The sequence below is a fragment of the Paraburkholderia phenoliruptrix genome (assembly GCF_047325075.1).
In the GTDB taxonomy this organism is placed as follows: Bacteria; Pseudomonadota; Gammaproteobacteria; order Burkholderiales; family Burkholderiaceae; genus Paraburkholderia; species Paraburkholderia phenoliruptrix.
This window is the reverse complement of the sequence record NZ_CP168531.1, coordinates 2,628,002-2,684,193: the sequence shown is the minus strand read 5'-3', so window position 1 is coordinate 2,684,193 and position 56,192 is coordinate 2,628,002. Positions and strand designations below refer to the sequence as shown.

The following is a 56,192-nucleotide window of genomic DNA, read 5'->3' as shown; positions in this document are numbered from 1 at the left end:
CTGTCGCGCGACACGCCGACAATCTCCGCGCCGGCTTTCCTGAACTTCGGATACAGATCGCGGAACTGCAGGCCTTCGGTCGTGCAGCCCGGCGTGTTGTCCTTCGGATAAAAATACAGCACCACCTTCTTACCCCGCAGGTTGGACAGCGTGATCTCGCCTCCGGTAGCGGGAGCGGTGAAGTCGGGGATGGGTTGGTCGACTGCGATGGGCACGAGGTTCTCCGGTTGTTATGGTCGGCGCCGCCGTCTGAATCCGTCGCGGCGGCGCGGGCCTGGCATCGAGACTTTTTGGGGAGGGGCTGCCGGTGCGCGCACGGGCTCGCGTGGCGGCTGGGTCGTCAGGGCGGCTTGCCGGACAGCAAGCCAATGGCCGGCGTCGACCCGGCATGCCGGCCGGCGCGTCAGGGTTGGACGATCAGCTCGCCGGAGCGCCCTGGAATTTCGCCCCACGTAACAGGGTACGATGGCAGCGCGCTGCGGTCCAGCGCCGCGTAATAGTCGCCCATGGTCGCGAACGTGTGGCCCTGCGCGCGCCAGCCTTGCAGCAACTGTTCGAAGATGGGCGCGAGCTTCTGCCCCTCGAGTTCCGCGTGCAGCGTGAACACCTGATCGTGCGGATTGTTCGCCGTGTGCCTGAGCATGAACGCCGCCACGTTGTGTTCGTCCACACCGTTCACGCCGAGCACTTCGTCGAGCGTGGGGAGCGTCGTCGGCATCTGCACGTGCGCAAGCGTCCTGCCCTCGACGACCGGCCGATACGGCGAATGACCGCGGCCGTCGGACGCGTAGTGCATGCCCCAGGCGTCGATCTGCTCGAACGCGTGGCCGTTCATCTGCCAGCCCGCCGCACCGTGCGTGACGGGCGGCGCGCCGAAAATCTCGACGAAACGGGCATAGCTTTTCTGCATTTGCGCGGCGGTCCACGCGCGGTCTTTCGAGCGCACGTTGTCCTGCCAGTACACATGGTCCCACGTATGGATGCCGCACTCGAAACCGGCCTCGTGGATCGCGCGCATTTCCGCGGACGCCTTCGCGCCGATGTCGGGCCCCGGCAGCAGCACGCCGTACATCAGTTGCCTGATCCCGTAGTGTTCGACCACCGAGGTGCGCGACACCTTCTTGAGGAAGCCCGGCCGCAGCACGCGGCGCATGGCCCAGCCGGTGTGGTCGGGCCCGAGGCTGAAGAGGAAGGTGGCGCGCGCCTTGAAGCGGTCGAAGATGCGCGCGAGATTCGGCACGCCTTCGCGGGTGCCGCGCAGCGTGTCGACGTCGATCTTCAGGACGATACGGGCCAAGGATCAGCCCTTATTGCTGTTCGACGAGCGCGCGCGCTTCCGCGACGTGGCCGCGATACGCTTCGAAGATCTTGCGCAGCGCTTCGTCGAAGGTCGACTTCGGCGCCCAGCCGAGTTCCTGCATGGTGTTGTCGATCTTCGGCACGCGGTTTTGCACGTCCTGATAGCCCGTGCCGTAGTACGCGCCGGAGGACGTCTCGACGAGCTGCACCTTCTTCGCGCTGTCTGCGTATTCGGGGAATTCCGCGGCGAGCGCGAGCATCTTGTGCGCCAGTTCGCGCACCGAGAAGTTGTTCGTCGGATTGCCGATGTTGTAAATCTTGCCCGTTGCGACGCCGTTCTTGTTCTCGATGATCTTCATCAGCGCGCCGATGCCGTCGTCGATGTCCGTGAACGCGCGCTTTTGCGCGCCGCCGTCGACGAGGCTGATGTTCTCGCCGCGCACGATATGGCCGAGGAATTGCGTGACCACGCGCGAGCTGCCTTCCTTCGGCGTGTAGATGGAGTCGAGGCCCGGGCCGATCCAGTTGAACGGACGGAACAGCGTGAAGTTCAGGCCTTCCATGCCGTAGCCCCAGATCACGCGGTCCATCAGCTGCTTCGAGCACGCGTAGATCCAGCGCGGCTTGTTGATCGGGCCGTACGACAGCTGCGATTCTTCCGGATCGAACTGCTCGTCCGTGCACATGCCGTAGACCTCGGAAGTCGACGGAAACACGAGGTGCTTGCCGTACTTCACGGCCGAACGCACGATCGGCAGGTTCGCCTCGAAGTCGAGCTCGAACACGCGCAGCGGCTGCTTGACGTAGGTGGCCGGCGTGGCGATCGCGACCAGCGGCAGGATCACATCGCACTTCCTGATGTGATATTCGACCCACTCCTTGTTGATCGTGATGTCGCCTTCGAAGAAGTGCATCCGCTCGTGGTTGACGAGATCGCCCAGACGTTCCGTCTGCATGTCCATCCCGAAGACTTCCCAGTCGGTCGTTTCGAGAATGCGTTTGGACAGGTGATGGCCGATGAAGCCGTTCACACCCAGGATCAGGACTTTCTTCATAAATGTCGGGGAGTTTGGAGGAACTGGGCGAATTCGGCCGGCGTGACGACGGTTTCGCTGCCGTCGTGCTGATGCCGCAATTCGTGGATCGCGATTGCGCGGCCGTCGCCGCATATCGCAAAAACGGCATTATCGCTTACGTGCAGGCCCGGCGGCAAATCCGAGCGAAGCGCACCCGGTGTCGCGAGGCGCGCGCGCGCCACCACGAAACGCCGCCCGCCGATGTCGGTAAACGCGCCGGGGTACGGCGGCGCGACTGCGCGAATGAGGTTATAGACCTGTTGCGCCGGCTGCGTCCAGTCGATGCGGCCGTCTTCGGGCTTGCGCCCGCCGTAATAGCTGCCGTGCGACAGATCGTTCGGCAGATGCGGCGCCTCGCCGGCCAGCAGCGCGGGCAGCACGCGCCAGAGCGTCTGCTCGGCGGCCACCGTGACCTTGTCGAACACTTGCGCGGCGGTGTCGTCGGGCAGGATCGGCACCGGCGTTTGCGCGATGATCGCGCCCGCGTCGGGCTTCGCGGCCATTTCATGCAAGGTGGCGCCGGTTTCGGTTTCGCCGTGCAGCACCGCCCAGTTGGTCGGCACGCGGCCGCGGTACTTCGGCAGCAGCGAGCCGTGCATGTTGTAGGCGCCGCGCGCGGCGAGCGCGAGCAGGTCGACCGGCAACATGTGGCGGTAGTAGAACGAAAAGATGAAGTCCGGGCGCGCCGCGCTGACGGCCGCGCGCAATTCCGGGCTTGCCGGGTTGGCGGGCGTCACGACGGGAATGCCGTGCTCGGCCGCGACGCTCGCGACGCTCCCGAACCAGATATTCTCGGTCGGACTGTCTTCGTGCGTGACGACGAGCGCCACGTCCATGCCGCGCGCGAGCAGCACCTGCAGGCAGCGCACGCCGACATTGTGATAGGCGAATACGACGGCACGCGGTTTCATCGGCTGGGTCCTTCGTCGCGCTGATCGGCAACCGGCGCGGGCTGCACCGGCTGCACGACGCTCTGGCGCGGCACGTCCGCCACGGCGGTGCCGTTGCGCTCTTCCAGGATGGTCTGCACCAGATAGCGCGGACGCGCGCGCACCTGCTGATAGATCCGGCCGATATATTCCCCGAGCAGCCCGAGCGCGAAAATGATCACGCCGAGCAGGAAGAACGTAATGGCGAAGAGGGTGAACACACCCTGAACTTCCGCCCCGATGATGAAGCGCCGAATCAGCAGCAGCACGAAGAGCGCCGCCGAACCGAGCGACAGGATCACGCCGATGAACGACAGCCACTGCAGCGGCACGACCGAAAAGCCCGTCACGAGGTCGAAATTCAGGCGGATCAGCGAATAGAGCGAGTACTTCGATTCGCCGGCAAAACGCTCTTCGTGAGCGACCTCGATCTCGACCGGATTCTGCGCGAACGTGTAGGCGAGCGCTGGAATGAAAGTGTTGATTTCGCCGCAGCGGTTGATCGTGTCGATGATGTGCCGGCTGTACGCGCGCAGCATGCAGCCCTGGTCGGTCATCTTGATGCGGGTGATGCGCTCGCGCAGCCGGTTCATCGCGCGCGACGCCTTGCGGCGCCACAGACTGTCCTGGCGTTGCAGGCGGATGGTGCCGACGTAGTCGAAGCCTTCGCGCATCTTGTTGACCAGCTTGCCGATCTCTTCGGGCGGATTCTGCAGGTCGGCGTCGAGCGTAATGACGATTTCGCCGCGCGACTGCTCGAAGCCCGCGAGAATCGCCATGTGCTGCCCATAGTTGCCGTTCAGCAGAATCACGCGCGTCGTGTCGGGGCGCGCGCGGAACTGCTCGGCGAGCAGCGCGGCGGACTTGTCGCGGCTGCCGTCGTTGATGAAGATCACTTCATAAGACGTGCCGAGCGCGTCGAGCGCCGGGTAAAGACGCGCGAAAAGCGCTGCCAGTCCGGCTTCCTCGTTGTACACCGGAATGATGATCGACACTTCCGGCGTGACGGCGCGTTGTTCCGTATAAATCATTTCCGGTTATTTTCCGTATTGTTCGCAAATTTCATTGACCGCACGGCATACGCGCGCAACGTCGCCTTCGTTCATCAGCGTGAAGAGCGGCAGCGTGACGTTGGTGGCGCCGAAACGCTCCGCATGCGGGAACATGCCTTCCGTAAAGCCGCGCGCGCGATACAGCGAGAACAGATGGATGGCCGGGTAGTGCACGCCGGAGCCGATGCCGCGTTCCTTCAGTTGCCCCATGAAACCCGCGCGGTCGATGGAAAGCTTCTCGAGCGGCAACGTGATCTGGAACATGTGCCAGTTGCTGTTTTCGAAGTCGGCGAACGGCAGGCCGACGCCCAGTTTCACCGCCGCGCCGCCCTCGAGGCCCGCGAAGTACGCGCGCGCGAGCTTGCGGCGTTGCGCGAGAAAGCGTTCCAGATGCGGCAGCTGGCCAAGGCCGACGCGCGCGGCGACGTCCGTCAGGTTGTACTTGCCGCCGAGCACGTCGCAGTCCATGCCGTCGAAACCCGTGCGCGTGATGCCTTGCAGCCGGTATTTCTGCGCGAGCACGGCCTCGTCCTCGTTGTTGAGCACGAGTGCGCCGCCTTCGATCGACGTGAGGTTCTTGTTCGCGTGGAAGCTGAACGACACCATGTCGCCGATCGCGCCGATGCGCTTGCCGTTCCACGTCGAGCCGAAAGCCTGGGCGGCGTCTTCCACCACGCGCAGCTTGTGCGCGCGGGCGATCGCGTAGAGGCGGTCCATGTCCACCGGCAGGCCGGACAGATAAACCGGGATCAGCGCCTTGGTGCGCGGCGTGATCGCCTGCTCGAGCTTGTCGAGGTCGATGTTGCGCGTGACGGGGTCGATGTCCGCGAACACCGGCGTCGCGCCCACTTCGTAGATCACGTTGCTCGTCGCGACCCATGAGGCGGGTGTGGTAATGACCTCGTCGCCTGGACCGACGCCCGCAATGCGCAGACCGATTTCGAGCGTCGCCGTGCCGGAATTGAACGTGCGCACCGGACGGCCGCCGCAGAATTCGGAGAGCGCCGCCTCGAACTTCTGGTTTTGCGGGCCGGTGGTGATCCAGCCGGAGCGCAGCACGTCGGCTACGCCCTGAATCGTTTCTTCATCGATTTCCGGTTTCACGAACGGCAGGAACGGCAGAGGCGGAACGGTTGACTGGGTCATGAATGCTTCGCTCGATCGAAAGAGCCGGGTTCGGAGGCACAGTCGGCACAGCTTGCGCGCCATTCCGCACCACGGCTAAAAAAGGGTGCAACCGCGGAGCATACCGCGATCAACCTTACGTTTTGCTTAGCCGGCGGTTCGCGCCGGCTTACGTTGTCTTGCGTTGTCTTGTGTTGTCTTGCCGCGGCGCAGCGGCCGCGAAATGCCTAGCTGCGCGCGAGTATCACCACGCCCACCAGAATCACGCCGATGCCGACGAGCTTGTGCAGCGACAGCACTTCGCCGAACAGATACCACGCGGCGAACGCGTTGACGATATAGCCGAGCGACAGCATCGGATACGCAATCGACACGTCCACGCGCGACAGCCCGACGATCCACACCGCGACGCTGATCACATAACAGGTCAACCCGCCGATGATCGGCGGTTGCGTCGCAAGACGAAAGGCGATCGGCAGGATGTTCGCACGGGTGAATTCGAAGTGTCCAACGGCATTCGTTCCGGCTTTGAGCAACAGCTGCGCGCCGGCGTTCAACGAGACGCCGGCGAGAATGCAAAAAAGGGAAATCGGGTTCATCGGGTGTTCAGATCCTGATATGGGGTCACGATTGCGGTTTTTCCACCGGCGCGGCCGACGTCGCCATTTGCGGCTGTTGCGCCGCTGCGGTCGGGGCGCCGGGTCCGGACGGCGCGGGCGTTTGTCCCGCCGCGAGCGGCTTCATCACGACAACGCGGCGCGAGTCGCGGGCGACCACCTGCATCGGCAGACCTTCTTTCAGGAGCCGCTCGTAAGTGGGCGGCGGCAGCAGCGCCAGCGCATAGCGGTCGGCCTTCCAGCGCTCGACCCATGCCTGAACCGAAGGCAGCCATTTCTGGGGTTCCACGGACACGCCGAACGCCAGTTCGTCGGGATGCTCGACCATCGTCATGGTGTGACCGATGTAGAACGGCAGCGTGTGATCGAGCACGCCGACCGAGTAGAACGGCGTGTCGGCCGGCAATTTCGCCATCTGCGCCTTGATGGCGGGCGCGAGCGGCGCGCCGGAGCTGAGGCGGCCGAACACGTCGTGGCCGGTGCCCGCGATGGTGCCGAGCAGCAGCCACGCGGCGCCGAAGCTGGCGACGGCCCCGAGACTGCCGGCGCGGCTGCGTCGATTGATCCACAGCGCGGCGAGCGTCAGCACGAAGGCGACGGCCAACGCCGCGAGCACCCACACGCGGTATTCGACATAGAGCTCAGTCGGATTGCGGGCGGTGCCGAAACGCGGCAGGAACAGCGCGGCAAACGCGGCGACGACGAGAAACAGTGCATAGCCGGTCAGATGGCGGCGCAGCTGCTCGCGCGTGAGGAGCGGCAGATAGCGGCCGATCAGGAGCGCGATGGCCGGCGCGATCGGCAGCGTGTACGACAGCAGCTTCGAGTGCGACGCGCTGAAGAAGAGGAAGATGAAGCCGATCCAGACGAGCATCAGCGTGACGGGCGCAAAGCCGTTCGGCTGGCGCGGCAGGCGCCATGCGTGACGCACGCTTTGCACGGTCACCGAAAGCCACGGCAGGAAGCCGACGATCAGCACCGGCACGAAGTAATAGAACGGCCCTGGGCGGTTCTGCTCGGGCGTCAGGTAGCGCTTGAACTGCTGGACGATGAAGAAGAAATTGAGGAATTCCGGGTTGCGCTGCTGCACCAGCACGAACCACGGCGTGACGATCGCGAAAAACAGAATCAGCCCGCCGATCAGGTGCAGGCGCTTCCACACGGCCCAGTCGCGCGCGATCAGCGTGTAGAGCACCAGCACGGCACCCGGCAGGATGACGCCGACAAGGCCCTTGGACAGGACCGCGAGCGCCATCGACGCCCAGCACAGCCACATCCAGCCGCGCACGCACGAGGTTTTCAGATTGGGGCGCTGCGCCAGCAGCAGCGCGCACAGCGTGAGCTCCATCCAGAACGACAGGCCCATGTCGAGCGTGTTGAAGTGGCCCATCAGGTTCCAGTAGGGCGAGGTGGCCAGCACGAGCGCCGCGAATACGCCGGTCGCCGCGTTGAAGACGCGCGCGCCGGTGTAGCCGATCAGCAGCACGCCGGCAAAGCCGGTCAGCGCGGTGTAGAGCCGCGCCTGCCATTCGCCGATGCCGAACCACGCGAACGTGAGCGCGTTCGCCCAGGTTTGCAGCGGGGGCTTCTCGAAGTACTTGTAGCCGTTGTAGCGCGGCGTGATCCAGTCGCCGGTGACGAACATTTCGCGGGCCATTTCGGCATAGCGGCCTTCGTCGCTCGGCAGCAGATGGCGCCAGCCGAGCGGCACGAACCAGATGACGGCAAGGGCCAGCACCAGCAGCAGAATCGCGGTGCGGTTGAGCGGTAGCCTCGAAGGCGTATCGTTCATGGATGTAAACCTTTCTGGCGACGCCGCTTGCGCGGCGCTGCATTGTTATTCGAGATGGCGGGAGGCGACCGGCCTCGCGCGGATGGCGCGCAGTGTACGTGATCGTGCGTGACGCGGCGAGCGCGCCGGTGGCCGCCGCGCCCGCGAACCCGCGAACCCGCGGCAGGCGCGGCAGGCGCGGCAGGCGCGGCTCGCGCGCCAAGCCGCCGCGCTACGCTTCGATCAGCAGGGCGGCCGCGACCTTGCGGCCCTCGGCCATCAGAATGTTGTAGGTGCGGCAGGCGGCCTTGAAGTCCATGGTTTCGACGCCGATGCGCTTCGCCGTCAGCGCGGCGGTGAGGCGCGGGTGCGGAAAACGCAGCCGCTCGCCGCTGCCGAACACCACCACCTCGGGCGCGGGACCGACCAGCATCGAAAAAAGCTCAGGGGTCAATTGCTCGAAAGACGTGACGGGCCAGGAGATGACAGGCGCGTCCGGCAGCACGAGAAGGCTGCCCGCGTGGCGCACCAGATTGATTTCGACATAGCCGGCGCCGTAACCGGTGACGGTATTCAGGGCGCCGCTGGAATCCTGATGTAATTTCAAATTCGTTTTCCGAAGTCGTCGCGAGACATCATAGGTGTTGAAGGCCTGACGCGGCAGGCGCGAGCAGGGCGGTTCTACACGATTGGGACAGGGAAGGGCCCAAAAGGCTCCCGTTGCGCCTGGTGCATTGCGGAAGTCGGCCAAAATCCGCTAAATTATAACTTTTTAGCCGCCCGGCGGCGTCCCCGCTCATGCGCCGCCACAAGCGGCACCGAGGCGGCACCGAGGCGGCACCGAGGCCGCGCCGAGGGTCAGGGGTGCGGTCAGTCGGCTACCTACCTGGTTCTACCCGCCCGGTTCGCCCGCCGGTTCGCCCGCCCGGTTCACCGTTTAGTCCGCCGTGGCGCCCATATTGGGCGGTCAATACTGGGCAATCCATATAGGGCTGCCCCCTGAGGGCGGCCCTGCGGCCTCGCCGCACCACGAATGTCGCAATCGGCGAGCCTGCCCGGCGCGTCCGACTGTTCAAAGCCCTCAATGCCCATTAACCAGGATGAAGTGCCCGCCGTGAAACCGATTCTCAAGTCCAACAAGTTATTGAATGTCTGCTACGACATTCGCGGGCCCGTCCTCGAACATGCGAAACGGCTCGAAGAAGAAGGCCACCGCATCATCAAGCTGAATATCGGCAACCTGGCCCCGTTCGGTTTTGAAGCGCCGGACGAAATCATCCAGGACATGATCCTGAACCTGCCGGGTTCGTCGGGCTACTCGGACTCGAAGGGCGTGTTCGCCGCGCGCAAGGCGATCATGCACTACACGCAGCAAAAGGGCGTACATGGCGTCGAGCTGGACGACATCTACATCGGCAACGGCGCGTCGGAGCTGATCGTCATGGCGCTCCAGGGGCTCCTGAACGACGGCGACGAAGTGCTGCTGCCCGCGCCGGACTATCCGCTGTGGACGGCGGGCGTGAGCCTCGCGGGCGGCACGCCTGTGCATTACATCTGCGACGAGTCCAACCGCTGGATGCCCGACCTCGACGACATCCGCGCCAAAATCACGCCGAATACGCGCGCGCTCGTGGTCATCAATCCGAACAATCCGACGGGCGCGCTGTATTCCGACGAACTGCTGCTCGGCCTCATCGAAATCGCGCGCCAGCACGGCCTCGTGATTTTCGCCGACGAGGTGTACGACAAGATCGTCTACGACGGCAAGAAGCACACGTCGATGGCCGCGCTGTCCGAAGACGTGCTGACCGTCACGTTCAACAGCCTGTCGAAGAGCTACCGCTCGTGCGGCTACCGCGCCGGCTGGATGTTCATCTCGGGCCTGACGGGCGAAAACCGCCGCAGCGCGAAAGATTATTTCGAAGGCCTCGGCATTCTCGCCTCCATGCGCCTGTGTCCGAACGTGCCCGGCCAGTACGCGATCCAGACCGCGCTCGGCGGCTATCAGAGCATCAACGACCTGATCGTGCCGAGCGGGCGCCTCTACAAGCAGCGCGAGCTCGCGTACGACATGCTGACCGCCATCCCCGGCGTGAGCTGCGTGAAGCCGGAGGCGGCGCTCTACATGTTCCCGCGCCTCGACCCGAAGATTTATCCCATCGACAACGATCAGCAGTTCATTCTCGACCTGCTCCTCGAAGAGCGTGTGCTGCTCGTGCAGGGCACCGGCTTCAACTGGAAGACGCCGGATCACTTCCGCGTCGTGTTCCTGCCGAACGTGGACGATCTGGCCGATTCGATCAACCGGATCGCGCGCTTCCTCGACGGTTATCGCAAACGTCACACGGCGTAGCGCACAATACGGGGCGCGAGGCGTGAATTGTCCGCCGCGCGCACCCGGCCACCGGCACCCCGAATTCCTTTAATCACTACTCGACACCACGCTGCATGGAACCGATCAAAGTTGGACTGCTGGGCTTCGGCACGGTAGGCAGCGGCACCTTCACGGTACTGCGCCGCAATCAGGAAGAAATCAAACGTCGCGCGGGCCGCGGCATCGAGATTGCGCGCATTGCCGTGCGCAACCCGGCCAAGGCGACGGCGGCGCTCGGCGCGCAAGCCGCGAGCGTGGCGCTCACCGACGACTTCAACGCGGTGGTGGATGATCCGTCTATCGACATCGTCGCCGAAATGATCGGCGGCACCGGCGTCGCGCGCGACCTGGTGCTGCGCGCCATCCGCAACGGCAAGCACGTGGTCACAGCCAACAAGGCGCTGCTTGCCGTGCACGGCACGGAAATCTTCGAGGCGGCGCGCGCACGAGGCGTGATGGTCGCGTTCGAGGCCGCGGTAGCGGGCGGCATTCCGATCATCAAGGCGCTGCGCGAAGGCTTGACGGCCAACCAGATCCAGTACATCGCGGGCATCATCAACGGCACGACGAACTACATTCTTTCCGAAATGCGCGACCGCGGGCTCGACTTCGCGACCGCGCTGAAAGCCGCACAGGAACTGGGCTACGCCGAAGCGGATCCGACTTTCGACATCGAAGGGGTGGACGCGGCGCACAAGGCGACGATCATGAGCGCGATCGCGTTCGGCGTGCCGGTGCAGTTCGACCGCGCGTATGTGGAAGGCATCAGCAAGCTCGCCGCGATCGACATCCGATACGCGGAGGAACTCGGCTATCGCATCAAGCTGCTCGGCATTGCGCGTCGCACTGAGAAAGGCATCGAGTTGCGCGTGCATCCCACGCTGATTCCGGCCAAGCGCCTGCTCGCGAATGTGGAAGGCGCGATGAACGCGGTCGTCGTGCACGGCGACGCCGTCGGCACCACCTTGTATTACGGCAAGGGCGCGGGTGCGGAGCCCACGGCGTCGGCGGTAGTGGCCGATCTCGTCGACGTGACGCGCCTGCATACGGCCGACCCCGAGCATCGCGTGCCGCATCTGGCGTTCCAGCCGGACCGTCTGTCGAACACGCCGATCCTGCCTATCGAGGAAGTGACGAGCGGCTACTACCTGCGTCTGCGCGTCGCGGACGTCACGGGCGTGCTGGCCGACATCACGCGTATTCTCGCCGACACCGGCATCTCGATCGACGCGCTCCTGCAGAAGGAGTCGGAACAGGTCGACGCCAACGGCAAGGGCGAGACCGACATCATCCTGATCACGCACGAAACGGTCGAAAAGAACGTCAATGCCGCGATCAAGTCGATCGAGGCGTTGCAGACCGTCGTCTCGCAAGTCACGAAGCTGCGCATGGAAGCGCTGAACTAGGCCGAACTATGAACTATCTCTCCACGCGCGGCGCCGGAGCCGGCGAGCGCCACACCTTCTCGGACATTCTGCTCGGCGGTCTCGCGAAAGACGGCGGCCTGTATCTGCCGGCCGACTACCCGCGTGTCAGCGCCGACGAACTCGCGCGCTGGCGCACGCTGCCGTACGCCGACCTCGCCTTCGAGATCCTGTCGAAATTCAGCGACGACATTCCGGCTGAAGATTTGCGCGCCCTCACGCGCAAGACCTACACGGCAGCCACGTACTGCAACGTGCGCGACGACGAAAGCGCCGCGCAGATCACGCCGCTCAAGACGCTCGGCGTGGAGAACGGCGCGCCGCTGTCGCTGCTCGAACTGTCGAACGGTCCGACGCTCGCCTTCAAGGACATGGCGATGCAGCTGATCGGCAACCTGTTCGAGTACGCGCTCGCCAAACACGGCGAAACGCTGAACATTCTCGGCGCGACCTCCGGCGACACCGGCAGCGCCGCCGAATACGCGATGCGCGGCAAGCAGGGCATTCGCGTGTTCATGCTGTCGCCGCACAAGAAAATGAGCGCGTTCCAGACCGCGCAGATGTACAGCCTGCAGGACCCGAACATTTTCAACCTCGCGGTCGAAGGCGTGTTCGACGACTGCCAGGACATCGTCAAAGCCGTCTCGAACGATCACGCGTTCAAGGCGAAGTACAAGATCGGCACGGTCAATTCGATCAACTGGGCGCGTGTGGTCGCGCAGGTCGTCTATTACTTCAAGGGCTACTTCGCTGCCACGAAGAGCAACGACGAGCGCGTGTCGTTCACTGTGCCGTCGGGCAATTTCGGCAATGTGTGCGCGGGTCACATCGCGCGCATGATGGGACTGCCGATCGAAAGGCTCGTGGTCGCCACCAACGAAAACGACGTGCTCGACGAGTTCTTCCGCACCGGCATCTACCGCGTACGCAAGGCGGCCGAGACGTATCACACCAGCAGCCCGAGCATGGATATTTCGAAGGCGTCGAACTTCGAGCGCTTCGTGTTCGATCTGCTCGGCCGCGACCCGGCGCGCGTGCTGCAACTGTTCCGCGATGTCGAGGAAAAAGGCGGATTCGACCTCGCGGCGAGCGGCGACTTTGCTCGCGTGAAGGAATTCGGCTTCGTGTCGGGCCGCAGCAGCCACGACGATCGCGTCGAAGCGATCCGCGACGTGTTCCAGCGCTACGACACCATGATCGACACGCATACCGCCGACGGCCTGAAGGTCGCGCGCGAACATCTGCAGCCGGGCATTCCGATGATCGTGCTGGAAACGGCGCAGCCCATCAAGTTCGGCGAGACGATTCGGGAGGCGCTGCTGCGCGAACCGGAGCGCCCGGCGGCGTTCGCCGGACTGGAGTCGCTGCCGCAGCGCTTCGAAGTCGTGCCCGCGGACGCTCAGCGCGTGAAAGACTTCATCGCGGCCAACACGGGCGTCTGATCGAGGTCAAGCGCGGGCCGGCGGCCCGCGCACAGGCCGAGCGGTCATCGCGCGATGCAGGGTGGGCGCGATGACTGCCCTGCGAGCCGGGGGAGCGGCCGTCGTCCTGCCCGTTGCTGGGCGAAACCGGCGGGTTCAACAAAACCGCGGCAAAACCCCGGCAAAACCCGAAAGCCTGAAAAAGCAGAAAACCCCTCCAGCAGAAAACCCCTCCATAAACGCGGCCCCGACAAGGCGCGGCCTTCGACCGCTACAATGTTCTTTTCGATCAGCGGCTCCGAACCCGAGATGTCCACACCCACGCCCCGCGCTCCGATGCTCGCCACGGCCGACGCATTGGCGACTCTGCTTGACGCCGCGCGCCCCGTGACCGGCAGCGAATCCGTGCCGACGCTGGAAGCAGCCGGTCGCGTGTTGTCGGCCGACGTCGTGTCGCCGCTCGACGTCCCGCCGATGAATACCAGTGCCATGGACGGCTACGCGATCCGCGCCGCCGACATCACGACTCACGGCAAGCGCCGCCTGCCGGTGTCGCAGCGCATTCCCGCGGGTCACGCGCCCGAGCCGCTCATGTCCGGTACGGCGGCGCGCATCTTCACCGGCGCCACGGTGCCGCCCGGCGCGGACGCCATCGTCATGCAGGAGCAGACGGAAGCTGCCGGCGACGAAGTCACCATCCTGCACAGCCCGCGGGCCGGCGAGTGGATTACTGCACAAGGCGCGGACATCCGCGGCGGTTCGGTCATTCTGCCGGCCGGCACGCGGCTGACGCCGCAGGCGCTGGGTCTCGCCGCATCTGTGGGTTGCGCGGAACTGCAAGTGCGTCGACGCGTCAAGGTCGCCGTGTTCTTCACCGGCGACGAGCTGACCATGCCCGGCGAGCCGCTCAGGCCCGGCGCGATCTACAACTCCAATCGCTTCACGCTGCGCGGTTTGCTGGAGAACCTCGGCTGCGAGGTGAACGATTTCGGTATCGTGGCCGACAATCTGGATGCAACGCGCACCACGCTGCGCGAGGCGGCGCAGGCCCACGATCTCATCCTGACCTGCGGCGGCGTGTCGGTCGGCGAGGAAGATCATGTGAAACCCGCCGTCGAGGCGGAAGGCCGCCTCGCCATGTGGCAGATCGCGATGAAGCCGGGCAAGCCGCTCGCATTCGGTGCCGTGCGGCGGGGGGCGGACCGCCATCCGGCAGCAGAACCGTCCGCGCCGTCCGCCGAGGCGTTCTTTATCGGCTTGCCGGGCAATCCCGTGTCGAGCTTCGTCACCTTTCTGCTGTTCGTGCGACCGTTCGTGCTGCGACTGGCCGGCGTGCAGGCGGTCGCGCCGCGCGCGCTGTCGCTGCGCGCGGACTTCACGCAGGGCAAGGCGGATCGCCGCAACGAGTTCCTGCGGGCCCGCGTCAATGCGGCAGGCGGTCTCGATCTGTTCCCGAACCAGAGTTCGGCCGTGCTGACGTCCACGGTGTGGGGCGACGGTTTGATCGACAATCCACCCAATCATGCGATCAGTGCCGGCGAAACCGTGCGCTTCATTCCCTTTTCCGAGTTGCTGAATTGAGGCCGGCTGCGCCGGCGGCATCCATGAAGATTCAATTGCGATATTTCGCGAGCGTGCGTGAAGCGCTCGATCGAGCAGACGAAACCGTCGAGTTGCCCGAGGGCGTTGCCACCGTCGGCGACGTGCGCGCGTGGCTGCGCGTGCGTGGCGGCATCTGGGCGGACACGCTCGCCGAAGGCCGGGCGCTGCGCATGGCCTGCAATCACGTGATGACCGACGCCGGCACGCGTGTCACCGAAGGCTGCGAGGTGGCCTTCTTCCCGCCCGTCACGGGCGGCTGAACCGCTCGAACCGGTTCAACCGGTTGAACCATCAGGAGCCGGCCATGCCCGTTCGTGTCCAGACCGAAGATTTCGACCTCACCGCGGAGGTTGCCGCGCTGCGCGCCCGCAATCCGAAGGTCGGCGCGGTGGCGTGCTTTGTCGGCACCGTGCGCGACCTGAACGACGGCAGTCAGGTGGAGGCCATGGAGCTCGAGCACTATCCGGGCATGACGGAGAAGTCGCTGGAGGCAATTGTCGTAAGTGCGCGCGAGCGCTGGCCGGGCATCGAGGTGCTGATCGTGCACCGCGTCGGCAAGCTGTATCCGCTCGATCAGATCGTGCTGGTCGCGACGACGGCCGCCCATCGCGGCGAGGCCTTCGCGTCGTGCGAATTCGTGATGGATTATCTGAAGACCCAGGCGCCGTTCTGGAAGAAGGAAAAAACCGGGGCGGGCGAGCGCTGGGTCGACGCCCGCGTGACCGACGACGCGGCGCTCGCGCGCTGGGGCGTCGAGTCGGGCAACGGCGCGCGGGAATGAGCACGAGGCGCTGCCGCCCGCGGCGCGCTGCTCTGGCCGCTCAAGCTGCTTAGCCCACTCAACCCACTCAGCCCACGCCTTCCCTCACTCGTCGCGCGATTTGCCGATGATGCGCGCGGGAAACGGCTCCCCCGCGGGCCGCTCCGGAAGATGCGGCTCGTCGTCCGGGCGAGGCCGCCTGGGCGCCACGCGTTCGAGCAAAGCCTGCTGTTCCGGCGGGATCCTGTAGTCCCAGCCGAAGCGGCTTAACTGCAAGCTCTGCGCGATACGCAGCGCCGGTTCCATGAAGCGCACGGCGGCGGCCGGCTCGTAGCGGGATTCCACCGTGTCCAGAAAGAGGTACAGCCAGCGGCTGAAATGCTGCGGCTCGACGCCCTCGAGCGGCTGATGCGCGTGCTGCACATTGCCGCGGTACTGCTTCGCGCCCAGCACGAGGCTCGCCCAGAACGTGCACATCTTCGGCAGATGGTCGTCCCACCGGCCGGCAAGCGTCGCCTCGAACACCGGGCCGAGCAGCGGGTCGGCGCGCACGCGGTCGTAAAACGCGTAGACCAGCTCGCGGATGTTCGCCTCGGTCGGGTCGGCGGCGCGCTCGACGACCGGCGCGGCGGGGAAAGAGGGTTTCATGCGGATTCCAGAAGTATGCGACGATGCGTCTGCGGCGCGCCACACTTCGCCACAAATATGCCGGGACTGCCACAAAAAGGGCCAGCTCGGCGGAAGTGAGCTCAAAATAGCGCACTTTCAGGTGAATAGGCGCGGCGCGAAACGTTACCATTAGCGTCGAAGGTCCGGCTTCACCGATGCGGCATAAATAAATATGTGCTAACTCTGCATCTTATGGCGAAGCCGCGACCCCCGGCAACCCTTGCATCGACGCGGTTATCCCACGGATCGCGGCTTGCGCTCATCGTGATACGGGAACCCATGAGACTAACCGACTACACCGACTATTCGCTGCGCGTCCTTCTGTACCTTGCTGTGCGCGGCGAGGGCTTGTCGACCATTCAGGACATTTCCGAGGCCTACGGCATTTCTAAGAATCATCTGATGAAGGTGGTGCAGCGGCTGAGCGAGCTCGGCTGGGTGGAGACCGTGCGCGGCCGCAACGGCGGCCTGCGGCTTGCCGAGCGTACCCGCACGCTGACGGTCGGCGAGATCGTGCGCGCAACGGAAAACGACTTCGCGCTGGTGGCCTGTCTGCCGGATCAGGACGGCCAACGCCGCCCCTGCGTCATTACGCCCCAGTGCCGGCTGCGCAACGTGCTCGAGGCGGCGCGCCACGCGTTTCTCGCGGAGCTCGACCGCCACACCATCGAGGAAGTCTCCGGGCCACAAGGGCCGCTCGCCGCGTTGCTGGGCATACGGCCGGTGATTCCGCTCGTGCCGGTCGAGCCGCCGGGCGACAGCCCCGTGCCGATCGCCTGAGCGCGGCTCGCGTAAGGCGCCGCGCATTTTGTTCGCATCAGATCTTCAAAAACTCCCCGTGGACAGCAAAAAAGCGCTTGAATCCTGAATAAATCGCCTCATTTTGGTGGTAATCGAAATTGGAGGTCTCGAATGAGAATCGACAAACTCACCACTAAATTCCAGGAAGCGCTGGCGGACGCGCAGAGTCTCGCCGTCGGCCATGACAATCAATATATCGAGCCGGTTCACGTCCTCGCGGCGCTCGTTGCGCAGCAGGACGGTTCGGCGCGTTCGCTGCTTTCGCGCGCCGGCGTGCACGTGCAGGCGCTGCAAACCGCGCTCGACGACGCCATCACGCGTTTGCCGCAAGTTCAGGGCACCGACGGCAATGTGCAGATCGGCCGCGAGCTGACCGGTCTTCTGAACCAGGCCGACAAGGAAGCACAAAAGCTCAACGACACGTTCATCGCGAGCGAAATGTTTCTGCTCGCCATTGCGGACGACAAAGGCGAGGCCGGCCGTCTCGCGCGTCAGCACGGCTTGTCGCGCAAGTCGCTCGAAAGCGCGATTGCCGCCGTGCGCGGCGGCTCGCAGGTGCACAGCCAGGACGCCGAAAGCCAGCGCGAGGCGCTCAAGAAATACACCATCGACCTGACCGAGCGCGCGCGGGCCGGCAAGCTCGACCCGGTGATCGGCCGCGACGACGAGATCCGTCGTTCCATTCAGATTCTTCAGCGTCGCACGAAGAACAATCCGGTGCTGATCGGCGAACCGGGCGTCGGGAAAACGGCGATTGTCGAAGGTCTCGCGCAGCGCATCGTGAACGGCGAGGTGCCGGAGACGCTCAAGGGCAAGCGCGTGTTGTCGCTCGACATGGCCGCGCTGCTCGCGGGCGCGAAATACCGCGGCGAGTTCGAAGAGCGTCTGAAGGCCGTCCTGAACGACATCGCGAAGGACGAAGGGCAGACCATCGTCTTTATCGACGAAATTCATACGATGGTCGGCGCCGGCAAGGCCGAGGGCGCAATGGACGCGGGCAACATGCTGAAGCCGGCGCTTTCGCGCGGCGAGCTGCATTGCGTCGGCGCGACCACGCTCGACGAATATCGCAAGTACATCGAGAAGGACGCCGCGCTCGAGCGCCGCTTCCAGAAGGTGCTCGTCGACGAACCGACGGTCGAGGCCACCATCGCGATCCTGCGCGGCTTGCAAGAGAAGTACGAGCTGCACCATGGGGTGGACATCACCGACCCGGCCATCGTCGCGGCGGCGGAGCTGTCGCATCGCTACATCACGGACCGCTTCCTGCCGGACAAGGCGATCGATCTGATCGACGAAGCCGCCTCCAAGATCAAGATGGAAATCGATTCGAAGCCCGAGGAGATGGACCGGCTCGACCGTCGCCTGATCCAGCTGAAGATCGAACGCGAGGCGGTCAAGAAGGAGAAGGACGAAGCGTCGCAAAAGCGTCTGCAACTGATCGAAGAGGAAATCGAGCGTCTGGATCGCGAATATTCGGACCTCGAGGAAATTTGGACCGCGGAAAAAGCGGCGGTGCAGGGCAGCGCGCAACTGAAGGAAGAGATCGACCGGACGCGCGCGGAAATCACCCGCTTGCAGCGCGAAGGCAAGCTCGAAAAGGTCGCGGAGCTGCAATACGGCAAGCTGCCGGGGCTCGAGGCGCAACTGAAGGAAGTCACGCAGGCCGAGGCGAAAGAGCAGAACAATCCGACGCGTCCGCGCCTCTTGCGCACGCAGGTCGGTGCGGAGGAAATCGCCGAAGTGGTGTCGCGCGCGACCGGCATTCCGGTCTCGCGCATGATGCAGGGCGAGCGCGAGAAGCTGTTGCAGATCGAAGAAAAACTGCATGAGCGCGTGATCGGCCAGGACGAGGCGATCAACGCGGTGGCCGACGCGATCCGCCGCTCGCGCGCGGGTTTGTCCGATCCGAACCGTCCGTACGGTTCGTTCCTGTTCCTCGGGCCGACCGGCGTGGGCAAGACGGAGCTGTGCAAGGCGCTGGCTGCGTTCCTGTTCGATTCGGAAGATCATCTGATCCGCATCGACATGAGCGAATTCATGGAGAAGCACAGCGTCGCGCGTCTGATCGGCGCGCCGCCGGGATATGTCGGCTACGAAGAGGGCGGTTATCTGACGGAAGCCGTGCGTCGCAAGCCGTATAGCGTGATTCTGCTCGACGAAATCGAGAAGGCGCATCCGGACGTGTTCAACGTGCTGCTGCAAGTGCTCGACGACGGCCGCATGACCGATGGCCAGGGGCGCACCGTGGACTTCAAGAACACGGTAATCGTGATGACGTCGAACCTCGGTTCGCAGGTCATCCAGGCGATGGTCGAGGAGCCGCAGGAAGCGGTGAAGGACGCGGTGTGGGCCGAGGTGAAGCTGCACTTCCGCCCGGAGTTCCTGAACCGGATCGACGACGTCGTCGTGTTCCATGCGCTCGACCGCTCGAACGTGCAGTCCATCGCGCGGATCCAGTTGCAGCGTCTGCACGAACGGCTCGCGAAGCTCGACATGCAGCTGGTGGTGTCGGACGAGGCGCTCGAGCATGTCGGCAAGGTCGGCTACGATCCGCTCTTCGGCGCCCGGCCGTTGAAGCGCGCGATCCAGCAGGAGATCGAGAACCCGGTCGCCAAGCTGATTCTGGCGGGCAAGTTCGGACCGAAGGATGTGATTCCGGTCGAACTGGAAGACGGCAACCTCGTCTTCGAGCGTGTGGTGCATTAAGCGCCTCTACCGGCTGACGCGTCAGGTGCGAGCCGACGCATAGATGGCAAAGCGGCAACGAAGTTTTCTTCGTTGCCGCTTTTTTTGTCTGCCCGGTTGCTGCTTCATCCGGGCGGGGATGGCCTCAAGCCGTGCCCTTGCCGAACAATGCCGACAAACCGCCGAGCGCGCCGAGCACGGTCGTCGCGTTCAGCTTGCCTTCTGCCGGGACTTCGCCTTCCGGCGTTGCTGCGTTAACCACGTGCGGCAGGATCTGCGAAAGGAGGCCCGTGACCTGGTCCGGTTGCACGCCGGCTTTCGCGGCGAGGCTGGTGACGGCTTCCGAGCCGAGTACGCTATGCAGCGCGTCCGGCGCAATCGGTTGATTCTCGCCGTTGCTGACCCATGACGATACGACGTCGCCGAGCCCCTTTTCCTGGAAGCGTTGGATCAGGCCGTTCAGGCCGCCTGGCTGGTTGTTGACGAATTCGAGTGCGGCTGCGATCAGCGCTTGCTGGCCGCCGCCTTCGGGCGACTTGCCGACCAGGGATCCGAGGGTATCGAGTAGGCTCATGATGGGTCTCTCTTGAATGCCGGCGCGTGGACGACGGCCGGCGGGTGAGGCGCCGCGCGGCTGCGCGGCGTCGAGGGAAGGAAGGGCGCTGCGAGGCGCTGCCGCCGTGCACGACGCGCGTGATGCGTGCGATGGCGGCTCGGTGGCAGGCAGTCTCGCGGCGTACGCTGCCTTGGTTGTTGAATCGGTCTCTGACGCGCGAGGCGCCCGACTAGTTTTGCTAGGCGCCGCCGGAAGCCGCCGCGGTGGACGCCGCCTTGCTCTTCTTCGCCTTTTTCTTCGATGCCTTGGCGCCGGAAGCGTCGGTGGGGGCGCTCGCGGCAGCGGATGTGGCCGCGGTGGCGGCTGGCGCGGCCTCCTTGGCTTTTTTTGACGACTTCGAGGACTTCGACGCCTTCGCGCCCGAAGCGTCCGCCGGCGCAGCCGGGGCCGCCGTGGCGGCAGTCGTGGCCGGCGTGGTTTCGGCGGCCGGCGCGGCCTTCGTCGTCGTCGACTTCGCGGGCGCGGACGTCGTCGCCGATTTCGCTCCTGTGGGCGGCGCCGATGAGCCGTTGATCGTCAAGCCCGACGCTTCCAGATTCACAACCGATTTATTGCCGATGCCCTTGACGCGCGCGGCGAGATCGTCGGCGTTTTTGAACGGGCCGTTCTTCGTACGCTCTTCGATGATCGCCTTCGCATGCGCGGGGCCAATGCCCTTGACGGATTCAAGCGCTGCCTGATCGGCGGAATTCACTTCGACCGCCGCCGCCAATCCGGCCGACAGCGACAACGCGAGGGCAACGCAAAGCATCACGAGCTTTTTCAGCATGGCAGGCACTCCATCGAGAGCAAAAGTTAGCCGGGAACGGGCGACGCATTCTGTCAGCGGGCGCTGCGCTTAAGCATAGGACAAATGCGCGCCCTTATTTGCGAACGCCGACGATTTATACCGGCCGATTGATGGCAAGTAAATCGCAATGAACAATCTTTAACCCTTTTGCCTTGTGTTTAGGCGGTTGTGCGCCGATTGCTCGCATAGCCTGCACGCGCGAGGCCGTGCTCACGATGACAGCGCGGCGCACTTGACTTAGAGTGCACTCGAAGTCCTAACCTGAGTCCTGTCATGTCGAAAACGTCGAACGCACTCACCATCGGGCAGGTCGCCGAACTCATCGGCGTGTCCACGCACACGCTGCGCTATTACGAGCAGGCCGGCCTGATGCGCGAGGTCGGCCGCACGCAGGCGGGGCATCGCCTGTATTCGCCCGCCGACCTCGACTGGCTGCGGTTCGTGATGCGCCTGAAGGCGACCGGCATGCCGATCGCCGGCATGCAGGCTTTCGCGGCGCTGCGGGCCGAAGGTCCGCAGACGATGGGCGCGCGCCGCGACCTGCTCGCTGCGCATCGCGACGCGGTTCTTGCGCGGATCGCCGAATTGCAGACGAACCTCGGCGCGATCATCGACAAGATCGCGTATTACGAAGGCGAGGCGCGCGAAAGCAAAGCGCACGAAGCCAAAGCGGCCGGCACGGCGCCCGCGGCGGGAAGCCGGACCCGACGGATCGACAAGACGACCTCGTTCTCACACCCGGAAAAGGACTCACCATGGACCACGCACAAACCGACCGCTACACGCAAGGCTGGAACAAACTGAGGGAAATCGACGGCCAGGCCGGCGAGCAGGTCATCGCCGCACTCGCGCCGATTGCGCCGGACTTCGGACGTCTTCTGATCGAATTCGGTTTCGGCGATATTTACAGCCGGCCGCAGCTCGATTTGCGCTCGCGTGAAATCGCCACGATCGCGTCGCTCGCCACGCTCGGTTGCGCGACGCCGCAGTTGAAGGTGCATATCGAAGCCGCGCTGAACGTCGGCTGCACGCGCGAGGAAATCGTCGAGGTGTTCATGCAGATGGCGCTCTACGCGGGCTTTCCGGCGGCACTGAACGCACTCTTTGCCGCGCGCGACATTTTTGAGCGACATGACCGGGTGTCGGCGGAAGGCGGATTGCCGGCGGCATTGGAGGCGGAGCAGGAGGCTTGAAGGCGGCTCGGCCGTTCCGATTGATGCGAGCCGCCCGCGCTGCCGGACGGCGGCGCGGCGGTGGCATTTCGGCGCGGCTGTCGCTATCGAGCCGGAGATCGACGGCGTCGAACTTCGGCGCTGCTCCGCCGAGTTAGACGCCCGCGTCGGTGCGCAGCGCGACGGCCGCGCGCACATGCCGCCTGCTCACCACGCGCCAGTGGAGCAGCAAGCCGGCCCCGGCAATCGCGAGGCTCGCCGTATTGGCCACCCAGAAGCCGCGCGCGCCGGTCAACCATGGCGGAATCGTGCCGCTCACATTGAAGCCGAGCAGATAACCGCCGCCGAGTCCCACGCCCCACAGCGCGAGCGCATAGATCACGGTCGGCACGACGGCGACCTTGTAGGCGCGCAGCACGAACGCGGTGGTGATCTGCAAGGCGTCGAAGAGGTGATAGCAGACGACGATCAGCACGAGCGGCATCGCCGCCGCCACGACTTGCGGATTCGGCGTATAGCCCTGGATCACGTAGGGACGCAGCGCCAGCACGATGACGCCGTAACAGCACGCGATCGCGACGGCCATCATGATGCCGTGACGCGACAGCGTGCGCGCCGCTTCCGGGCGATGGGCGCCGAGCGCCTGGGCGACGAGCGTCGACGAAGCGATGCCGATGGCAAGCGGCGTCATGTACAGCACCGCGCCGATATTGCCCGCGATCTGGTGGCCGGCGAGCGTCGTGGTCCCGAAGCGCGCGATGAAGAGCGCCATGAAGGTGTACGACGTGACTTCAATCAGATAGGAGAGCCCCATCGGAATGCCGAGCCGCAGTTGCGCCGCCTGGCGCCGCCAGACCGGCCAGCAGAAGCGCCTGAAGATCCCAAACGGCGTGAACACGTCGACGCGCGTGAGCAGCACCATGCCGACGAGTGCAAGCGCCCAGTTGATCAGGCTGCTGGCGAGCGCGCAGCCGGGCCCCCCAAGCGCGGGCACGCCGAGTCCGCCGAAAATGAACCAGGTATTGAGCGGCACCTTCAGCAACAATCCGCCAATCTGCAGAATCATGACGAGCCGCGGCTTGCCGACCGCATTGCTGATCGAACCATAGACACGAAACGCGAGCCCGGCAGGCAGGCCGAACGCAAGTATCCGCAGATACGAAACCGTGCGCTCGTGCAGCGCGTCGGGCACACGCGCGAGCTGCAGCAGATGACCGGGGAAGAACAGGATCAGGAAGCCGATCACCGTCAGCGCGAGCGCGAGCCACAGCGCCTGCCGGACTTCCTCGCCGATCTCGTCGTAGCGCCGCGCGCCGTACAGTTGCGCGGTGATCGGTTGCAGCGCCGTGAGAATGCCCGTCAAGCCGATGTAGACGGATATGTAGATGGACGAACCGAGGCCGAGCGCCGCGAGATCGACCGCCGAGTAGCGGCCGACCATGGCCGTGTCGATGACGCCGAACGCGATGATCGCCAGTTGGCCGATCAGTACCGGCCACGCGAGTCCCGCGATTTTCCGTACGTCGGCGAGCATCTTGGGTCAGTCAGTCTTTTTATGCCAGCTGCGCCGTTTGACGACGGGCGGCTTCGGCCGGTCGATCCGCACATACAGCCGGAAGCGTTCGTCGCGGTCGGCCACGCGGCGGCCTTCCCACACGAGCTTCCACACGAAGTCCGACATGGCGCTCGGCTCGCCGTACTCCTGCGTGTCCTGACGCAGGATGACGTCGCAATCCTGATTGAACGCGAAATGCATGTCGCCGAAATAGGCAAACGTCGCGATCTGCGCATTGCCGAGACGCACGGGGGCGATGCACGTGTAGTCCTCGGGCAGATGGCTCGCGATCTGTTCGGCGACGTCCTTGTAGGTCCGGCTATAGTTGACGACCGGCAGCCACAAGGTCATGAGCAGCACCCACATCAGCGTGGTGCCGGCGCTCGAGAGCACCACGCTGCGCCACAGCACCTTCGGATGGCGGGCGAGGCGCCATTGCACCAGCACGAACCAGCAGAGCGTCACCGCGACCGCGCAGACAAACGACAGAATCTTGAATTGCGGCGCGAAGCCGGGCGCGAGACGCGCGAGGTTGCGGGCGAGCGGATGCGGAAAGCCGGTCAAACCCGCGACGTACACGAGCCAGACGAAGCTGCCGAGTATCGTGAAGCTGAGCAACGCAAACCAGTCGATCGCGTTAATGGCGCCGCGCTTGAGCGTGGGCAGCGCAAAGGTGGCCAGCACGGCGAGCGGCGGCAGCAGCAGCATATACAGCCGGTTTGACTGATGGCTTTGCAGCACGACCAGCACGAGGAGCGGCCCGATCACCGAAAGCGGAATCGCCACGTGCGGCGCGCGGCGCAGCCCCGCCCAGCTGAACCACGCCCACAGCGCGAGTGGCCATGCGGGCCACGTGAAGAGCGGCAGATTCTTGAGCGCGTAAGCCGCGACCGAGCCGGGCGGGCCGGCGAACGAGCTCAGACTCACGTGCACCCATTGGTTCAGGTACCAGACGGCGTCGACAGGAAAGGCGGCCAACGCGGCAATTGGCCATGCGACCGACAGCGCGAGCGCGATAGGCAGGCCGGCCAGCAGGAGCCAGCGCGAACGCGTTTCGCGCACGACCACGGTCATCGCGAGCGTGCCGAAGAGCAGCGCGCCGACCAGCACCGGACTGCTCGCCAGCGTGACGAGGCCGATGGCGGCGCCCCAGATCGATGCGCCCTGAATCGGCTTGTCGATCATTCGCACGAGCCCATATACGAGCATTGCGATGCCGACGAATTGCGCCAGCTGCGGCGTCGTCTCGTGACCGCGCTCGGCGAGGCCGAAGCAGGCGAGCAGAATCAGCAGCGCGCCGTCGGCGAGCGTGCGGCCGTAGTCGCGCGGCTCCGGCTCGCCGCCGAACGCGTACTTGAACGGCTGCACCTCGGCGCGCCGGCCGAGCAGGTAGGCCGCGTACCAGACGAAGGCACAGCCCGCGCAGAAGAGCAGGCCCGTGAAGACGCGCGAGGCGTTGCTGGCGTCGACCCACGGCGCGAGCGCGCGGATGGCGGTTGCGCCGAGCCAGTAGCCGAGCGGACCGTCTTCAGTGAGATATTTGCCGACGAGATTGGGCAGGAGCCAGTCGTGCGCCGTGCCGTTCGCCATGGTCCACATCACGCCGAAGCCGGCTGCGTCTTCGTTCTTCCACGGATCGCGGCCGAACAGGCCGAACGACGCGTACACGATGCAGATGGTCAGCAGCAGCCAGCGTGGCAGCGCACTGGTCGCGGAGGCAGTGAGGCGAACGACAGGTCTCATGCGGTTTGGGATAGTGGATAAGCGATAGCCGCTAGCAAAGGGCGGGTCCGGCTGGATCGGCCTGATTGGAGCATCCGGCATTGTAGTCGGGCGGGACTGCGCGCGTCACGGCCGGTAATGGCGGGCAACGGGCGCCGCGCGCAGGCGAGGGCAGCGCGGCAGCCGTAGCGACCCGCGCGCGCCCGGCGGCGGGCGACAAAAAAGGGCAGCTCGCGCTGCCCTTCCTGTTTGCTGCATCGCTGCCAGCCTGAGCTGGTGCAGCGGTGATGAAGCGTATTACTTCGCTGCTGCCTTGCCGGTAGCGCGTGCGCCGAACTTGTTGCGGAATTTCTCGACGCGGCCTGCCGTGTCCATGATCTTTTGCTGGCCGGTGTAGAACGGATGCGATTCCGACGACACTTCGATCTTGGCGAGCGGGTACGTCTTGCCGTTGAATTCAGCGGTTTCACGCGTCTGGATCGTGGAGCGCGTCACAAACTTGAAGTCGTTCGACACGTCGACGAACAGGACTTCGCGGTAATCCGGGTGAATGCCTTCTTTCATGGTCTTTCCTTTAATCTGGCGGTAGCCAACCCGCGTGCAGCCGCTGTTTGCGCGGACCGCATCTAGGCGCGAGCCACTTGCCTATGGTCGAAAAACGGCGATTATGCCAGAAAATCAGTCGCTTGACGAATTCTTCGCGAACACAAGGCCGACGCGCGCCGGGTCCTGACGGTAATAGCGCGCGAGGAGCCGGTAGAGCTCCGGATATTCCGCCTCGAACGCATGCGGCTTGACGAACAGCGCCTCGCTGCACACCGCAAAGAATTCGGACGGATGGTCGGCCGCGTACGGATCGATCAGCGATTCGCGCTCGAAGCGCGTCCAGCGGCGCGCCGGCACCGCGTCGACGCGGGCGCAGAACTGGTCGTAGGCGGAATCGAACACGTCCGCCCAGGCGTCGGAGTCGAGCGGCGCATGCCAGCGGCGCACGAGCGGCGGATGGCCGTCCGCCTCGCCGTTCAGCATGTCGATCTTGTGCGCGAATTCGTGGATCACCACGTTGTACGCGTCGACGCCGTCCGTCATCTGGGCGTCTTCCCACGAAAGGATCACCGGTCCGCCTTCCCAGGCTTCGCCGCTGGCGTCCTGCTCGACTTCGTGGACGACGCCGTCTTCGTCCTCGACCGTCTTGCGAATCACGAATTCGCCCGGGTAGACGATCACGCCGACCCATCCGCGATACAGGTCGAGGCTCAGATTCAGCACCGGCAGGCACGCCTGGGCCGCAATCGCGACGGTCATCGCGTCGCTCAGCTCGAGCTCGTGCGCGGTCGAGAATTCCTTTTGCGCGATGAACAGGCTGCTCATTTCGCGCAGGCGCGCGAGGTCCGGCGCATCCAGGTACGCGAGGAAAGGCAGGCCGTCGAGCGTGGCTTGCCACAGCGCGTCGTCGATCGCGTAGTCGCGCAGCGCGCGCTCGCGCCGGCGGGCGCCGAGCCATTGAGTGAGTTTCGAAAGCATGGTCGATGAAACCGTTAGTCGATCTGTCTTTGCCAGGCGGCAAATATCCCGCCGCATACCGCGATGCCGATCAGGAAATAGAAGCCGTCGAGCGAACTGAGAAAGCTGGCCTGCCGCGCCACTGCCCGGCTGATTTCGACGACGGCCAGCGCATGCGCGTCCGCGACCGGCTGCCCGGCGGCGGAAAGCGCCTGCGTCAGCGCGGCAAGCGAGTTCTGGAACACCGGATTGTACGGATTGGCGAACTCCGCGAGGCGCGCCTGATGCAATGCCTGCCGATGCTGCTCGACGATGATGACCGAGGCCGTCGCGAACGAGATCGTCAGCTGCCGCACGATGTTCTTCAGCCGGTAGCCGTGCGCGAATTCCTCTATCGCGAATATTCTGAAGGTGAGATTGGCGACTGGCAGGACGACGAAGAGCACTAGCAGGCCGCGCAGCAGCAGCGGTCCGACGAGGGCGGCCTCGCCCGCGCCCGGCGACATGCGCGTCATCCACGCGGCCGAGAGCGCCGCGATCGCGAAGCCGGGCACGATGATCGCCTTCTTGCGCGTCAAAAGTTTGGCATACCGAAGGTAGATAAAGAGCGCGCTCGCCGAAATGAGCGAGGTGGTGCCGACGAGTTGGCCCGTGTTCTCGACCGGATAGCCGAGACCGCCTTCGAGGAAACGCGAAATCAGATAGCTGAACGCCGTCGACAGATAGTAATAGAACATATAGAGCACGAGCCCCGCCTGGAACACTGTCTCGCGCAACGCATGGAGACGCATGAGCGGGGCGGGGTGATGCCACTGGTGATACGCGAACCAGCCGAGCGCGGCGATGCCTGCGGCCGTCAGCAGAATGAGGCCGGGCGACGCGCCGAACACCTGAAAGCGCACTTGCTGCATGACGATTTGCAGCGAGCCCTGCGCAAAGGCAAACACGAGATAGGGCCAGACATGCGCGGAACCGCGCTCCTCGGGAAGACGGTTGCCGACGTCGGGCAGCGCGAGCCGTGCGAGCACGGCGAAAAGCAGGCCTATTGGCGCGGTGCACGCGAACAGCGCGCGCCAGCCGAACCACGCGATCAACTGAGCGCCGACGAGCGATGCAAGCGCGCTGCCCAGCACGATCAGTATGAGAAACGCGCGCGTTGCCGCGGGGCGCTCCCTGGGCGTGAAGCTCATCTGGATGAGAATGCGGCAGGTGCCCATCATCGGGCCGATGAAATAGCCCTGAAAGCCCCGCGCGAACGCGAGTTCCACCGACGATTCGCTGAGCGCCGCAGCCGCCGCGCCCGCCGCATACAGCAGCATGCAACCGGCCACATAGCGCCGGTAGCCGAGGCGCTCGACCCACCATTCCTGCTGCAGGATGCCGAGCACCGCGGCCACCGCGTACGCGCTCGACGCCCACACGAGTTCATCCGGCGAAGCGTTGACGCCGCCGGCGATATAGCTCGCAAAAAAGGAGAAAACGGAATTGTCGAAGTAGTCGAGGCCGGTGACGACCGCCAGCACCCACGGGAAAAAATCCCCGCGCAGTGCGTCCGCGCTGAACCAGCCGGCGCGATTGCGCGCGGTGCTCATGACCGCTCGCGCGCCTTGCCGCCTTTCGCCCGTGCACCGCGACGCTGCTCGAGCAGGGTGTCAGCGTTCTCACCCGCCAGACGGCGCTTCAGATAGTCGAGATCCGGGCTGAGTTCGTCGCGCAGCGTTTGCGCTTCCTTCAGCTCGCGGCGCATCGCTTGTATGCGCGCGTCTAGCGCGTCGACCTGCGCGGCGATAGCGTCATGAATCTGCCGCAGCGATTCGGTTGAAAAACGCTGTTTGCCCTCGACCGGCTCGAGCGGACGCTTCAGCATTTCGGTGATGCCTTGCAGAGAAAAGCCGAGCGAACGCAAACGCAGGATGCGCCCGAAACGCTGCAGATCCTGCTCGTCGTAGAGCCGGTAGCGGCCTTCGCTGCGCGTGGGCGAGACAAGTCCGCGCTCCTCGTAGTATTTCAACGTGCGCGGCGTAACACCGAGGCGCCCGGCGGCGTCGCGTACGGTCAGAAGGGCAGGCGAGTCGGTCGACATGGGCGGTGGCATCCACAGTGAGTTGCGGTTCGTATTGTACTGCAACGTGTACGTTCACGTATAGGTTGGCCGCTGCCGCAGCCATGCTGCGAGATCTGCGCCGATGGAAAACCGCGGGACGAAAAAAAAACCGCTCGTCGGCGACGAGCGGTTTTCGGATGAAGCGTAAATTGACGCGCAGCTTAACTGCCCCCGCCGCGACGCATCATGTCGAAGAACTCGGAGTTGCTCTTGGTCTGGCGGATCTTGTCGAGCAGGAATTCCATCGACTCGACTTCGTCCATGTCGTGAATGAACTTGCGCAGCACCCAGATTTTTTGCAGCACTTCGGGCTTGATGAGCAGTTCTTCGCGGCGGGTGCCCGACTTGTTCAGATTGATGGACGGATACACGCGCTTCTCGGCGAGACGACGCTCGAGGTGCACTTCCATGTTGCCGGTGCCCTTGAACTCTTCGTAGATCACGTCGTCCATGCGGCTGCCGGTTTCGATCAGCGCGGTGCCGATGATGGTGAGCGAGCCGCCTTCCTCGATATTGCGCGCGGCACCGAAGAAGCGCTTCGGACGTTGCAGCGCGTTCGCGTCCACACCGCCTGTCAGCACCTTGCCCGAAGCCGGCACGACCGTGTTGTACGCGCGCGCGAGACGCGTGATCGAGTCGAGCAGAATGACTACGTCGTTCTTCATTTCGACAAGGCGCTTGGCTTTTTCGATCACCATTTCGGCGACCTGCACGTGACGCGCGGCGGGTTCGTCGAACGTGGAGGCGATCACTTCGCCCGCAACCGAGCGCTGCATTTCCGTCACTTCTTCCGGGCGCTCGTCGATCAGCAGAACGAACAGCACGACGTCGGGATGATTCTGCTTGATGGCATGCGCGATGTGCTGAAGCATCACCGTCTTGCCCGACTTCGGCGAGGCGACGAGCAGGCCGCGTTGACCCTTGCCGATCGGCGCGATCATGTCGATGATGCGGCCCGTCACATTCTCTTCGCCACGCATTTCACGTTCGAGCAGCAGCACCTTGTTCGGGTGCAGCGGCGTGAGGTTTTCGAACATGATCTTGTGCTTCGAGGCCTCCGGCGGCTGGCCGTTGACCTTGTCCACCTTCACCAGCGCAAAATAGCGCTCGCCGTCTTTCGGCGTGCGCACTTCGCCTTCGATCGTGTCACCCGTATGCAGGTTGAAGCGGCGGATTTGCGACGGGCTGATGTAGATGTCATCCGTGCTGGCGAGGTAGGAGGTTTCCGGCGAACGCAGGAAGCCGAAGCCGTCCGGCAGCACTTCAAGCGTGCCGTCGCCGAAGATCGTGTCGCCCGTTTTGGCTCGTTTTTTTAGAATGGCGAACATCAATTCCTGCTTGCGCAGGCGGTTCGCACTTTCGATCTCGAGGCCATTGGCCATCTCGATCAATTCGGAGACGTGCAGAGTCTTAAGCTCGGATAAATGCATACGGAGAACCCGCAGGAGAAGGTGCGACGAAATGAAGTCTGGGAGGAGAAGTGAGCGGAACCGCTCAAGGACCTACACGTCTTTTCGACGTTTTGCGGATTCTAGCATAGCACACGCCAGTTTCCGCCAGTGGGCCGGCACGGCATCTTTCTGGAGAGAAACGTTGCCGGCTGACAACAAAAGCCAATGCAGGACAGCAATTAAGACAGCAATGCGCTGCGGGCGCGAGGCAGGTCCGGGTGGACCGCGCGGCGCGCCCGCGCGAGCGCTTTACAGGTTGCCGTCGAGGAATGCGGTGAGTTGCGACTTCGACAATGCGCCGACCTTTTGCGCGGCGACGGCGCCGTTCTTGAACAGGATCAGCGTGGGGATGCCGCGCACGCCGAACTTGACCGGCGTCGATTGATGTTCGTCGACGTTGATCTTGGCGATTTGCAGGCGATCGGCGTAATCCTTGGCGACTTCGTCGAGGATCGGCGCGATCATCTTGCACGGACCGCACCACTCGGCCCAGAAGTCGAGCAGCACGGGTTTATCGGATTTCACGACGTCCTGTTCGAACGATGCGTCGCTGATATGCTTGATTTGTTCGCTCATTGTATGAATACCTCTATCGGTTCGAGGCCCGCCTGAATTGCTCGCCACGATACGTCAAAACCTAGGGAAACTTCCGTTCGCTTAGCCGCACTCGCCAATCCCCGCCGCCTACGCGCGAAAGGTCCGAGACCGTTCGGCAGGGGTGGAAGGCTCGCGCTTGCGGGTCATCCGTACGGCAGTTTAGCTTAATTCGCTATGCGTTGCCGGGGGCGATAGTAGTCATCAGGGGCAGCGGGGCCGACGGCTGCCGATGAAGTGCCACCGTGTTTCATCAACTGCGACGTAGCCTATGTGGAGGCTCGGCGCACAAACTCAAGTGAGCGGCGCGCGCGAGCGGGACAGGCCTCAAGACAGGCGATCCAGCGCATGTTGTGCGCCTTGCTCGCCGCTTTGCGCCTGCTGACACTCGCGCAAAGCGCGCGGCAATGGTAGAATGTTTCGTGACGGGCCTCCTCGCATGGAGGGATGGTCAACCTGGTCAGGTCGGGAACGAAGCAGCCACAGCCGTTTTCCACCAGTGCCGAGGGTCGGGCTCGTCACCTTCCTCTTTCTGTTCTTCCTGTCGCGCTTCCTGCTTTTTCTACAGCTTTCTTTTCTCCAGCTTCCCCCGCTTTTTCCTGCTTCTTCCGTCGTCTTTTTCTTGAGTTTCGTCAGATAGCGTCGGCTTCGGATGCGGGTTTCGCTGCGCCTGTCAGCTGACGGGCCGGGTTCTCCGTGTTTCCGCGCTGCGGGCGTACAGGCGCTGTCGGACAACGGCGCAGAACGCCTAACGCCTGACGCGACTTTTTTTTTCTATCGATCCATTAGCCCGCCTCAATTGGCGCCGGCCGCACGTTCGCGCGGGCGCCCGAATCGGTTTTGCGCGCCATTGTTACTGATACAATTTCCGGATGACCTATCAAGTTCTCGCACGCAAATGGCGGCCGAAGGATTTCGCGTCGCTCGTCGGACAGGAGCACGTGGTGCGCGCGCTCACGCACGCGCTCGATGGCGGCCGTCTGCACCACGCCTATCTGTTTACCGGCACGCGGGGCGTCGGCAAGACGACGCTGTCGCGCATCTTCTCGAAGGCGCTGAATTGCGAAACCGGCGTGAGCTCCACGCCGTGCGGCGTGTGTCGCGCGTGCCGGGAGATCGACGAGGGGCGCTTTGTCGACTATGTCGAGATGGACGCGGCGAGCAACCGCGGCGTCGACGAAATGGCGGCACTGCTTGAACGGGCGGTCTATGCGCCGGTCGACGCGCGCTTCAAGGTCTACATGATCGACGAAGTGCACATGCTCACGAATCACGCCTTCAACGCCATGCTGAAGACGCTGGAAGAGCCGCCGCCGCACGTCAAATTCATTCTCGCCACCACCGACCCGCAGAAAATTCCGGTCACGGTGCTGTCGCGCTGTCTGCAATTCAATCTGAAGCAGATGCCGGCGGGGCATATCGTCTCGCACCTCGAACACATTCTCGGCGAGGAGAAAGTGCCGTACGAGGCGCAAGCATTGCGCCTCCTCGCGCGCGCCGCCGACGGCTCGATGCGCGATGCGCTTTCGCTGACCGACCAGGCCATCGCCTATTCAGCCAATCAGGTCAATGAAGAGGCGGTGCGCGGCATGCTCGGCGCGCTCGATCAGAGCTACCTGATTCGCCTGCTCGACGCGCTCGCGCAAGGCGACGGCGCCGCGGTGTTGTCGGTCGCCGACGAAATGGCGCTGCGCAGCCTGTCGTTCTCCACCGCGCTGCAGGATCTCGCGAGCCTGCTGCACCGCATTGCGTGGGCGCAGTTTGCGCCGTCGTCGGTGCTCGACGAGTGGCCGGAGGCCGGCGACCTGCGGCGCTTTGCCGACATGCTCAGCGCCGAACAGGTGCAGTTGTTCTATCAGATCGCGACGATCGGGCGCAGCGAACTCGGCCTTGCGCCGGACGAATACGCCGGCTTTACGATGACGCTCTTGCGCATGCTGGCTTTCGAGCCGGCGCCCGCTGGCGGCGCGTCGGGTCCGGGCAGGGCGTCCGGTCAGGCCGGCGCGGGTGGAGCGCGGCAGACGGGCGCGCCCGCGGTGGCCGCGCAGCCACGGGCGTCGGCTTCGTCTGTGGCTTTGTCCTCTGGTTCGTCTGCTGCGTCGTCTGCTGTCGCTTCTATCGCGGCGCCGGGCCGGGCGGGCTCGACCCACCCGGCGCCAGTTGCCCCGTCGATGCGAGATTTGCAAAAGACGGGCTCCGCCGTGGCATCCGAGAAGGCGACCACTGCTGCTGAGCCGACTCGCGATGGTGCCCCCCCTGCAGCCGTCGAGCGCGACGGGGACCGGGCTGCGGCGCCAGCGGCTGAAAGTGGCACCGGGAAACCGGCGGCTCCTGAAGCGGGCCGAGGGATCGAGGCTGAGCCGGTCTCTGCTGCGCCCGAGCATGCCCCGTCTGTACCGTCGCCGTCGCATGGCGGCGAGTCTGCGGCGCAGGGTGAGGGTTTCGCCGTTTCGGAGGCCGCCTCGGCGCAGGCGCTCGCGCCTTGGGACGACGCGCCGCTCGAGCCCGCAACCACTCGAGCTCCGGCCGGTGCGCCGGGCGCCGCAGCGCCACGACATCCAGCGGCCAGCAACGCGTCTTCGGAAACAGCGCCTCTTGTTGCAGCCGAAAAATCGGCTGGCGCTGCGTCCGACGCGTCCGACGCTGCGTCCGGCGGAACGGCAACCGCGCCGGACGCCACACCCGCGGCACCGCTGGCATCGATCGCACCGCCCGCCGAACTGAACGCACCGGCGGCCGCCGCGTTTATGCGCGCGGAGGACGCCGCCGGCTCGGCGGCGCATGAAAACGTCGCGGCATCCGACGCGCCACCGCCGCGTCGTGCGAGCGGTGCCAGCGCCGCGCTCGACGTGCTGCGCAGCGCCGGCCTGAAAGTGTCGTCCGACCGCGGTCGTGCGAGCGCCGCGGCCACGGCGAAGCTAGGGGCGGCTGCCCCGGCGGCGAGGCCGGCCGCGCCGCGCGTCGTCGTTCCTGTGCCCACGCCCGGCGCGCCGCGCGGGGCCGCTCCGCAGCCCGCGGCGGCTGGCCGCGCGGCGGGGCAAGCCGGGCAATCGGCCCAGCCGGCCCAATCGACGCAGCCAGCCCCTGCGGCGGCGCGCAACGACGCCCGGCAAACCGGCTCGCCGGTGCCGCCGTGGGACGACATCCCGCCCGACGACTACATGCCGCTTTCCACATCGGACGACGGTTACTACGGTCCCCCCGACGACAACTTCATGCCGGTGTTCGACAGCGGTCCGGACGATGTCCGCGTCAACGCGCCGGCGGCTGCGCCCGCCGTCGATCAGCGCCCGCTGCCGCCCGCCGTGCCGCTCGATCCGCTCGGCTTCACGGGCGACTGGCCGGCGCTCGCCGTCGACCTGCCGCTCAAGGGCATCTCCTATCAGCTCGCGTTCAACAGCGAACTGATGGCGCTCGAAGGCACCACGCTCAAGCTGAACGTGCCCGTGCCGCAGTACGCGGAAACCTCGCAGGTCGCGAAGCTCAAGGCGGCGCTCGCCGAGAAGCTCGGTCAGAATGTCGACGTGGTGGTGGAAGTCGGCCCGGCGCGCCGCACCGCGGCGGCTCACGACGCGGCGATGCGCGCCCAACGCCAGCAGGAAGCGGAGCGCGAGATCAGCGCCGATCCGTTCGTGCAGTCGCTGATCCGCGAATTCGGCGCGAGCATCGTGCCGGGCTCCATTCGCCCGATTACGCCAGACGCCGGTCCGAACGGCGCATCCCAGGTTCACTGATTCGCCGCGCGCGATTCCCGAATTTCACGCTATCAAGAAGGAGCATTTCCATGATGAAAGGTCAACTCGCCGGGCTGATGAAGCAAGCCCAGCAGATGCAGGAAAACATGAAGAAGATGCAGGAGCAGCTCGCTCAGATCGAAGTCGAGGGGCAGTCGGGCGCGGGTCTCGTCAAAATCACGATGACCTGCAAGAACGACGTGCGCCGCGTATCGATCGACCCGAGCCTGCTCGCCGACGACAAGGACATGCTGGAAGACCTCGTCGCCGCTGCCTTCAATGACGCCGTGCGCAAGGCCGAGGCCACCGCTCAGGAAAAGATGGGCGGCATGACCTCGGGCCTGCCGCTGCCGCCGGGTTTCAAGCTGCCGTTCTGAGCGACGCTTCAGGCGAGACTCGGCCAAGCGGCGAGGCGGCGGCGCGGCAAAGCTGCGAACGGCGTGTGTGCAGTGCAGGCGCCACGACGCGCAGTCCCGGCTCCCGTTCAGGCCGATGCACCCGCGCCTCGCAGCGCCGGTCCCGCGACATGCACGCCGCTGTTCGCCTCGCGCTTTGCCGCGGTGAAGCGCGCCTCGCTGCTCGCGCGGTTGCCGGGCATCGGCTGCAAACGGGCCGTCCTGCGCAATCCGTGCGCAGACCGCCGACGCGGCAGAATCCGCTCGAGCCAGTTGGCAGCGTGCCGGCGGCGAGCGAGCAGGAAGTAGCAACAAGCAGTAGCAACAAGCCGGCAGCCAGCGCGCAAACAGCAGCCAAACGCTAGCAAGAAGCCATCCCTTCGACCCATGCCCGGGCATCATCCAACTCGACGCCGATCCGCATGAAACAACCTTCCGCCTTGTCGGCGCTCGTCGAAGCGCTGCGCGCGCTGCCCGGAGTCGGGCCGAAGTCCGCGCAACGCATGGCGTACCACCTGATGCAGCACGACCGCGAGGGCGCCGACAAGCTCGGCCGCGCGCTGCTGTTCGCAACTGAGCATCTGCGGCACTGCGAGAAGTGCAATACCTTTACCGAGGCGCAGATCTGCGAAGTGTGCCTCGACCCTGAGCGCGATCCGAGCTTGCTGTGCGTCGTCGAAACGCCCGCCGACCAGATCATGCTCGAGCAGACCATGACCTACCGCGGGCTCTATTTCGTGCTGATGGGCCGGCTGAGTCCGCTCGACGGCATCGGCCCCAAGGAGATACATTTTGACCGGCTGGTGAAGCGCGCGTCCGACGGTGTCGTGAAGGAAGTCGTGCTCGCCACCAATTTCACCAACGAAGGCGAAGCCACCGCGCATTACCTCGGGCAGACGCTCAAGGCGCGCGGGCTTGCCGTCACGCGTCTCGCCCGCGGCGTGCCGGTGGGCGGTGAACTGGAATACGTCGACGCGGGCACGATCGCCCGTGCCATGCTCGACCGCCGCTCGATGTAGCCGCGGCGACGCGCGAGCGATTCACAGCGGCGCGCGAGCACGGTGTGCGCAGAGCACGAGCAGAGCACGGGCAGAACGCCCGGCCAGAACGCGAGCAGAAGACGAGCTGAGCACGAACAGAACGCCCGCCTTGCCGCGTTCACGAACAGAACAAAGGAGACTATGAGCGCAACGCCCCAATCCACCGCCCACGAGGCGCCGCCATCCGCACCGGGCCCGCTCGCGGGCGTGAAGGTGCTCGAACTCGGCACGCTGATCGCGGGGCCGTTTGCCGCGCGTTTTCTCGGCGAGTTCGGCGCCGACGTCATCAAGATCGAAGATCCGAAGGGCGGCGACCCGCTGCGCAAGTGGCGCAAGCTTTATCCTGAAGTGGGCGGTACGTCGCTCTGGTGGGCCGTGCAGGCGCGCAACAAGAAGTCCGTCACGATCAATCTGAAGGCCGAGGAGGGCAAGGAGATCGTGCGCCGCCTCGCGCGTGAAGCGGACGTCGTCGTCGAGAATTTCCGGCCTGGGCTGCTGGAAAAACTCGGGCTCGGCTACGACGTGCTGTCGGCGGAGAATCCGGGCCTCGTTATGGTGCGTCTTTCCGGCTACGGCCAGACCGGACCGTATCGCGACCGCCCCGGCTTCGGCGCGATCGCCGAGTCGATGGGCGGTCTGCGTCATATCACCGGTTACCCGGACCTGCCGCCGCCGCGCATCGGCATTTCGATCGGCGATTCGATTGCGGCCTTGCACGGCGTGATCGGCGCGCTGATGGCGCTGCATCACAAGCAGGTGAACGGCGGCAAGGGGCAGGTGGTCGACGTCGCGCTGTACGAAGCGGTCTTCAACATGATGGAAAGCGTGGTGCCCGAGTACGGCGTCTACGGCATGGTGCGCGAGCGCACCGGCGCGTCGCTGCCGGGCATCGTGCCGTCCAACACCTATCCATGCCGCGACGGCAGCATCGTGATCGGCGGCAATAGCGATCCGATTTTCAGGCGCCTGATGTTCGCCATCGAGCGCGAAGATCTCGCGAACGATCCCGCGCTCGCGCACAACGACGGCCGCGTGCCGCGCACCCAGGAGATCGACGCGGCGATTGCCGCCTGGCTCGCCACGCGCACCATCGACGAAGCGCTCGCGGTGCTCAATGCCGCCGACGTGCCGGTGGGCCGCATCTATAGCGTCGCCGATATGTTCACCGATCCGCAATACATGGCGCGTCAGATGATCCAGCGCTTCAGGTGGCAGGACGGCCGCGAGATCACGCTGCCGGCGGTCACGCCGAAACTCTCGGAGACGCCCGGCGAGACGCGCTGGCTCGGCCCCGAGCTGGGTGAACATACGGATGAAGTCCTGCAATCGCTAGGTTATGATGCAGACCACATCGCAAGGTTGCATGCGCAACAAGTTGTGTGAGCAACGACCGTCGCAACCCGATAAATAAAATCGCAACACCAGAGTTCGCACGAGCCTCGGAGACAACAAACATGCATCGCAGAAGCTTCCTCGCCGGTACCGCCGCGCTCGCGGGCGCCACGCTCGCGGCCACGCCGCTCGCTTTCGCGCAGGGCAAACTGGAAACCACGAAGGTCGCCATTGCTGTCGGCGGCAAGAACCTCTTCTACTATCTGCCGCTCACGATTGCCGAGCGACGCAATTTCTTCAAGGACGAAGGTCTCGACGTCGAGATCTCCGACTTCGCCGGCGGCTCGCAAGCCTTGAAGGCGGCGGTGGGCGGCAGCGCGGACGTGGTGTCCGGCGCATTCGAACACACGCTGCTTTTGCAGGCGCAAAAGCAGTCGTTCCGTGAATTTGTCCTGCAGGGACGCGCGCCGCAGATCGTGCTCGCGGTGTCGAAGAAAAGCATGCCGAACTACAAGTCGATCGCCGACCTGCGCGGCAAGAAAATCGGCGTGACCGCGCCGGGTTCGTCGACGTCGATCATGGCGAGCTTCGTGCTGGCCAAGGGCGGCCTCACCGCGAAAGACGTCGCCTTCATCGGCGTCGGCGCGGGCGCCGGCGCGATTGCCGCGTTGCAATCCGGGCAGATCGACGCGCTCGCGAACCTCGATCCGGTGATCACGAAGCTCGAACGCAGCGGCGAGATTCGCGTCGTCTCCGACACGCGCACGCTCGCGGATACGCGCAGCGTGTTCGGCGGCGACATGCCGGCCGGGTGCCTGTACGCATCGCAAAGCTTCATCACGAAGAATCCGAACACCACGCAGGCGCTCACCAATGCGATGGTGCGCGCGCTCCGATGGCTGCAAACGGCCACCGGCACCGAGCTCATCAACACGGTGCCGGAAAGCTATCTGCTCGGCGATCGCGCGGTGTATCTCGACGCTTGGCAGCACGTCAAGGAAGCCATGTCGCCCGACGGCCTGATGCCGGCCGACGGTCCCGCCACGTCGCTCAAGACCCTGCAGGCGTTCGACGCGACGGTGCAGGGCAAGCCGATCGACGTGTCGAAGACATGGACCAACGACTTCGTCAAGAAGGCGCTCGCCACCGTCAAGTCGTGAAGCCGCGCCGCGACCCACACCGAAACCGATCCACCAAGCGAGTCGAACGATGACCGTTGCAGCTCTGGCGCTCGAAAACATCACTTGCACTTTCGCCGCGCGCGACAACCGCTCGCAGCGCTACACGGCCGTCAAGGACACGACGTTGCGGATCGCGCCGGGCGAGTTCGTCTCCGTGGTCGGGCCGACGGGCTGCGGCAAGTCCACCTTGCTGAACGTCGGCGCGGGTTTGCTCGCGCCGTCGGCGGGCACGGTCAGCGTGTTCGGCGAACCGCTCGCGGGCATCAACCGGCGCGCAGGCTACATGTTCCAGGCCGACGCATTGATGCCCTGGCGCTCCGCTATCGACAATGTGATGGCCGGCCTCGCGTTCCGCGGCGTGCCGCAGCAGGAAGCGCGCGCGAAGGCGGAAGAGTGGCTCAAGCGCGTGGGCCTCGGCGGTTTCGGCGACCGCTATCCGCATCAGTTGTCGGGCGGCATGCGCAAGCGCGTCGCGATGGCCCAGACGCTGATTCTCGATCCGGACATCATCCTGATGGACGAACCGTTTTCCGCGCTCGACATCCAGACGCGCCAGCTGATGGAAAACGAACTGCTCGATCTGTGGGCTGCGAAACGCAAGGCCGTGCTCTTCATCACGCACGATCTCGACGAGGCGATCGCCATGTCCGACCGCGTGGTGGTGCTGTCGGCGGGGCCGGGCACGCATCCTATCGGCGAATTCGCGATCGACTTGCCGCGTCCGCGCGACGTCGCCGAAATCCGCTCGCATCCGCGCTTTGTGGAGTTGCATGCGCAGATCTGGAGCGTGCTGCGCGACGAGGTGCTGAAGGGCTATCAGCAACAGCTCACTGCTGTCTGAGCGCTCGCTGAATGCAGTGCGTTTCGCGTCTATCAACCGTCTAAGGCAACCGAGGCAAACCGAGTCATGTGGAAGACGTTGCGCCCCAACCGGGCGAATCTGGTGATCTGGCAATGGCTGTTGCTCGTGCTGTGCTTCGTGCTCTGGTATGTGCTGACGAGCCCGACGCTGCTGCCGGCGTTCTATTTCGACGACCCGAACAAGGCCGCTTTCTTCTTCGGCGAACCGCAGAAAGTGCTGCAGCGGATCTGGGAGTGGTTCACGAGCGGCGAGATCTATCTGCACCTATGGATCACGCTGCTTGAAACCGTACTCGCGTTCGCGCTCGGCACCGGCATAGGTTTGGGCGTCGGTTTGTGGCTCGCGCTGTCGCCGCTGGCGAGCGCGCTGTTCGACCCGTACATCAAGGCCGCCAACTCGATGCCGCGCGTGATTCTCGCGCCGATCTTCGGCGTGTGGTTCGGTCTCGGCATCTGGTCGAAGGTCGCGCTCGGCGTGACGCTGGTGTTTTTCATCGTGTTCTTCAACGTCTATCAGGGCGTGAAGGAAGTGAGCCCGGTCGTGCTGGCGAACGCGCGCATGCTCGGCGCGAACGGCAAGCAACTGCTGCGCTATGTCTATTTGCCGAGCGCGATGAGCTGGGTGTTCTCGAGCCTGCACACATCGGTGGGCCTCGCGTTCGTGGGCTCGGTGGTCGGCGAGTACCTCGGCTCCGCGCGCGGCGTCGGCTATCTGATTCTGCAGGCGGAAGGCACCTTCGATATCAATACCGTGTTCGCCGGCATCCTCGTATTGACGGCATTCGCGCTGATTCTGGATGCAATCGTCGGCATGGGCGAACGGCATCTGATGAAGTGGCAGCCGAAGACCGGCGACACCGAAAAACTGTAGGCGTCGCAAGCGGCGCGAAACCGCCTCGAAACACAGCGTGTGGCCCAAAAAGCCGCACGCTGTTTTGTTTTGGCCGGACGCTCAGCGAACCCGTGCTCAGGCCAGCCGGGGCCGCGCTGCGCTTACGGCGTAATCACCACCTTGCCGATCACGCGCCGTTCGGCCATATCGCGCAGCGCGCGCGCCGTTTCGTCGAGCGAATAGCGCGCGGACACGTACGGCTTGAGCTTGCCTTCGCCGATCCAGCCGACCATCTCGCGGAAAGCGGCGTGATTGCGCTGCGGCTCGCGCTTCGCAAAGTCGCCCCAGAAGACGCCGACCACACTCGCGCCTTTCAGCAGCGTCAGATTCAGCGGCAGCTTCGGAATCTCGCCGTTCGCAAAGCCGACCACCAGATACCGTCCGCGCCAGCGGATGCTGCGAAAGGCCGGCTCCGTGTAGGCGCCACCGACGGGATCGTAGATCACGTCCGGGCCCAGGCCCACGGTCAGCGCCTTGATGCGCTCGCGCAGGTCTTCGGTGCTGTAGTTGATCGTGGCGTCGGCGCCGTGCTCGACGCACACCGCGAGCTTTTCGTCGCTCGATGCCGCCGCGATCACGCGCGCACCGAGCGCCTTGCCGATTTCCACCGCCGCAAGTCCGACACCGCCCGCCGCACCGAGCACGAGCATCGTCTCGCCGGCCTGCAGCGCGCCGCGATCCACAACCGCATGATGCGACGTGCCGTATGCGAGCGTGAAGGCCGCCGCCAGTTCGAAGTCGATGCCGTCCGCGAGCGGCACGCAGGCCGACTCGCTCGCGAGCGCCTGCTGCGCAAAGCCGCCCGCGCCCGTGAACGCGACCACGCGCGAGCCGGGCCTGAACCGTGTGACGCCGGCGCCCGCCGCGCGCACGATACCCGCCACTTCCGAGCCGGGCGTGAAGGGCAGCGGCGGTTTGAACTGATACTTGTTCTCGATGATGAGCACGTCGGGGAAATTGACGGAGGCGGCCTTCACGTCGATCACGACGTGTCCCGGCGGCGGCTCCAGATCCGGCAGATCCTCGACGGTCAGGCTCTCGGGCGGCCCGTACTGGTTGCAGCGAATCGCGCGCATCGTGTCTCCATTCGATCAGGGTTCGCAACGGCTCCGAGTGTAAAGCATCTGCACGATCGTGCGATTCGCGGTTTCGCCGTGCGCGGGGCCTCGGATTCTTCGCCTCGATGCCCGTTCGAGCGCGTTTGCGGCGGCGCATCGACGAGGCGAGGCGTTGTCGTCCGCGCATCGGCGCCCGCGTTTTGCACGGCCCGCGCGACGCGCTTGCCGTGTCGTTCGCGCGCCTTCTTTCCTCGGTTACAATCGCCGCATGCGAATCCTAATCAGCAACGACGACGGCTATCTGGCGCCCGGCCTTGGCGCGCTTTACGAAGCGCTCAAGCCGCTCGCCGACGTGACCGTGATGGCGCCCGAACAGAATTGCAGCGGCGCGTCGAACTCTCTGACCTTGTCGCGGCCGCTTTCGGTTCTCCGCTCGGCAAATGGTTTCTATTACGTGAACGGCACGCCCACCGACTCCGTGCACATCGCGCTAACCGGCATGCTGGACCACACGCCCGACCTCGTCGTATCCGGTATCAACAACGGTCAGAACATGGGCGAGGACACGCTCTATTCCGGCACCGTCGCGGCGGCGACCGAGGGCATCATGTTCGGCGTGCCGGCCATCGCGTTCTCGCTCGTCGACAAAGACTGGGTGCATCTGGAAGCCGCGGTTCGCGTCGCGACGGAAATCGTCGCGCATTACCTCGCACATCCGCTGCCGGGGCATCCGCTTCTGAACGTCAACATCCCGAACCTGCCGTACGAGCAACTGGGCAGCTGGCGCGTCACCCGGCTCGGCAAGCGGCATCCGTCGCAGCCGGTCATCCGCCAGACCAATCCGCGTGGCGAGCCGATCTACTGGATCGGCCCGTCGGGCAGCGCGCGCGATGCGAGCGAAGGGACGGATTTCCACGCGGTGGCCAACGGCCATGTGTCGATCACGCCGCTGCAACTCGACCTGACACACACGCAAATGCTGCCGGCGGCGCACGACTGGGCGCGCGCGGGCAGCGGCGCTTCATGACGAACGAGCGCGCGAAGCGCTTCCCGCTCGGCCTCGAGGATCTGGTGCGCGAGCCGCGCCGGCCCGAAGGCCGCCCGGGGGAGGTGCGCGCTGGGGCACTTGCCGCAAGTGCCGCGCTCAATGCGCGGCAGCAGCCGGCGAAAAATCCGCAGGCAGGTGCGGCGAGCCCGGCCTCGTCAGGCTCAGCAGGCAAATTGCAGCCGAAGCAGGGCAGAGCGCCCACGCCGCTTGCCGCCAAACCGTCCGTCGTGACTCCGCCGAAGCCGCTTGCCGCGCCCGCGGCAAAAACATCGGCGCGGCCGGTCGCGCAGAGCACGAACGCGCGCCCGTCGGTCGGGGGCAGGACGGCAGCGGCAGGACCGTCGCCCGCGCGAACCGCAGGCAAGAACGCCGCGCCTTCCGCGCCGCCCGCGAAGCCCGCGGCCACGCGGGCGAATGAACGCAGCACCGGGCCCAACGTCGCGTTGAACGGCGCCACGGCGTTGACGTCGGAACGGGTTCGCGAACGTATGGTCGAACGCCTGCGTGCGAACGGCGTCACCGATCAGCGCGTGCTGAGCGCGATGTCGGTCGTGCCGCGTCATATGTTCGTCGACCCCGGGCTCGCGGTCCAGGCGTACGAAGACGCCGCGCTGCCCATCGGGCATCACCAGACTATCTCGAAGCCGTCGGTGGTCGCGCGCATGATCGAGCTCGCGGCGGCGGGCCGCGCCTTGAACAACGTGCTCGAAATCGGCACCGGTTGCGGTTATCAGGCGGCGGTGCTGAGCCAGGTCGCGCGCGAGGTGTATTCGATCGAGCGCATCAAGCCGCTGTCGGAACGCGCGAAGACAAACTTGCGTCCGCTGCGCATTCCGAACATCCGGCTGCACTATGGCGACGGGCGTTTGGGCTTGCCGTCGGCGGCGCCTTTCGACGCGATCCTGATCGCCGCGGCGGGCCTCGACGTGCCGCAGGCATTACTTGAACAACTTGCGATCGGCGGCCGTCTGATTGCGCCCGTCGGCTCGCAGGAAGGGCACAGCCAGGTGCTGACGCTCGTCGAGCGTGTCGGACCGGCGCAGTGGCGGGAGTCGCAGCTTGATCGCGTTTTCTTTGTACCCTTAAAATCCGGAGTGATTTGACACCGATGAGTATGTTGCGCGCGATGCAAAGAACCAGCCTGAATGTCCCCATGTCCGTAACCCAGCGTAGCGTGTGCGTGCTCGCCTTGTCCCTGTTGATGACCGCCTGTGCATCCCGGCTCGACCAGGCGCCGGTCGTCGACCGCTCCGGCGGCACTGTGCTCGGCACGCAGGCCGGCCAGACGGCGCAGCAACCCGCGGCGCCGCTCGGGCCGCCGCCGCCCGGCTACTACCGCGTGAAGCCGGGCGACACGCTCTACCGGATTGCGCTCGAGAACGGCCAGAACTACCGCGACATTTCGGCGTGGAACAATCTCACTAACCCGAACCAGATCGAGGTGGATCAACTGCTGCGCGTGGTGCCGCCAGGCGCGAACACCGCGGCGTTGACGCCGGGTGTCGCGACCGCGCCGATCGGCAGCAATGGCACGTTGCAAACGGCGCCGCTCAATGGCTCGTCGACCACGGGCGCGGCGGCCGGCGTGGCCGCGCCGCCCCTCTACGGTTCGAGCGCGAACAACGCTGCTGCGACGGCGCCGTCGAGCGCGGCTGCAGCAAGCGACTCGAGTGCGGGTGCGTCCGGCAATGTGAGCTTCGTGTGGCCGGTGCGCGGGCCGCTCCTCGGCACGTTTAACGATTCGACAAACAAAGGTGTCAACATCGGCGGCTCGGCAGGCGAAGCAGTCAAGGCCTCCGCGGACGGCCGCGTGGTTTATGCCGGAAATGGGCTGCGTGGTTACGGCAATCTCATTATCATCAAGCATGACGCAACTTATCTCACCGCGTATGCACACAACCGCGCTTTGATGGTAAAAGAGGGGGACGCGGTCACGAAAGGGCAGAAAATCGCCGAGATGGGCAACAGCGATTCAGACCGCGTCATGTTGCATTTCGAAGTTCGCCGGCAGGGTAAACCTGTCGACCCACTGAAGTATTTGCCGCCGCAATAAGCGATACGACCATGCCGAAACCGAAGCGCCGCCTGCCGCAAGCCGAATCTGAAACGATCAGCGATGCCACGTCCGCTTCGGTGGACGACAGCGGCGCGTCGGAAGCGGAAGAGGAACTCGTCGAGGAGCGCGAACTCGACGACCGTCAGGGCGCCGAAGAGGGCGAGGCGCGCGAGGGCGCGGCCGAGTCCGTGCCCGACGCGGACGACTTCCGCGCGCTGCTGCAAGCCGAGCTGACGGCCGACACCATTCAGCACTATCTGAACCGCATCAGCGTGAAGCCGCTCCTCACCGTCGAGGAAGAGCAGAAGTACTCGCGTCTCGCGAAGGCGGGCGAGTTCGAAGCGCGGCAGGTCATGATCGAGCGCAATCTGCGGCTTGTCGTCAGCATCGCTAAGGGTTATCTGAACCGGGGCGTGCCGCTGCTCGACCTGATCGAGGAAGGCAATCTCGGCCTCATGCACGCCATCGAGAAATTCGATCCCACGCGCGGCTTCCGGTTTTCTACCTACGCAACCTGGTGGATCCGACAGAGTATCGAGCGCGCGATCATGAACCAGGCGCGCACCGTGCGCCTGCCGGTGCATGTGATTCGCGAGCTCAATCAGGTGCTGCGCGCCAAGCGCCATCTGGAAAAAAATTCGATGAATTCGGGCGAAGCCGCCGAGCGCCGCGACGCCAGTATCGACGACATCGCTTATCTGACCGGCAAGACCACCGACGAAGTCACCGACATTCTTGCGTTGAACGAGCATACGGCCTCGCTCGACGCGCCGCTCGACCTCGACCCGGCAAGCAGTCTGCTCGATCTGTTGTCCGACGACCAGAGCCAGTCGCCGGATGCGGAAGTGCAGCATCGCGAGCTCGAAACGCTCACGCGCGCGTGGCTCGCACGTCTGTCGGACAAGCATCGCCATGTGATCGAACGCCGCTTCGGTCTGAATCACATCGAACCCGCCACGCTCGAAGAGCTGGCCGATGAAATGGGCCTCACGCGCGAGCGGGTGCGCCAGATCCAACAGGAAGCGCTCGTGCGGTTAAAGCGCTTCTTCGCCTCCAACGGCGTTCGGAAAGACGCCGTTCTCTGACTTGATGACACCGATTCTTGTTTTCGACATCGAGACGATTCCCGATGTCGCCGGCATCCGCCGTCTCGACGATTTGCCCGCCACCCTGAGCGACGCCGAAGTCGCCGAGCACGCGTTCGCCGCCCGCCGCGAAAAGACCGGCAGCGATTTTCTGCCGCATCACCTGCAGCGGATCGCCGCGATTTCCTGCGTGTTCCGCGACAACAACGGCTTTCGCGTGCGTTCGCTCGGCACGCCTGAGGACGGCGAAGCGGCGCTCGTGCAGTCGTTCTATCGCGTGATCGAGAAGTACACGCCGCAGCTTGTCTCGTGGAACGGCGGCGGCTTCGACCTGCCGGTGCTGAACTACCGCGCGCTCGTCAACGGCATTCCCGCCTACCGGTTCTGGGATCTGGGCGAGGACGACCGCGAGTTCAAGTGGAACAATTACATCAGCCGCTACCATGCGCGGCACACCGATCTGATGGACGTCCTCGCAATGTACCAGGCGCGCGCCAACGCGCCGCTCGACGCGCTCGCGAAAATGTGTGGTTTCCCGGGCAAAATGGGCATGGACGGCAGCCAGGTGTGGCATGCGTATCAGGAAGGCCGCATCGAGGAAATCCGTAATTACTGTGAGACGGACGTCGTCAATACGTATCTGCTCTATTGCCGCTTCCAGTTGATTCGCGGCGGGTTCTCCGCCGCCGAATATGCCGACGAGATCAATCTGGTCAAAAACGCGTTGGCGCTCGAAACCGCGCCGCAATGGGCGGAGTATCTGGCGGCCTTCGAGCAGTAGCCGCGCGGCCGTGCGCACGGGGCGGCGCGTCGCGGGCGCCGGCTTCGTCTACAATCTCGCCTTTCTCCCAAGTTTGTCAGGAAGTAGCAGGTGTCCCGAACTGCCCCCCACCGTCGCTCGCCGAAGCGGACCGCCAGGCACCACAAGCCCGCGCCCGCGCTCGTCGTCACCGGCAATGAACCGGTTGTCGAAATCGTTTCGCTCGACATGGAAGCGCGCGGCGTCGGCCGCGTCGAGACCGAAGACGGCACGCCCGGCAAGGTGATCTTCGTCGAAGGCGCGCTGCCCGGCGAGCGCGTCAGTTACTCCACGCATCGCAGCAAGCCGAAATTCGAGCAGGCCGAAGTCGTGCAGGTGTTCCGCGAAAGCGTGATCCGCACCACGCCGAAATGCGCGCACTTCGATATTTGCGGCGGCTGTTCGATGCAGCACCTCGACATTCGCGCCCAGGTCGCGGTGAAGCAGCGCGTGCTCGAAGACAACCTTCAGCACCTCGCGAAGCTGCGCCCGGAAACCGTGTTCCGGCCGATCCACGGACCGGCCTGGGGCTACCGCTATCGTGCGCGTCTTGCCGTGCGTTTTCTGCCGGAAAAGGGCGGCATGCGCATCGGCTTTCATGAGAAGAAGAGCAGCTATATTGCAGACATGAAAACCTGCGAAGTGCTGCCGCCGCATGTGTCGGCCATGCTGATGCCACTGCGCTTCATGGTGAGGAAGCTCTCCATTTACGACCGCATGCCGCAGCTCGAGCTGGCGGTCGGTTCGTCGGTCACGGCGCTCGTGGTGCGCAACCTGGAACCTTTGACCGAGGCCGACGAACAGGTGCTGCGCGAGTTCGCCGACGAGCACAAGGTGCAGTTCTGGATCCAGCCGGGCGGCCCGGACACGGTCACGCCGCTGTACCCGCTTGACGTGCAGCTCGACTACACACTGCCCGAGTACGGCATTCGCATGCCGTTCAAGCCGACGGACTTCACGCAGGTCAATCACGCGATCAACCGGGTGCTGGTGAGCCGCGCGCTGCGCCTGCTCGCGCCCGCGCGCACGGACCGCGTGCTCGACCTCTTCTGCGGGATCGGGAATTTCACGCTGCCGCTCGCGCGTATCGCGAGGGAGGTGGTGGGCATCGAAGGCAGCGAAGTATTGACCTCGCGCGCGCTGGCCAATGCGGAGCTGAACGGCGTGGCGGGACATACGTCGTTTGCCTGCCGCAACCTGTTCGAAGTCACCGCCGACGACCTCCGCGCGCTCGGCCACTTCGACAAGTTCCTCATCGACCCGCCGCGCGAAGGCGCTCTGGCCGTTTCCAAGGCGCTGGCCGAGATCGCGCAGAGCGGCAATGGGCCGCTGCCGAGGCGGATCGTCTACGTGTCGTGCAATCCGTCGACGCTCGCGCGCGATTCAGGCCTTCTCGTGCACGAAGCAGGCTACCGGCTCGTGGGTGCGGGCGTCGTGAACATGTTCCCGCATACGTCGCATGTGGAGTCCATCGCGCTCTTCGAGCGGGACTGATTCGGCAGACTCGACGAGTACGCGCTTTGACTGAGCGTACAAAGCAAAACGCCACGACCGAAGTCGTGGCGTTTTGCATTTAGAGCGCAGTTTAGCGGGGCTTCACACCGGCGTGCGGCTTAAAACTGCCACCACGATTTTTCCTTGCCCGGCCGTGCATGGCCCGTGACGTACGGGCTGTCGGGGAAGGTGCCGGCAAGCACGCGCTTCGTGTCGTCGGCGAGTTGCGGCTGGTTCAGCTTCTGATACGACAGCATCATGATGTGCAGCGCGTCTTCAATAGCCGGTGCGTTCTTGTATTCCTTCAACGCGAGCTGCGCGCGGTTGATGGCAGCCACATAAGCACCGCGGCGGTAGTAGTAGTCCGCCGCGTGGACTTCGTGCGAGGCCAGCGCGTTCACGATGTAGCGCATGCGTTGCGCGGCGTCCGGCGCATATTTGCTGTTGGGGTATTTGTCGACCACGACCTTGAACGCATCATACGACTCGCGCAGCGACTTCGGATCGCGCTCGCTCATGTCCTGGCCGGAAAAGCGGCCGAAGAGACCCAGGTCGTCGTTGAAGTGGATCATGCCCTTCAGATAGTACGCATAGGCGATGTCCGGGTGATCCGGGTGCAGCTGGATGAAGCGGTCGATCGCCTGGTCGGCCGCCGCGGTTTCATTGTCTTTCCAGTTGCAATACGCGACGTTGATCTGCGCCTGCTGGGCGAAGTGGCCGAACGGGTCGCGACCTTCGAGCATTTCGAAGTATTTCGCGCACTTGCCGAAGTCGCCGCCGTTCAGGGCGTCGTTCGCCTCCGTATATAATTTGTTGTTGTTCCACGTTGCCGTTTCGTCGGTCTTCTCCGGCAGGCCGTGGCAAGCCGCAACAACCGCGACGGCTGCGGCACACGCAATGTATCCGGCCACTTTCCGGGCCGCGTTCTTCATGGCCTTCAAATTGATCGCCGCTTTAGTGATGGTGTTCAAGGCTCGCATTTTCCAGTCTAGCTTTACGTCCAGGTGACCCAGACTCAATGACCCGCTCAAATACTCCAGGCGCTGCAACCGGTGCCGGGAATAGCAACGAAGATTATAACGTAAGCGCCGACCCCTCCGACGCGTTGGGCCCGGATTCCCTCGACGACGATCTCGGCGCCGACGCGCTCGGCAAGGGCGCGCTCGCGAGCACCGTGCCGACGGTGGCAAACCGCGTCGCGGACGAAACGCCGCGCAGCGTCGTGGTGCCCGACGAGCTGGCGGGCGAGCGCCTCGACAAGGTGCTCGCGCGCGTCTTTCCCGAATTCTCGCGCAACCGTCTGCAAAGCTGGATCGAGGCCGAGCGCGTGCGCATCGACGGCAAGCCGGCAAAGATTCGCCAGCCGGTGCCGCTTGGCGCGACCATTGAGCTCGTGCCCGACCTGCTGCCCGAACAGCTCGCGTTCACACCCGAACCGGTGCCGCTTGACATCGTCTACGAGGACGACACGCTCGTCGTCATCAACAAGCCGGCCGGCATGGTCGTGCATCCGGCCGCCGGCAACTGGAGCGGGACCGTGCTGAACGGTCTGCTGTACCGTTACGGCGACGCGGCGGCGGGCTTGCCGCGGGCGGGCATCGTGCATCGGCTCGACAAGGAAACCTCGGGCTTGATGGTGGTCGCGCGCACGCTCGAGGCGCAGACCGACCTCGTGCGCCAGCTGCAGGCGCGCACGGTGAAGCGCCGCTACCTCGCGCTCGTGTGGGGCAATATGCCGGAAGAAGGCACGATCGACGCGCCGATCGGCCGCGATCCGCGCGAGCGCACGCGCATGGCGGTGGTGACGGGCGCCTCGGGCAAACCGGCGCGCACGCATTTCCGGCGCGTCGACACGGCGCTCTGGCAACGGCAGCCCGTGACCGCGATTCACTGCGATCTCGAAACGGGCCGCACGCATCAGATTCGCGTGCACTGCGCGCATATCGGGCATCCGTTGCTGGGCGATCCGGTGTATGGACGCGCGCGCGGCAAGCGCTCGGTCACGCCGCTGCCCGGCGACTTCGCGCGCCAGGCGCTGCATGCGTGGCGGCTCGGTCTGATTCATCCGAAAACCGGGCGGACGATGCAATGGCGCGCGGATGTGCCGGAAGATATCGCGGCACTCTCGGCGGCGCTGGGCCTCGGTCGCGACGATGCAGGCGAGTTCGACGAAACGTATTATGAGGAAGACGGCTACGAAGCCTCGTTCGGCGACGAGCCGGCCGATCTCGCCGAATACGATGAAGACGAAGCCGCCGACGATTCACATGAAGACGAGGACGACCGCGCATGACGCACCTGCCCGAGCTGACTTTTGCTGACGTCGTGCAACCGGCGTGGAACGTCGCGCCGCGCGTGCGCGCGCTCGTCACCACGCGCAACGGCGGCGTGAGTGCGCCGCCGTTCGGCCGCTGGCACGACGGCGCGGACGAGCCCGGCGGTCTCAATCTCGGCATGAAGTCCGGCGACGATCCGGCCGCGGTTGCGGCCAATCGTGCGCGGCTTCTCGCGCTCGCCGGCGTGAGCGAGGCGGCGTGGCTCGCGCAGGTGCATGGCGCGCGCATCGTCGGCGCGCAGGCGGCGCTGCGCGAAGCACAGGCGAGCGGCGCGCCGCCGCAAGCGGACGCGAGCGTGACGGACCGCGCGGGCATCGCCTGCGTGGTGATGGTTGCCGACTGCATGCCGGTGCTGATCTGCGACGAAGCGGGGCGCGCAGTGGGCGCCGCGCACGCGGGATGGCGCGGACTCGCGGCGGGCATCGTCGAGCAAACGGCGGCGCGTGTCGCCGAACTCGCCGGGCGAGAAGCGAGCGCGCTGCGCGCCTATCTCGGACCGTGCATCGGGCCGCAGTCGTTCGAAGTCGGCCCCGATGTGCGCGACGCCTTCCTGCATGCCGCCATGGCCGGCGAACGCGACGCCACCGCGAGTGCGTTCGTCGCGCATCCGCGCAACGCCGGCAAATATCTTGCGGATCTGCCGGCGCTGGCCCGCCTGCGCCTGCAGCGCCTCGGCGTCACGCGAATCGCGGGCGGCGATCTGTGCACGGTGACCGATCGCGAGCGCTTCTATTCATACCGGCGCGATCGCGAAACGGGGCGCATGGCCGCGTTGATCTGGCTTGACGACGGCGCTCAGACACTCGGCGACTGATGCGGGCGCGAACCATTTTGCGAAGCGCCATCGAAAATGGTTGTTCGCACATGCGACGATGTGTTTTTGCTGCGCTGCCGGAAGGCGTTGAGTCGAACGGGACGGGCCATTCAGCAGCGCATGTGAGCGGTCGATAAATGTGAATTAAGCGCGGCAATACCGCGTTTTTTTCGCTAGCCGCCATTCAGTTGACATATGTCTGAAAATGTCGCTCGGCGATACAGGGAAAACGATAATTAAAAAACTATCGCACTGCGGCAAAATCGGGAACAAGCATTGACATGCCTTGCGATGGGGAGCAAGAATGTTCCTCACAGCTCCTCGTACATGGGACAGGGCGTGACGAGGTCGCGAGCGATCGCCCACGTGCGCAGAACCTGCCTCTCAACCGTCCGCAAGGACTCACCGGTCAAAAGCAGGTATGGCAGCTTCTCATTCCTCAGCTTCCCCCAGCACCGACTCCTCGAAGGAGCATACGCAGCAGTCCGATACGAACGGCGCAACTCCTGCCGCGGGCATGCAGCAATTTTTCGACGCATGGTTGAACGCGTGGCGCTCGCTCGGCGCGGGGGCGGCCAGCAACGGCGCGCCGTTCGCGATGCCGCAGGTTGCGCCGGTGCAAGGGACGACGCCCTTTGGTCTGCCGCCCATGCCGTCGTTTCCCGGCATGCCTGACTTCAGCAAGCTGGCGGCGGGCGCCATGCCCGGCATGCCCGGCATGCCATCACTCGCCGGTTTGAACATCCCGGCCGCGGCGATTCCGCCTGAACGTCTGCAGAAACTGCAAGCCGACTACACGCGTGAAGCGATGGTGCTGTTGCAGCAGGCGGGCGGCAGCTGCGCCGCGCCGATTGTGCCGGAGTTGAAGGACCGCCGCTTCAGTTCCGATGCATGGAGCGCGACGCCGGCCTTCGCCTTCACCGCCGCCTGGTATCTGCTGAACGCACGCTATCTGCAGGAAATGGTGGACGCGCTCGAAGCCGAGCCGAAGGTCCGTGAACGCATCCGTTTCGCCGTTCAGCAATGGACGGCTGCCGCCTCGCCGAGCAATTTCCTCGCGTTGAATCCGGAGGCGCAAAAGACCTTGCTCGAAAGTCAGGGCGAGAGCTTGCGGCAAGGCGTGATGAATCTGCTCGCCGACATGCAGCGCGGCAAAATCTCGCAGACGGACGAATCGCGCTTCGTGGTCGGCGAAAATCTCGCGACCACCGAAGGTTCGGTCGTCTTCGAAAACGACCTGATCCAGCTGATCCAGTACAAGCCGCGCACGGCGACCGTGCGCGAGCGGCCGCTTCTCATCGTGCCGCCTTGCATCAACAAGTACTACATCCTCGATCTGCAGCCGGAGAACTCGCTGGTTGCGCATGCGCTCGATTCCGGGCACCAGGTATTCCTGATTTCCTGGCGCAATGCGGATGCGTCCATCGCGCATAAAACGTGGGACGACTACGTCGGCGAAGGCGTGCTCACCGCCATCCAGACGGTCAGCCGGATCAGCGGCCGCGAGCAGATCAATACGCTCGGTTTCTGCGTCGGCGGCACGCTGCTCGCCACGGCGCTCGCGGTGGCGGCGGCGCGCGGCGAACATCCTGCCGCGTCCATGACGCTGCTGACCGCGATGCTCGACTTTTCGGACACCGGCGTCCTCGACATCTTCGTCGACGAGGCGCACGTGCAGATGCGCGAGCAGACCATCGGCGGCAAGAACGGCGCGCCGCCGGGACTCATGCGCGGCATCGAATTCGCCAACACGTTTTCGTTCCTGCGGCCGAACGACCTCGTGTGGAATTACGTCGTCGACAATTACCTCAAGGGGCGCACGCCGGTACCGTTCGACCTGCTGTACTGGAACAGCGACTCCACGAGCCTGCCGGGCCCCATGTACGTCTGGTATCTGCGCAATACGTACCTCGAAAACCGTCTGCGCGAGCCGGGTGCCGTGACCACCTGCGGCGAGCCGGTCGACCTGTCGAAGATCGACGTGCCCACTTTCATCTACGGTTCGCGCGAAGACCACATCGTACCGTGGCAAACGGCGTATGCATCGGTGCCGCTCCTTACCGGGCCGTTGAAGTTCGTGCTGGGCGCGTCGGGCCATATCGCCGGCGTGATCAACCCGCCCGCGAAAAAGAAACGCAGTTACTGGACGCTGGAAGGCGACGTCAAGACCTTGCCGGAGAATCCGGACGAATGGCTCGGCGACGCGAAGGAAGTGCCCGGAAGCTGGTGGCCCGAGTGGACCACGTGGCTCGATCAGTACGGCGGCAAGAAAATCAAGCCGCGCGCCGCGGCGGGGTCGGAGGAATTCCCCGTCATCGAACCGGCGCCGGGGCGCTATGTGCGGCAGCGCGAGTAAGCGTCCGGTCGCGCCGGGCGCAACGAAGCAAACGAGCAGGCTATTTCACGAGCAACGAGATTTTTAACTTGACGGGCCACGGTCTGCTGGACCGGTAAGCCCGGAGGATATGGAAATGACTGATGTTGTGATCGTATCGGCCGCCCGCACGGCAGTGGGCAAATTCGGCGGGTCGCTGGCGAAGATCGCCGCGCCCGAACTCGGCGCGACGGTGGTTCGCGCGGTATTGGAGCGTGCGGGCGTGAAGCCCGAGCAGGTGAGCGAAGTGATCCTCGGGCAGGTGCTGACGGCGGGCTCGGGCCAGAACCCGGCGCGCCAGGCGTTGATCAAGGCGGGTCTGCCCACAGCGGTGCCCGGCATGACGATCAACAAGGTCTGCGGCTCGGGCCTGAAAGCGGTCATGCTGGCGGCCAACGCGATCATCGCGGGCGACGCGGACATCGTGATCGCCGGCGGCCAGGAAAACATGAGCGCGGCGCCGCACGTGCTGCCCGGTTCGCGCGACGGCTTCCGCATGGGCGACGCGAAACTGGTCGACACCATGATCGTCGACGGCCTGTGGGACGTGTACAACCAGTATCACATGGGCGTGACGGCGGAAAACGTCGCGAAGGAATTCGACATCACGCGCGAGGCGCAGGACGCGTTCGCGGCGCTGTCGCAGAACAAGGCGGAAGCCGCGCAGAAGGCGGGCCGTTTCGACGACGAAATCGTGCCGATCGAAATTCCGCAACGCAAGGGCGACCCGCTGCGCTTCGCCACCGACGAATTCGTGCGTCACGGCGTGACGGCCGAGTCGCTGGCGGGGCTGAAGCCAGCGTTCTCGAAGGAAGGCACGGTGACGGCGGCCAATGCGTCGGGCCTGAACGACGGCGCGGCGGCAGTGCTCGTCATGTCCGCGAAGAAGGCGGAAGCGCTCGGCCTCACGCCGCTTGCGCGCATCAAGGCGTACGCGAACGCGGGCGTCGATCCGAAAGTGATGGGCATGGGCCCGGTGCCGGCGTCCAAACGCTGTCTGGAGCGCGCGGGCTGGAGCGTGAACGACCTCGACCTGATGGAAATCAACGAGGCGTTCGCCGCGCAGGCGCTCGCCGTGCACAAGCAGATGGGCTGGGACACGTCGAAGATCAACGTGAACGGCGGCGCCATTGCGATCGGCCATCCGATCGGCGCGTCGGGCTGCCGGATTCTCGTCACGCTGCTGCACGAAATGCAGAAGCGCGACGCGAAGAAGGGCCTGGCTTCGCTGTGCATCGGCGGCGGCATGGGCGTCGCGCTCGCGGTCGAGCGCATTTGACGAAGCGCGAGCGCGGCGCGTTCAGGCGCCTTTGAAGTGGGAAGCGCGCTGAACACGTGGCGGAAAGCGCGGTGTAGAAGCGCGCCGTTTGCCATAGACGGCGCGCGGGTGAGAGCAGCCTCGCCGGCCGGTCGCCCGGCGGCATGTGAATCAAGCATCAGACGAGGCAGAGGTAGCCGGTCGGGCGAGCCGGCCGGCGCCTCAAAAACGACAATGGAGTCCAGGTTATGACACAGCGAATTGCGTATGTAACGGGCGGGATGGGCGGCATCGGCACGAGCATTTGCCAACGCCTGCACAAGGAAGGCTATAAGGTCATCGCGGGCTGCGGCCCGAATTCGCCGCGCCGTGTGAAGTGGCTGGACGAGCAGAAGGCGCTCGGCTTCGACTTCGTCGCATCGGAAGGCAACGTCGGCGACTGGGAATCGACCAAGGCCGCGTTCGACAAGGTGAAGGCCGAAGTCGGCGAAATCGACGTGCTGGTGAACAACGCGGGCATCACGCGCGACGTCGTGTTCCGCAAGATGACGCACGAAGACTGGACCGCGGTGATCGACACCAACCTGACGAGTCTCTTCAACGTGACGAAGCAGGTGATCGACGGTATGGTCGAGCGCGGCTTTGGCCGCATCATCAATATTTCGTCGGTGAACGGGCAGAAGGGGCAGTTTGGCCAGACCAACTATTCGACGGCAAAGGCCGGCATTCACGGCTTCACGATGTCGCTCGCGCAGGAAGTCGCCACCAAGGGCGTGACGGTCAACACCGTGTCGCCGGGCTACATCGGCACGGACATGGTGAAGGCGATCCGCCCCGACGTGCTGGAAAAAATCGTCGCGACGATTCCGGTGCGCCGCCTCGGCCAGCCGGATGAAATCGGCTCGATCGTGGCGTGGCTCGCCTCGGACGAATCGGGTTTTGCCACGGGTGCGGATTTCTCGCTGAACGGCGGTTTGCATATGGGCTGAGCTGGAGGCGCGCCGCTCACAAGGCAGCGCGTCGGCTCGGATGGTTCCGGCGGCGTCCCGGTTGCGCACAGGCCCGATTGCGCAGCCGGTACGCCGTCCGCGCTCTACTTGCGCTCAAAGGCGTTACATGACCACTACTACAAAGAAGGCAGCCGAACGACTGATCAAGAAGTATCCGAATCGGCGGCTGTACGATACCGAGACAAGCACGTACATCACGCTGACGGACGTGAAACAGCTCGTGCTGGACCAGGAGGATTTCAAGGTTATCGATGCGAAGAGCAACGAGGACCTGACGCGCGCGATCCTGCTGCAGATCATTCTCGAAGAG

52 protein-coding genes and 1 other RNA gene (2 of these 53 running past the window's edge) are annotated in these 56,192 nt (G+C 64.9%); 30 read left to right on the top strand and 23 right to left on the bottom strand.

Annotation, left to right across the window (positions count from 1 at the left end):
- The 9 genes from ACEN8U_RS24050 to ACEN8U_RS24010 all read right to left on the bottom strand — a co-directional run.
- Positions 1-215, bottom strand: the 5' end (the start) of a protein-coding gene (locus ACEN8U_RS24050) for a peroxiredoxin (protein ID WP_041745314.1). 247 nt of this gene lie to the left of the window's left edge; 215 of the gene's 462 nt are visible here — the first part of the coding sequence; it begins with the start codon at positions 213-215; its stop codon lies off the left edge, out of view.
- Positions 216-403: 188 nt separating this feature from the next.
- Positions 404-1,297 carry a polysaccharide deacetylase family protein gene (locus ACEN8U_RS24045; RefSeq protein WP_015002700.1) on the bottom strand — a complete coding sequence of 298 codons (894 nt, stop codon included), beginning with the start codon at positions 1,295-1,297 and terminating at the stop codon, positions 404-406.
- A 10-nt stretch (positions 1,298-1,307) separates the two neighbouring features.
- Positions 1,308-2,354 carry a bifunctional UDP-4-keto-pentose/UDP-xylose synthase gene (locus tag ACEN8U_RS24040; protein WP_013588495.1) on the bottom strand — a complete coding sequence of 349 codons (1,047 nt, stop codon included), beginning with the start codon at positions 2,352-2,354 and terminating at the stop codon, positions 1,308-1,310.
- Complete coding sequence (locus ACEN8U_RS24035) at positions 2,351-3,286, bottom strand: formyltransferase (RefSeq protein ID WP_015002699.1); 936 nt, start codon at positions 3,284-3,286, stop codon at positions 2,351-2,353. Before ACEN8U_RS24035 ends, ACEN8U_RS24040 begins: the two co-directional genes overlap by 4 nt.
- Complete coding sequence (locus tag ACEN8U_RS24030; protein WP_015002698.1) at positions 3,283-4,335, bottom strand: glycosyltransferase; 1,053 nt, start codon at positions 4,333-4,335, stop codon at positions 3,283-3,285. Before ACEN8U_RS24030 ends, ACEN8U_RS24035 begins: the two co-directional genes overlap by 4 nt.
- Before the next feature lie 6 nt (positions 4,336-4,341).
- On the bottom strand, positions 4,342-5,502 hold the full coding sequence (locus ACEN8U_RS24025) for a DegT/DnrJ/EryC1/StrS family aminotransferase (protein WP_015002697.1): 1,161 nt from the start codon (positions 5,500-5,502) through the stop codon (positions 4,342-4,344).
- A gap of 206 nt (positions 5,503-5,708) precedes the next feature.
- Entirely contained in the window at positions 5,709-6,080 is a 372-nt protein-coding gene (locus tag ACEN8U_RS24020) for an SMR family transporter (protein WP_015002696.1), read from the bottom strand.
- Positions 6,081-6,105: 25 nt separating this feature from the next.
- Positions 6,106-7,890, bottom strand: a complete 1,785-nt coding sequence (locus tag ACEN8U_RS24015) for an ArnT family glycosyltransferase (RefSeq protein WP_015002695.1) — start codon at positions 7,888-7,890, stop codon at positions 6,106-6,108.
- 211 nt (positions 7,891-8,101) lie between these two features.
- Complete coding sequence (locus tag ACEN8U_RS24010) at positions 8,102-8,476, bottom strand: Mth938-like domain-containing protein (protein WP_013588489.1); 375 nt, start codon at positions 8,474-8,476, stop codon at positions 8,102-8,104.
- A 498-nt stretch (positions 8,477-8,974) separates the two neighbouring features.
- Here ACEN8U_RS24010 and ACEN8U_RS24005 point away from each other — a divergent pair, with 498 nt between their 5' ends.
- From ACEN8U_RS24005 to moaE, 6 genes are all read left to right on the top strand, one after another.
- Complete coding sequence (locus ACEN8U_RS24005; protein WP_041746168.1) at positions 8,975-10,222, top strand: pyridoxal phosphate-dependent aminotransferase; 1,248 nt, start codon at positions 8,975-8,977, stop codon at positions 10,220-10,222.
- 95 nt (positions 10,223-10,317) lie between these two features.
- Positions 10,318-11,649, top strand: coding sequence for a homoserine dehydrogenase (locus tag ACEN8U_RS24000; protein ID WP_013588487.1), 1,332 nt, complete (start codon positions 10,318-10,320; stop codon positions 11,647-11,649).
- A gap of 8 nt (positions 11,650-11,657) precedes the next feature.
- Positions 11,658-13,109: a threonine synthase gene (thrC, locus tag ACEN8U_RS23995; RefSeq protein WP_015002693.1), complete on the top strand. Its 1,452-nt coding sequence runs from the start codon at positions 11,658-11,660 to the stop codon at positions 13,107-13,109.
- Positions 13,110-13,424: 315 nt separating this feature from the next.
- Positions 13,425-14,669, top strand: a complete 1,245-nt coding sequence (gene glp, locus ACEN8U_RS23990) for a gephyrin-like molybdotransferase Glp (protein WP_041746166.1) — start codon at positions 13,425-13,427, stop codon at positions 14,667-14,669.
- 23 nt (positions 14,670-14,692) lie between these two features.
- Complete coding sequence (gene moaD / locus ACEN8U_RS23985; RefSeq protein WP_013588483.1) at positions 14,693-14,950, top strand: molybdopterin converting factor subunit 1; 258 nt, start codon at positions 14,693-14,695, stop codon at positions 14,948-14,950.
- A gap of 44 nt (positions 14,951-14,994) precedes the next feature.
- On the top strand, positions 14,995-15,471 hold the full coding sequence (gene moaE, locus ACEN8U_RS23980) for a molybdopterin synthase catalytic subunit MoaE (protein WP_015002691.1): 477 nt from the start codon (positions 14,995-14,997) through the stop codon (positions 15,469-15,471).
- 84 nt (positions 15,472-15,555) lie between these two features.
- On the opposite strand, the gene ACEN8U_RS23975 is transcribed toward moaE, so the two are convergent.
- Positions 15,556-16,098 (bottom strand): group III truncated hemoglobin, encoded by a 543-nt coding sequence (locus tag ACEN8U_RS23975; protein WP_041745311.1) that lies wholly within the window; start codon positions 16,096-16,098, stop codon positions 15,556-15,558.
- 300 nt (positions 16,099-16,398) lie between these two features.
- On the opposite strand from ACEN8U_RS23975, the gene ACEN8U_RS23970 reads away from it, so the two are divergent.
- Both ACEN8U_RS23970 and clpB read left to right on the top strand, forming a co-directional pair.
- The gene (locus ACEN8U_RS23970) at positions 16,399-16,899 is read left to right on the top strand and encodes an Rrf2 family transcriptional regulator (protein WP_015002689.1); all 501 of its coding nucleotides are present in this window, start codon (positions 16,399-16,401) and stop codon (positions 16,897-16,899) included.
- Positions 16,900-17,031: 132 nt separating this feature from the next.
- A complete protein-coding gene (gene clpB / locus ACEN8U_RS23965; RefSeq protein ID WP_310110463.1) occupies positions 17,032-19,629 on the top strand; it encodes an ATP-dependent chaperone ClpB in 2,598 nt (865 codons plus the stop codon).
- Positions 19,630-19,753: 124 nt separating this feature from the next.
- Here clpB and ACEN8U_RS23960 read toward each other — a convergent pair whose 3' ends face one another.
- Positions 19,754-20,182 (bottom strand): YidB family protein, encoded by a 429-nt coding sequence (locus tag ACEN8U_RS23960; RefSeq protein WP_013588478.1) that lies wholly within the window; start codon positions 20,180-20,182, stop codon positions 19,754-19,756.
- Positions 20,183-20,402: 220 nt separating this feature from the next.
- Positions 20,403-20,993, bottom strand: coding sequence for a ComEA family DNA-binding protein (locus tag ACEN8U_RS23955; RefSeq protein WP_015002688.1), 591 nt, complete (start codon positions 20,991-20,993; stop codon positions 20,403-20,405).
- A 294-nt stretch (positions 20,994-21,287) separates the two neighbouring features.
- Here ACEN8U_RS23955 and ACEN8U_RS23950 point away from each other — a divergent pair, with 294 nt between their 5' ends.
- Together ACEN8U_RS23950 and ACEN8U_RS23945 are read left to right on the top strand one after the other, a co-directional pair.
- Entirely contained in the window at positions 21,288-21,818 is a 531-nt protein-coding gene (locus ACEN8U_RS23950; RefSeq protein WP_015002687.1) for a MerR family transcriptional regulator, read from the top strand.
- Entirely contained in the window at positions 21,770-22,207 is a 438-nt protein-coding gene (locus tag ACEN8U_RS23945; protein WP_041745309.1) for a carboxymuconolactone decarboxylase family protein, read from the top strand. The genes ACEN8U_RS23950 and ACEN8U_RS23945 overlap by 49 nt, the downstream gene beginning before the upstream one ends.
- A 133-nt stretch (positions 22,208-22,340) precedes the next feature.
- On the opposite strand, the gene ACEN8U_RS23940 is transcribed toward ACEN8U_RS23945, so the two are convergent.
- The 8 genes from ACEN8U_RS23940 to trxA form a co-directional block, all read right to left on the bottom strand.
- A complete protein-coding gene (locus ACEN8U_RS23940) occupies positions 22,341-23,720 on the bottom strand; it encodes an MATE family efflux transporter (RefSeq protein ID WP_015002686.1) in 1,380 nt (459 codons plus the stop codon).
- 6 nt (positions 23,721-23,726) lie between these two features.
- Positions 23,727-25,484, bottom strand: coding sequence for an ArnT family glycosyltransferase (locus ACEN8U_RS23935; RefSeq protein WP_015002685.1), 1,758 nt, complete (start codon positions 25,482-25,484; stop codon positions 23,727-23,729).
- A gap of 276 nt (positions 25,485-25,760) precedes the next feature.
- On the bottom strand, positions 25,761-26,027 hold the full coding sequence (locus ACEN8U_RS23930; protein WP_013588472.1) for a type B 50S ribosomal protein L31: 267 nt from the start codon (positions 26,025-26,027) through the stop codon (positions 25,761-25,763).
- A gap of 114 nt (positions 26,028-26,141) precedes the next feature.
- A complete protein-coding gene (locus ACEN8U_RS23925; RefSeq protein ID WP_015002684.1) occupies positions 26,142-26,987 on the bottom strand; it encodes a M90 family metallopeptidase in 846 nt (281 codons plus the stop codon).
- 14 nt (positions 26,988-27,001) lie between these two features.
- Complete coding sequence (locus tag ACEN8U_RS23920; RefSeq protein WP_015002683.1) at positions 27,002-28,558, bottom strand: MFS transporter; 1,557 nt, start codon at positions 28,556-28,558, stop codon at positions 27,002-27,004.
- A complete protein-coding gene (locus tag ACEN8U_RS23915; protein WP_015002682.1) occupies positions 28,555-29,049 on the bottom strand; it encodes a MerR family transcriptional regulator in 495 nt (164 codons plus the stop codon). Before ACEN8U_RS23915 ends, ACEN8U_RS23920 begins: the two co-directional genes overlap by 4 nt.
- A gap of 182 nt (positions 29,050-29,231) precedes the next feature.
- Complete coding sequence (rho, locus tag ACEN8U_RS23910; protein ID WP_006048863.1) at positions 29,232-30,500, bottom strand: transcription termination factor Rho; 1,269 nt, start codon at positions 30,498-30,500, stop codon at positions 29,232-29,234.
- A 270-nt stretch (positions 30,501-30,770) separates the two neighbouring features.
- On the bottom strand, positions 30,771-31,097 hold the full coding sequence (trxA, locus tag ACEN8U_RS23905; RefSeq protein ID WP_006048864.1) for a thioredoxin TrxA: 327 nt from the start codon (positions 31,095-31,097) through the stop codon (positions 30,771-30,773).
- 442 nt (positions 31,098-31,539) lie between these two features.
- Here trxA and ffs point away from each other — a divergent pair.
- The 3 genes from ffs to ACEN8U_RS23890 all read left to right on the top strand — a co-directional run bounded on the left by ffs (position 31,540) and on the right by ACEN8U_RS23890 (position 35,226).
- An RNA gene (gene ffs / locus ACEN8U_RS23900) (signal recognition particle sRNA small type) lies at positions 31,540-31,638 on the top strand.
- Positions 31,639-31,987: 349 nt separating this feature from the next.
- On the top strand, positions 31,988-34,849 hold the full coding sequence (dnaX, locus tag ACEN8U_RS23895; RefSeq protein ID WP_015002681.1) for a DNA polymerase III subunit gamma/tau: 2,862 nt from the start codon (positions 31,988-31,990) through the stop codon (positions 34,847-34,849).
- 50 nt (positions 34,850-34,899) lie between these two features.
- Positions 34,900-35,226 carry a YbaB/EbfC family nucleoid-associated protein gene (locus ACEN8U_RS23890; RefSeq protein ID WP_013588467.1) on the top strand — a complete coding sequence of 109 codons (327 nt, stop codon included), beginning with the start codon at positions 34,900-34,902 and terminating at the stop codon, positions 35,224-35,226.
- Between the two features lie 107 nt (positions 35,227-35,333).
- Here the strand turns inward: ACEN8U_RS23890 and ACEN8U_RS23885 are convergent, their stop codons facing one another.
- Complete coding sequence (locus ACEN8U_RS23885) at positions 35,334-35,456, bottom strand: hypothetical protein (protein ID WP_274517987.1); 123 nt, start codon at positions 35,454-35,456, stop codon at positions 35,334-35,336.
- Positions 35,457-35,666: 210 nt separating this feature from the next.
- On the opposite strand from ACEN8U_RS23885, the gene recR reads away from it, so the two are divergent.
- The 5 genes from recR to ACEN8U_RS23860 all read left to right on the top strand — a co-directional run bounded on the left by recR (position 35,667) and on the right by ACEN8U_RS23860 (position 40,529).
- A complete protein-coding gene (gene recR, locus ACEN8U_RS23880; RefSeq protein WP_013588466.1) occupies positions 35,667-36,263 on the top strand; it encodes a recombination mediator RecR in 597 nt (198 codons plus the stop codon).
- 162 nt (positions 36,264-36,425) lie between these two features.
- Positions 36,426-37,667 (top strand): CaiB/BaiF CoA transferase family protein, encoded by a 1,242-nt coding sequence (locus tag ACEN8U_RS23875; protein ID WP_015002680.1) that lies wholly within the window; start codon positions 36,426-36,428, stop codon positions 37,665-37,667.
- A 71-nt stretch (positions 37,668-37,738) separates the two neighbouring features.
- Positions 37,739-38,776: an ABC transporter substrate-binding protein gene (locus ACEN8U_RS23870; RefSeq protein ID WP_015002679.1), complete on the top strand. Its 1,038-nt coding sequence runs from the start codon at positions 37,739-37,741 to the stop codon at positions 38,774-38,776.
- A gap of 49 nt (positions 38,777-38,825) precedes the next feature.
- Positions 38,826-39,638 carry an ABC transporter ATP-binding protein gene (locus ACEN8U_RS23865; protein WP_015002678.1) on the top strand — a complete coding sequence of 271 codons (813 nt, stop codon included), beginning with the start codon at positions 38,826-38,828 and terminating at the stop codon, positions 39,636-39,638.
- Positions 39,639-39,704: 66 nt separating this feature from the next.
- On the top strand, positions 39,705-40,529 hold the full coding sequence (locus ACEN8U_RS23860; RefSeq protein WP_013588462.1) for an ABC transporter permease: 825 nt from the start codon (positions 39,705-39,707) through the stop codon (positions 40,527-40,529).
- 122 nt (positions 40,530-40,651) lie between these two features.
- Here the strand turns inward: ACEN8U_RS23860 and ACEN8U_RS23855 are convergent, their stop codons facing one another.
- Positions 40,652-41,626 carry an NADPH:quinone oxidoreductase family protein gene (locus ACEN8U_RS23855; RefSeq protein ID WP_015002677.1) on the bottom strand — a complete coding sequence of 325 codons (975 nt, stop codon included), beginning with the start codon at positions 41,624-41,626 and terminating at the stop codon, positions 40,652-40,654.
- Between the two features lie 250 nt (positions 41,627-41,876).
- Between ACEN8U_RS23855 and surE the strand changes: the two genes are divergently transcribed.
- The 6 genes from surE to rlmD all read left to right on the top strand — a co-directional run bounded on the left by surE (position 41,877) and on the right by rlmD (position 48,090).
- Positions 41,877-42,635 carry a 5'/3'-nucleotidase SurE gene (gene surE / locus ACEN8U_RS23850; protein ID WP_015002676.1) on the top strand — a complete coding sequence of 253 codons (759 nt, stop codon included), beginning with the start codon at positions 41,877-41,879 and terminating at the stop codon, positions 42,633-42,635.
- Positions 42,632-43,759, top strand: a complete 1,128-nt coding sequence (locus ACEN8U_RS23845) for a protein-L-isoaspartate(D-aspartate) O-methyltransferase (protein ID WP_015002675.1) — start codon at positions 42,632-42,634, stop codon at positions 43,757-43,759. Before surE ends, ACEN8U_RS23845 begins: the two co-directional genes overlap by 4 nt.
- A gap of 5 nt (positions 43,760-43,764) precedes the next feature.
- A complete protein-coding gene (locus ACEN8U_RS23840; protein WP_041745304.1) occupies positions 43,765-44,709 on the top strand; it encodes a peptidoglycan DD-metalloendopeptidase family protein in 945 nt (314 codons plus the stop codon).
- Positions 44,710-44,720: 11 nt separating this feature from the next.
- The gene (rpoS, locus tag ACEN8U_RS23835; protein ID WP_015002673.1) at positions 44,721-45,797 is read left to right on the top strand and encodes an RNA polymerase sigma factor RpoS; all 1,077 of its coding nucleotides are present in this window, start codon (positions 44,721-44,723) and stop codon (positions 45,795-45,797) included.
- A 4-nt stretch (positions 45,798-45,801) separates the two neighbouring features.
- On the top strand, positions 45,802-46,578 hold the full coding sequence (locus ACEN8U_RS23830) for a 3'-5' exonuclease (protein ID WP_015002672.1): 777 nt from the start codon (positions 45,802-45,804) through the stop codon (positions 46,576-46,578).
- Between the two features lie 90 nt (positions 46,579-46,668).
- Positions 46,669-48,090 (top strand): 23S rRNA (uracil(1939)-C(5))-methyltransferase RlmD, encoded by a 1,422-nt coding sequence (gene rlmD, locus ACEN8U_RS23825; RefSeq protein WP_015002671.1) that lies wholly within the window; start codon positions 46,669-46,671, stop codon positions 48,088-48,090.
- 119 nt (positions 48,091-48,209) lie between these two features.
- On the opposite strand, the gene ACEN8U_RS23820 is transcribed toward rlmD, so the two are convergent.
- The gene (locus ACEN8U_RS23820; protein WP_013588454.1) at positions 48,210-49,070 is read right to left on the bottom strand and encodes an outer membrane protein assembly factor BamD; all 861 of its coding nucleotides are present in this window, start codon (positions 49,068-49,070) and stop codon (positions 48,210-48,212) included.
- Between the two features lie 38 nt (positions 49,071-49,108).
- Between ACEN8U_RS23820 and ACEN8U_RS23815 the strand changes: the two genes are divergently transcribed.
- The 6 genes from ACEN8U_RS23815 to phaR all read left to right on the top strand — a co-directional run.
- Entirely contained in the window at positions 49,109-50,383 is a 1,275-nt protein-coding gene (locus ACEN8U_RS23815; RefSeq protein ID WP_041745302.1) for an RluA family pseudouridine synthase, read from the top strand.
- Positions 50,380-51,240, top strand: a complete 861-nt coding sequence (gene pgeF, locus ACEN8U_RS23810; RefSeq protein WP_015002668.1) for a peptidoglycan editing factor PgeF — start codon at positions 50,380-50,382, stop codon at positions 51,238-51,240. The genes ACEN8U_RS23815 and pgeF overlap by 4 nt, the downstream gene beginning before the upstream one ends.
- A gap of 517 nt (positions 51,241-51,757) precedes the next feature.
- Complete coding sequence (phaC, locus tag ACEN8U_RS23805; RefSeq protein WP_310110488.1) at positions 51,758-53,596, top strand: class I poly(R)-hydroxyalkanoic acid synthase; 1,839 nt, start codon at positions 51,758-51,760, stop codon at positions 53,594-53,596.
- 115 nt (positions 53,597-53,711) lie between these two features.
- A complete protein-coding gene (locus ACEN8U_RS23800; RefSeq protein WP_013588450.1) occupies positions 53,712-54,893 on the top strand; it encodes an acetyl-CoA C-acetyltransferase in 1,182 nt (393 codons plus the stop codon).
- Between the two features lie 227 nt (positions 54,894-55,120).
- Complete coding sequence (locus ACEN8U_RS23795) at positions 55,121-55,861, top strand: 3-ketoacyl-ACP reductase (RefSeq protein WP_013588449.1); 741 nt, start codon at positions 55,121-55,123, stop codon at positions 55,859-55,861.
- A gap of 127 nt (positions 55,862-55,988) precedes the next feature.
- Positions 55,989-56,192, top strand: the 5' portion of a protein-coding gene (gene phaR, locus ACEN8U_RS23790) for a polyhydroxyalkanoate synthesis repressor PhaR (RefSeq protein ID WP_310110454.1). The gene runs 399 nt beyond the window's last position; only the first 204 of its 603 coding nucleotides appear in the window; it begins with the start codon at positions 55,989-55,991; the stop codon falls past the right edge of the window.

What these genes read in the sequence shown, in the direction of transcription:
- pgeF (WP_015002668.1), top strand. Translation starts at nt 50,380, where the DNA reads ATGACGCACCTGCCCGAGCTGACTTTTGCTGACGTCGTGCAACCGGCG.
- ACEN8U_RS23890 (WP_013588467.1), top strand. Translation starts at nt 34,900, where the DNA reads ATGATGAAAGGTCAACTCGCCGGGCTGATGAAGCAAGCCCAGCAGATG.
- ACEN8U_RS23840 (WP_041745304.1), top strand. Translation starts at nt 43,765, where the DNA reads ATGAGTATGTTGCGCGCGATGCAAAGAACCAGCCTGAATGTCCCCATG.
- ACEN8U_RS23975 (WP_041745311.1), bottom strand. Translation starts at nt 16,098, where the DNA reads ATGAAACCCTCTTTCCCCGCCGCGCCGGTCGTCGAGCGCGCCGCCGAC.
- ACEN8U_RS23915 (WP_015002682.1), bottom strand. Translation starts at nt 29,049, where the DNA reads ATGTCGACCGACTCGCCTGCCCTTCTGACCGTACGCGACGCCGCCGGG.
- rpoS (WP_015002673.1), top strand. Translation starts at nt 44,721, where the DNA reads ATGCCGAAACCGAAGCGCCGCCTGCCGCAAGCCGAATCTGAAACGATC.
- ACEN8U_RS23945 (WP_041745309.1), top strand. Translation starts at nt 21,770, where the DNA reads ATGGACCACGCACAAACCGACCGCTACACGCAAGGCTGGAACAAACTG.
- ACEN8U_RS23815 (WP_041745302.1), top strand. Translation starts at nt 49,109, where the DNA reads ATGACCCGCTCAAATACTCCAGGCGCTGCAACCGGTGCCGGGAATAGC.
- ACEN8U_RS23970 (WP_015002689.1), top strand. Translation starts at nt 16,399, where the DNA reads ATGAGACTAACCGACTACACCGACTATTCGCTGCGCGTCCTTCTGTAC.
- ACEN8U_RS23955 (WP_015002688.1), bottom strand. Translation starts at nt 20,993, where the DNA reads ATGCTGAAAAAGCTCGTGATGCTTTGCGTTGCCCTCGCGTTGTCGCTG.
- recR (WP_013588466.1), top strand. Translation starts at nt 35,667, where the DNA reads ATGAAACAACCTTCCGCCTTGTCGGCGCTCGTCGAAGCGCTGCGCGCG.
- surE (WP_015002676.1), top strand. Translation starts at nt 41,877, where the DNA reads ATGCGAATCCTAATCAGCAACGACGACGGCTATCTGGCGCCCGGCCTT.
- ACEN8U_RS23875 (WP_015002680.1), top strand. Translation starts at nt 36,426, where the DNA reads ATGAGCGCAACGCCCCAATCCACCGCCCACGAGGCGCCGCCATCCGCA.
- ACEN8U_RS24020 (WP_015002696.1), bottom strand. Translation starts at nt 6,080, where the DNA reads ATGAACCCGATTTCCCTTTTTTGCATTCTCGCCGGCGTCTCGTTGAAC.
- ACEN8U_RS23870 (WP_015002679.1), top strand. Translation starts at nt 37,739, where the DNA reads ATGCATCGCAGAAGCTTCCTCGCCGGTACCGCCGCGCTCGCGGGCGCC.
- ACEN8U_RS23920 (WP_015002683.1), bottom strand. Translation starts at nt 28,558, where the DNA reads ATGAGCACCGCGCGCAATCGCGCCGGCTGGTTCAGCGCGGACGCACTG.
- ACEN8U_RS23830 (WP_015002672.1), top strand. Translation starts at nt 45,802, where the DNA reads ATGACACCGATTCTTGTTTTCGACATCGAGACGATTCCCGATGTCGCC.
- ACEN8U_RS23935 (WP_015002685.1), bottom strand. Translation starts at nt 25,484, where the DNA reads ATGAGACCTGTCGTTCGCCTCACTGCCTCCGCGACCAGTGCGCTGCCA.
- ACEN8U_RS24015 (WP_015002695.1), bottom strand. Translation starts at nt 7,890, where the DNA reads ATGAACGATACGCCTTCGAGGCTACCGCTCAACCGCACCGCGATTCTG.
- ACEN8U_RS23820 (WP_013588454.1), bottom strand. Translation starts at nt 49,070, where the DNA reads ATGCGAGCCTTGAACACCATCACTAAAGCGGCGATCAATTTGAAGGCC.
- thrC (WP_015002693.1), top strand. Translation starts at nt 11,658, where the DNA reads ATGAACTATCTCTCCACGCGCGGCGCCGGAGCCGGCGAGCGCCACACC.
- dnaX (WP_015002681.1), top strand. Translation starts at nt 31,988, where the DNA reads ATGACCTATCAAGTTCTCGCACGCAAATGGCGGCCGAAGGATTTCGCG.
- ACEN8U_RS23865 (WP_015002678.1), top strand. Translation starts at nt 38,826, where the DNA reads ATGACCGTTGCAGCTCTGGCGCTCGAAAACATCACTTGCACTTTCGCC.
- ACEN8U_RS24030 (WP_015002698.1), bottom strand. Translation starts at nt 4,335, where the DNA reads ATGATTTATACGGAACAACGCGCCGTCACGCCGGAAGTGTCGATCATC.
- phaC (WP_310110488.1), top strand. Translation starts at nt 51,758, where the DNA reads ATGCAGCAATTTTTCGACGCATGGTTGAACGCGTGGCGCTCGCTCGGC.
- ACEN8U_RS24040 (WP_013588495.1), bottom strand. Translation starts at nt 2,354, where the DNA reads ATGAAGAAAGTCCTGATCCTGGGTGTGAACGGCTTCATCGGCCATCAC.
- ACEN8U_RS23855 (WP_015002677.1), bottom strand. Translation starts at nt 41,626, where the DNA reads ATGCGCGCGATTCGCTGCAACCAGTACGGGCCGCCCGAGAGCCTGACC.
- ACEN8U_RS23940 (WP_015002686.1), bottom strand. Translation starts at nt 23,720, where the DNA reads ATGCTCGCCGACGTACGGAAAATCGCGGGACTCGCGTGGCCGGTACTG.
- ACEN8U_RS23800 (WP_013588450.1), top strand. Translation starts at nt 53,712, where the DNA reads ATGACTGATGTTGTGATCGTATCGGCCGCCCGCACGGCAGTGGGCAAA.
- ACEN8U_RS23845 (WP_015002675.1), top strand. Translation starts at nt 42,632, where the DNA reads ATGACGAACGAGCGCGCGAAGCGCTTCCCGCTCGGCCTCGAGGATCTG.
- ACEN8U_RS23860 (WP_013588462.1), top strand. Translation starts at nt 39,705, where the DNA reads ATGTGGAAGACGTTGCGCCCCAACCGGGCGAATCTGGTGATCTGGCAA.
- glp (WP_041746166.1), top strand. Translation starts at nt 13,425, where the DNA reads ATGCTCGCCACGGCCGACGCATTGGCGACTCTGCTTGACGCCGCGCGC.
- ACEN8U_RS23950 (WP_015002687.1), top strand. Translation starts at nt 21,288, where the DNA reads ATGTCGAAAACGTCGAACGCACTCACCATCGGGCAGGTCGCCGAACTC.
- ACEN8U_RS23930 (WP_013588472.1), bottom strand. Translation starts at nt 26,027, where the DNA reads ATGAAAGAAGGCATTCACCCGGATTACCGCGAAGTCCTGTTCGTCGAC.
- rho (WP_006048863.1), bottom strand. Translation starts at nt 30,500, where the DNA reads ATGCATTTATCCGAGCTTAAGACTCTGCACGTCTCCGAATTGATCGAG.
- ACEN8U_RS24035 (WP_015002699.1), bottom strand. Translation starts at nt 3,286, where the DNA reads ATGAAACCGCGTGCCGTCGTATTCGCCTATCACAATGTCGGCGTGCGC.
- ACEN8U_RS23960 (WP_013588478.1), bottom strand. Translation starts at nt 20,182, where the DNA reads ATGAGCCTACTCGATACCCTCGGATCCCTGGTCGGCAAGTCGCCCGAA.
- trxA (WP_006048864.1), bottom strand. Translation starts at nt 31,097, where the DNA reads ATGAGCGAACAAATCAAGCATATCAGCGACGCATCGTTCGAACAGGAC.
- ACEN8U_RS23925 (WP_015002684.1), bottom strand. Translation starts at nt 26,987, where the DNA reads ATGCTTTCGAAACTCACTCAATGGCTCGGCGCCCGCCGGCGCGAGCGC.
- clpB (WP_310110463.1), top strand. Translation starts at nt 17,032, where the DNA reads ATGAGAATCGACAAACTCACCACTAAATTCCAGGAAGCGCTGGCGGAC.
- ACEN8U_RS24025 (WP_015002697.1), bottom strand. Translation starts at nt 5,502, where the DNA reads ATGACCCAGTCAACCGTTCCGCCTCTGCCGTTCCTGCCGTTCGTGAAA.
- moaE (WP_015002691.1), top strand. Translation starts at nt 14,995, where the DNA reads ATGCCCGTTCGTGTCCAGACCGAAGATTTCGACCTCACCGCGGAGGTT.
- moaD (WP_013588483.1), top strand. Translation starts at nt 14,693, where the DNA reads ATGAAGATTCAATTGCGATATTTCGCGAGCGTGCGTGAAGCGCTCGAT.
- ACEN8U_RS24000 (WP_013588487.1), top strand. Translation starts at nt 10,318, where the DNA reads ATGGAACCGATCAAAGTTGGACTGCTGGGCTTCGGCACGGTAGGCAGC.
- ACEN8U_RS23795 (WP_013588449.1), top strand. Translation starts at nt 55,121, where the DNA reads ATGACACAGCGAATTGCGTATGTAACGGGCGGGATGGGCGGCATCGGC.